The organism is Elusimicrobiota bacterium (assembly GCA_040757695.1).
In the GTDB taxonomy this organism is placed as follows: domain Bacteria; phylum Elusimicrobiota; class UBA8919; order UBA8919; family UBA8919; genus JBFLWK01.
This window is the reverse complement of the sequence record JBFLWK010000005.1, coordinates 1-57,671: the sequence shown is the minus strand read 5'-3', so window position 1 is coordinate 57,671 and position 57,671 is coordinate 1. Positions and strand designations below refer to the sequence as shown.

The following is a 57,671-nucleotide window of genomic DNA, read 5'->3' as shown; positions in this document are numbered from 1 at the left end:
CATGTGCTTCAAAATATACTAATGGTTTATGCTTTATTTCTTTCACCTTTTTAGTTATTTTATCTATTTTTTCTCTCATAGCAGAAACAATTCTTTTCGCCTCTGTCTCCTTCCCAGCTAATATTCCTACATTCATAATTAGCTCCATTACACCTTCAATATCATAGGTCTTTGTGGCATAAACATTTAATCCTCTTTCCTTTAAGGTATCTGCCTGAGTTTCCCAGCAAAAAACCAGGTCTGGTTGAAATCCTAAAACCTTCTCTAAATTGACATTTCTGATATCTCCACCACATTTCGGTTTAAGTTTTAGAGTTTCATAATAAGGACTCTCTTTTTCTATGCCAGATATAGCTGCAATCTTATCTTCTGCACCCAAATCACAGAGAATTTCTGTAGTACAGGAAAGAGAAACAATTCTTTCATAGATATGTTTTTTTTCTTTCTCTTTTTCGTGTTTCCTGGTCCTGTATAAAAAAATACTAAGGCTCATGGCAAGGATAACAATAAATATTATCCCTGCCCAGACTTTTTTATTCATTATCTCAGTTCTATCGCTCCTTTAAAATTTTACTTTAACTCCAGCTGAAAATGTCCTGGGGGTAGCCGGATAATATTGTTTACTTGTTCCTGAAATATATGCTTGCCGACAATACTTTTCATCAAAAATATTATCAACTGTTAGGTAATAGCTGACATTATCTTTGTCCCATGAGAACTTCAGGTCTGTCCTAAAATATCCCGGATACTTCTCTTCATTTTCATAGTCCATATACCATTCTCCGATCTTATTGAAATCGGCTCTTACTCCAAAACCTGTATCACCTGCATATCCCAATCCCAGAGAAGTTTTCCAGAGAGGAACTTGATAAATATTTTTACCAACTCTTTCAGGATATTTTGGCTCTTTAAGGATTTCTGTCTGGTTTATATCACCAGAAAGAGAAACAAAAAATTCATTAGTAATGTCTAAATTGGAAGTAAGCTCTATCCCCTGATGTTTAACTTCTCCCACATTGCGGTATTCCCATTTATTTGGGGATACTTCTTCATAGGTAATTTTGTCAGTTACATTCATCTGGTACACACTTAACTCATTCGATAGTTTTTCAGTAAAAAACTTTGTTCCTATTTCACAATTTACCCCTTTTTCAGGCCCTAAATCAGGATTCTTACAAAACTGAGATTCTATTGGTAATCTAAAAGCCCGACTTATTGAACCAAAAAGACTCAATTTAGAAGCCACTTTAAAAAGTAACCCTAAATTTGGGCTGATAGCATCAACTTCAGGATTATATTTCTTATCTTTAATCCTATCAGTTATATCATGCTTGAGTTTATCATACCTTACGCCTATGTTCAGATTTAACCAATCGAAAATTTTCCACATATCTTGAACATAAATAGCAAATTTGTGAATGTCAGTATCATTATGTCTTTTCAAAATATCTTTATCAATCTCTTCTTCCTCAGCATCAGCAGCATAATTCCGGCTGTCTACTTTACCTTCATCTATATCCAATCCTACTGTAAATTTATTCTCAGTCATTTCTCCACTGAGCTGTAAACTTCCAGTGAATACATTAACATCATTTATATCTGCACTTCCTCCTGATGAACGATAATAAAAAGTGTAACCTTTGCTGAAATAGTTTAAGTTTAACCTTCCAGAAAGATTGAATGGCAATTCCTTTTTAAATATTAGTTTTATATAATTACTTTCCTGTCTTCCACTTGCACAAAAGTAGGTTGTATCCCCGGATGTCAAGTCACCATCTTCCCATTGTTTTTCAGTCAGGTAACCAGGATACTTAGTGTCCTCTTCATAGTAACCAAAACTCAAGGAAGTTTTTAAACTCAGGTTTTTATTATCTTTGGTCAAGGAACCTCCAAAAGTCTGAAGGTCATAATTTGAAAGGGCTCTCCAGCCATCACTCATCTTAGAGTTTGCTGTGATATTAAGGTAAACATCCTTGGACAAAGCTGCCTGGCCCGAAAAATCTAAATTTTTTGTATTCCATTCACTCAGAGAAATAGTAGTCTGGGCAGAAGTTTTTTTGCCTTCTTTAGTGATAATATTTATCACTCCTCCCATAGCATAACTGCCCCAGACAGCAGAATTTCCGCCTTTTATTACTTCTATCCTTTCTATGTTTGATAAAGGTATGGCATCAACATAAGGTTTTCCTGTATCAGGAGAATTTATCGGCATCCCATCCACAAGCACCAGAACATAACTGGAATTATAGTGATAAACACCACGCAGGGTTACTACTGGCCCCCTTCCTGACGCATCCGAACCCGAAAGGCTAATTCCCGGAATCTTTTCCAAGACATCATTCATAAATTTAGCCTGAGATTTTTCAATCTCTTCACCAGTTATTACCACTGCCGTCACCGGTACCTCTCTAATTAACTCTTCTGATTTTGTAGCAGTTACTACAATTTCTCCTAACTTATAAGTTGGAACTATTTCTTCTTCTGCTAAGCAAATCTGGACTAAATTAAATAACAGAACTCCAATTAATAAAACTCCCATTTTTTTCATTTTTCTCTTCTCCTTTTTCTTTGTTTTTAGCCCACAAATTTAGTATAATTTCTATGGGCTTAGGTTCTTGTTCCAATAAATTGGAACACTACATTAAGCACCAGCTGAAGGCAATTCTTTTCTCAGTAGGGCTGCCTTCGTGCTTTTTTAACCTCCTTTCTCACATCAGGACCACCTCCTTTCATACATTTTTCACAATCGTGTTACGATTAGAGAAAAAAATAATACTTCTATATTTCTTTTCCGGTTGTTGCCATAGTTAAAGAACCATGTTTTACACCTTTTGTTGATTTTAATCTATGAGCTAACTTTTCAACTTCTTTTGGCTTGCCTTTCACCACAACCATCTCCAGACAATTGTCGTAGTCTAAATGGACATGTTGTGACGAAATAATGAAATCGTGAAAATCATGCTGAATATTGGTCAATCTATTTACCAGTTCTCTTTTATGGTGATTATAAACCAAAGTAATTGTTCCCGCTACTTCTTTTCCTTCTATCCATTCTATCCATTCTTTTTTGACAAAATCTTCCCTGATTAAATCTCCTATCGCTTTAGAGCGAGTAGGATAATTTTTTTCTCTAATCTCTTTATCAAATCTTGTTACAAGATCATCATCAAGTGATATACTGAACCGTTTTAATTTGCTCATTTGTTTTCTGCTATTGTATTACATTTATTATAATTATAACATTTTATTTAAGTAATGTCAATTAGTTTTAATTTAGGTTTAGGAAAGATAGGAAAGAGATCGTGTGGATAATTATTTTGAGAATTGTCTTACAAAAATTCTTAAATCTTATCTTGCCAGAAACTGGATTTGCGGGAGAGGTATACTACTTCACCTTTCAAATAGATTTCAATACCTAATTCACCATCTTGTTGTCTGAGATGCACGATAACCTTTTCTGGCTCTACAGTGACCTTGCCTTTTTCTTTCAACTCTTTGATAAATTCTTGTTTGTCCATCGTTCATCTCCGATATCTCTGGCATTTGTTGATTAGCTTGTAACCTGCCTGCTTCAGTAACTGAATAATCTGAACTCGTATCTTTTTAGTAAAGAACTTTTCAAATCCGTCCATATCAATATCTCCATCGCAATACAATGTGAGATTAAATTCACGAAATACAATTTTCTTTTTCATTTAAGATTTTCTCTCTAAATTTTGCAGAGAGATTTTCTGCTTAATAAGAAATTCGCGACCTTTAATGCACAGAATTATCTGCGCAATTTAATTACTTACTCGGCTTAATTATCCTGACTTTTTTGTCTTCAGTTTTCTCAACCTGATATCCCTGCCGTCTGTAATTCACCATACGAGCTCTAACATTCGCTGAGAGGTCACGGTCTTTTGCTATTGAGAGCTTTTTCTTCTCAATCTCTTTCACGATTTCTTCTACGGTCTTACCGCCAGCAAAAAGTAACTGGTCAATAACTGAAGCAAGTGTCTCACCTTTAGGTTTTCGGCTCTGTCCTGCTTTGTCTCCACCATTGACCCTGATTAGAACCTTTGTCTCTGTACTAACCTTCTGCTCATCATACTCCTGAAGATGATAATTCTTTGAGACAAGAATCTCGTTACCTGTGGCTTCGCTTTTTAGCACGACTTTGTCACCTTTTGTTCCGATAACCTTTACAGGTGTACCATCTTTACTCAAATACTTCTTTCCTGCAATTGCTGTATCTGCTAACATGATTTTTAGCACCTCCTTTCCTAGCAAATTTCTACGTATGTGTCTGCCATTACAAGAACTTCATCATACGATTTAGCTTTAAAGGCACGGTTAACAAATTCCTTTGCCTTGTCTGGCTGACCAGATTTTTTTAGTGCCTTACTAACCAAGCCAATGATGTTAAAAACATTACCATCTTCACCAATCAACTTACATTTTGGTTTTTCTGGCATTCCAATCACCTCCCTTCAGTCGGAAATTTTTACTTTACCTTCTGCCATCTTCTTTGCAATATATTCCCTGCTGAAAAATCCACGAATAAGTCCATTGAACATACTTGCTAATATATCATCGGGTTCCTGTGGTAGCAGATAATCACTGTGTAGCATACAGATAAATGTCCACTGGTCAAGTTCTTTACCTGTAAGAATCTTCTTTTTACCATTCTCAAATTCAAATATAACTTTTTTCAATTCCATCTTTTTCACCTTTTAGCCATAGTTTTTATCCTTTTATTGTAAGTTCTTTTGCTTTGTCTCTGATGGCCTGTTGAATTTCAGGTAAACTGTAATTCAAACAGAGATGGTTTGCTATAATTTCATGAACCATCTGTATATCAGGATATTTCTTTAATATACTTTTGTCCCTATCTCCAATATGTTCCAATACATTTTTCGCTAACGAATAAGTGAATTTATCCATCTTATTCCACACCTCCCCAGAGTTCAAGAAGCTCATTACTATTCTTTCTTAAGGATAATAGTAAGTCCCTTATTGAATAGTAGTTACCTTTACCATTTTGCCACCTAATTCTACATACTCCTCTTTGATTCTCCTAATTTTCTTTTGATCCGTTTTAGTAGTAACTTCAACTATCTCATGTGGATGGCAACTGAATGACCTTTGATTCCATCCGGTACCGCAAGTAACCCACCAGTCGCTTCTATTAATCCTATCAATTTTCATTCTGCCAAATGCGGTATTCAGGTACGCATCCTCTTCCGTGAGATTTACATCCTTCAGTTCTTTCTGCTTTATTTCCTGTGTCTGCATCTTTCATCTACCTCCCTGTTTTCTCTAAAATTTTATCTATCACTTTCTCTCGTACAATATATTCAATGCGTTTGTTAAATTGCACCTGGCGGTCCTTGTTATGATCCCAAATCCATACTTTTGAATTAAATTTACCTGATGCAAATTGTTCTACAGTAACATCATATCTCCTACCATTAATGGTTACATAGTAACTCCAATCCATAGAGCCATCTGCGATGGTAACACCCATGCCTGTTTCTCTACCTACTTTGATTTGCGCTTTTGATTCCTGTGTTTTCCTCATCAATTTTGCCTCCTTTCTTACCCAAATTTACCGTCTGAAAATAGGCTATTTTACCTATTCATTCATTACCTTCTTTGCAAGGGAAAGTCAAGTTATGTTTAGAAATTCTTTCCGAGGAGAATTTACTGAAAAGGAGAGGTTAAAAAAGAAGAACACCGACGATAAAAAAACCCGCTGAAGTTTCTCAATTTATTGATATAGGAATCTCCAGCGGGCAGAATAAGCCTTTTTCTCTGAAATTTGACAGAATTTGTGAGGTCTGTATTACCTGATAAATTCGGCAAACTGGCAGATTTTTGATAACTTCAAGGTATTAGTTATACCCTGCCAGTTACTGACCAGTCATGGCCATATTGGTCATTAGTCTTTTTGACTAATAGTGATAAGAGCAACTGAACCACGTGCTGATCAAGCCACTCTAGCCAAAATGGCAACTTAATTAGCTCGTCAATAAACTTAACTGCTGCTTCTAACTTCGTTCCACCCTCGGTAATAGTAAGAACTCTGGCGCCTCTTTCTACACTAAACATAATCTTCTCTAAAAAGTTCCAGAGCAGGTCAAGATTATGTTTGAACTCTTCCCATGCAGTAACATATTCGTCACCATCTTTATCAAACGGATTCCAGTCCCAACCCTTCTTAAGTGCCTGTGCTGATGTCTTCAGTTCTTCAACATTCAGTTCGTTTTTAATAAAATCCACTAACTTATCTACTTCTAACATTACTACTGGCATTGTTGATTCACCTCCCGTTCTGATAATTTTATATACCTTTATACTCCTATTAGCCTCTTATCATCTATTTTGCAAATAATCTGTTTCAATTTCTCTAAATCAAACTTCACTCCGGGGCAACTCTTATAGTGAAGTCCTAGCATTTTATTCGCATCTCTATGGCCAATGACTGCCTGAATAGATAAATTAAAAACTGTCATATATTTCTTTGTTAATACAGCACAAGATTCGTATTTCTCTTCCGAAGGCGTTTCTTTATCATAATCTCCAATTGTGCAGATACCAACTGATACTGTATTCAATCCTTTTGTATGACCTCCATCCATTGTTAACGGTCTACCTGCGAATATTTTCAAAGCGTCTTCCACTTCTTCAATCAGTGCATTGTATCCAATTGTTATCCACGGTTCCTGAAAAGTTCTGCCATATCCAAGTTCTTTTCTTGAATAAAATTCTTCCTTTGATACTACTTCATGGTCAATACGATATGATGTATGATATTTCCAGATAGCGGGAGTATCCGGTACTTTACCGTCCTTTGTTGCACTGTGGTGTTCAACTATCCATTGTACTTTTATCCATTTACTTCTATCTCCGGCAAACAATTCTGGATTTGCTAAAATAATATCTTCTGCAGTTATTTTCTTTTTGATAATCAAAACTGGTGGTTTTGAAGATTCCATTTTATCTTCCTTTTTCTTCAGTAATTCTATTATTCTATTCAATAAATTAATTAACCAGTTCATCTTAATGTTTCTTCATGAAATAACTTATCAGGGCGTTAACAAAAATCAATACTCCTGACCAGATACTAGCAAAGAAAGTTTTCATAGTTTTAATATCATGTTTCACACCTTGAACCGTAGCAATCAATCCATTCTTACCCATTGTCTCAGGATTGCCATAGAGAATTTTCTGATGTTCATTTACCCGAGGAACTATCTCATTATCAAGTTTATGCAGAATCAGTTTTACATCTGTTTTTATTTCCACAAACTCACTGCGCCAGGTCTCAAAACTCTCAATCAGGATCTGGTCAGTTCTTCTACGCAAATATTTAACATTTTTAGTTGCAGAGTTATTATTGTTTTTATTTTTCATCTGAAGTTCCTTTGTTGTGTTCAGGATGACTCGTCAAAACGGATTGGTTCCAGCCCGTGGTCACCTTCTGACCTACATTTACTACTGAATAACCAAATACAAGAGCGAACAAAACCCAGCCCCATTCTACTCCGCCATTCATAAACAGGATTTTTATACCTACTATACAAATGGCTAAAACCTGACAGAATATTTTTCTATACCCTATTATCGGATTTCTTTCCTTCTGGCTCTGCATTCTTCTCCTCTAAAATACTTTTTAATTCTTTCAAAGCACCCTGAATTTCAATTAACCTGTTAATTATATCCTGCCTCTGAATATCTAACTGCTGTCTCTGTGTATTCAGTTGATTTAATACTTGTGACAATTTCTGTCCTTCTTCTTCCAGTTTGGCAATTTTTTCTTCAATCTTCATGGTAATCTCCTGATTAGACATTTTCTAATTTACCATAGAGTGTAATGGTACCTGTAAATTTCTTTCCCGCTGGTACTTGTCCATCATACTTTACTTCAGCATCCGCCGGTATTGCAGATGTTGAGCCTGCAGGTAATACTAAAACAATAATTCTTGCTCCTGCTGGCTGGTCTACCAAATTCTGCATTTCATGAACCTGAACTCCTTGGTCTGTTCCTGTAATATCAACCATTTTTTTCTTTAACCTCCTTCACATTTTATTTTTTCTAAATATTCATAATCCTTCTGTGATATACCCGGATGTGTCTTTAGAAAAACCCCTGTATTCCATTCACTGTGAAAAGGATTCTTAAATGAATAAAAACCATCCCATATACTTTCATCCACATTTTTAATTCTATATTTCTCTCTATTAAACCATAACCTTGATGGTAATGGGATCCACCAGTTCATACTTTCAAAACAATCATACTTTCTTAAATATCGTGCAAACCTTAATGTCTTTTCTGCTTCTATTTTAGTTTCCCACGGAAAGCCTATTATAAAAGAACTTGTTATTTCTCCTACACCTGCTATTTTGGGAGCAATTTCTTCTATATCTTTAATTCTGAACTTCTTACCTAATCTCTGGAGTCCTTCATCATAGCCACATTCAATACCGAGTGTACAGAATATTATCTTTGAATTTCTGAATGCTTTCAAAAAACCTTCATCCTGAAATGCCAGTACATCACAGGCTAAACCTATTCTTAATCCTTCTGCCGCAATTCTCTCTAAAACTTCTGTCGCCCATCTAATATCTCCATTCAACAAATTGTCCATCAATAACCATGCATCTTTCACTTTAACCATATTGCCAGCCAGATTTATATCTCTTTTATAACTTTCTATTACTGTATCCACATCTGCCATACATCTCCATCTATTCCTGTATAATACTGAACAGAACAAACAATTGTTCCAGCAACCTCTACTAAATTCACCAGCAAGAAATGGAAACTTATACTTAATCAAATCATATGCTGGTTTGTAGTATTCTTTGAATTCCTCTTTACTTAAATATTCTGCATCAGGGTATCTGATTATCTCACTGTTCAATCTAATGGTCATACCATTCCCTGTTTTACCTTCTAAATATCTTAAAAATGTTCTCTCACCCTCTCCTCTTATTACAGCATCTGCTTTAGAATTTTCTAAAATATATCCGTCATAATAAACTGTGTGCGGCCCACCTACAACTATTCTGATATGCGGGTTCAATTCTTTAATATCATCACAGAATTTTCTGACTTTATACCACGACAAAGTTAGAAGCGAAATCCCAACTACATCATATTCGGCAATCTTCTTAACTAACTCACTGTAATCCTCATTCAGAAAACATAAATTATCGAAAACTTCTACTTCATAACCTTTATCACGTAATATTCCTGCTAAAAGATACGGTCCGATTAACGGATTCAAAATATAACATCCATCTGTATTATCCTCTGGTGGAATATAAACTAAACACACTCTCATTATTCTGCCACTACTGTTACAATATTGGAAATCAGAGTTCCTTGTTTAAACTGGATTTCATAAGTCCCCGGTGTTGCTGTCTTGAAATCATACTTTACAATACCGATAGCATCAAAATTAGCTTCACTCTGTTTAATTCCATTTATCATAATATCTACTACCCCCTGCTGGTATGGATAACAGGCAATTAAATGTTCTGTGTCTATTCCATCTGCTTTGATATTTTGTTTTCTGTTTTTTATTAAATAAAAAGTGTTTGTATGTAAGTTTATTACATTATCCAGTGCTGTCTTCTCGGTAGTATCTAATTCATCTACTATAACTAACAGTCCATTCTGACCGATATAGGTTAACTCAAACTTTTTACTGATAACACTACTTATTTCAACCAGTAACTTTAACGGATTTTTATCTGTCAGCGTATACTCGTAAGCCATTTTATCCACCTGTTTTTCAAAAAGAATCTAATTATCCTGAATACTGCACTTAATTTTCTGACAAATGCATTAATAAATTGAATTCTCTTAAATAAAAAGTTCAATAATTGTATCTCTAAATCATCATTATCCAAATAATCTATAAACCGCACTTTAGTTCCCCAGATTATTTTCATTGTATCATTCACCAGGATACTCAACCTTTTCAAAGCAGCCAGTTTAATATTTTCATCTATCTCTTTATCTTCCGATGTTGCTTCAAAAACAAATCTTGTATTTTTCTTAATTATTTTCTCTGCTACTTTTAAACAATAATTACATTCACTGCAATTATATTTGCAGTGACTGACTGTCTTTCCCCAATCGTCCGGGAAATGTTTATTATCAACCTTAAAATTATTTCTCACATAATCTGTTGCTCCATCTAACAGGAAATAAAGATTACCATCAAATTCACTGTTAAAATATGCAGAACATAACATTGGTAAAACCGGATCGCCCATTGTTCTACCGGATATTTTGCATACATCTGCAATACCTTCATACAGTTTAATATCTTCCGGTCTTATAAATGGTGACATCAAAGAGTATACTGGCGTTTTTCTGTGAACCCAGTAACAGAAACCATATTTCTGTAAGACAGAAACTGCTGCTCTTTCATCTTTTAACTGATAGGGTAATAATCCCATTAAAGAAAAATGCTCTATTCTGTACGGACAGTAAGGCAGACATCCTTCATTAACCAGTATCTTGATTTCTAATTTATACTGTTCTTTAACCTGTTTTATTAAGTCAATATTTCTGTTCCACTCTCTCTGAACACACATAGATTTAATATTTGGAAATAACTGTAATAATAATTCCAATTGTATTGGCTCCTGCACCAGTGCATTAACTGACAGTTCAACATCATAATTGCAATCTTTCGCAATCTTTAAAGCAAAAGGATTGGCTACTACAAGCCGGTCCAATCCGATATCTTTAATTCTGTTCAAATACCTTTTAATTTCATTAAATCTTTTTGTCTGTTCATAAGTAAAAACTAATTGATTAACCAAACCATAAGCCTTGATATTTCTTCTATGCAGTTCGTTTATTAACTCTTTAATACGAGCATCAAAATCTTTTAACCATTTCTTTTTTTCTTTGTTTGACCTTAAAATTCCAAAGTAGCCTGACTGTTCTCTGCCTGAACCTAAATACCGGAAGTTCAAGTCAAAATAAACACAGTCTATTTTGTCTTTACCTGTATTCAGTATCTTCTCAGTTAACTTCAAACTACCGCAGAAAGGAATTGCGAATTTCACCCCGTTAGACCTCCTAATTCTTAATTTCTCATTCTATTACTATCTGACCGCCCCATCAGACACCTGGAAAGGTCTAACGGGGTTCATACTATAACATCCTCTAATGGAACGTATCTATTTATGTTTCCGTCTAAAATTGCTTTTTCTAATGTACTAACTACTTCTTCTATTTTTTCTTTCCATGCAGAATCAGTAGCATTTTTATCTGTATCCACTTTATCAAAATATATTTTGAGTGCATGTCTGTACCAGGCTATACCTTTTTCTGCATTACCGAAATGTAAATATAATAAACCTATTAAAGAATGAAGCCAGTAATTGTTTAAATACTCAGTATTCTCGTTTGTATTTAGCCATGAAATTAAGTCATTCATAATTGCCTCAGTGACAATACCATTCACTTTGTCAACATATAATTCGTGTGTCATTATTGCAAAAGCTAAATTTTTTGAACATCCTTTTGTTGTGACAATATAATCTCTTATATTTGTCCATTTACCAGGATAGATATCTGTTAGGCCTTCTACATAAGTTTTAATATCTGCCTGGTTTATAGCAGACAAGTTGAAATATTCTTCAGCCATTTTCATTCTCGAATATTCTACATCCATTTTGTTCTCCCCGGGCTCGTGTCGTCACTCGCCCGCCGCAAAACTGTTGCTCCCTATTCGTCGCAACAGCGATCCTCTTGATTTCCTGAATTAATTTATGTAATCTATCTATTTCTTCTACTATTTCTTTTTGATTATCAAGAACCCTACATAATCCTTTGATAACAATATCCTCATACTTTTCTTTTTGTTCCATTTTATATTCCTAATTCTGCTTTGATTTTGTTTATTCTTTCTCGCATACTCATCTGATCATCTAATAATCTATTTAGTGTCTGCACCACCAAATCATTTCTATCTACCGCTTTTAAGGTACCGTTTTTTAATTTAATCTCTATTTCTCCTTTCAGCCCTGTTGAATAATCACCTTCTCCTTTTTTTATTCTTGGCCAGCCTTTTAACCACATAACTTTATCTATCACTTCAAACACCTGACAGCCTGAAATTGCAGGTAATAGTATTGAGCCTGTCATTTCTTCACTCGTTGCCATACAGGCACAGCAATAACTTATTTCACAATCACTGCATTTAATAAAATGCCTTTTTTCTAATCTTCTGAAAAATTCATATCTGTCATAATCCTGAATTCCATTCCAGACATCTCCTAACCTGTATCTTGTATTACTGCAATAAAACCTGTGGCACGGATAAATACTGCCATCAGGTGTAACTGATAACATTCCTCTTCCAGCACCGCATCTGCCACCAGAATTACATTCTAATGGCCTGTCGATAATATTTATGAACTCATTTATTACATCTCTTTCTTTTATTCCGAATTCAATTACATCTAATGCTTTCTCTAACTGGTCTGCTAATGTAGCCAAATCTTCTTTTTTCCAGTTTAATTCAAAAGCCGGTGCAAATGAGAATCCTCTGATACCCAAATCTTCCCAGAAGAACCGACAGGAATCTGACAGATATTTCACGCTATCCGGTAACAGTGTTGCCCTGATTCCTATATTTGAGCCAGTGAATATTTTCCTTGCTTTCTTTAAGTTTTCTACAACTGTATCTGTTGTTCCTTTACCTCTGTGTCTATCATTTATTTTTTTTATTCCGTCTAAACTTACCTGCCAGAAAATTACTTCACTGTGGTTCTTCATAAATTCTTCTATATCATCATTCCAGAACATACCATTTGTTGTCATTATAAATGCAGTTTTCTTTTTATATTTTTTGACTTCATCTAAAACCCATAAAATGTATTTCTTCAATAATGGCCATTCTAACATCGGTTCTCCGCCAAAAAATGTTATATCTAATTTGTCGGTTTCTGCTCGTGCAAAACCTATCTGTGTGGCTCTCTTTAAGGTTTCTAATGACATAGTATCTGGCTTTCTGAATTTCTCAAAACAGTAATCGCATTTCAGATTACATTTGTCTGTGACATATAATTCTAAATTTGAAAATCTGAAAGACCAGGGTTTTAATTTTTCTTTTATTTTGTCTAAAACCTTTATTCTTATTTTTGAAACTTCTTGCTGGCAGTATTTCTTTTTATTATGCTGCAGGAATACTGCTATACATTTTTCAAAACAGTTACCTGATGACTCACATTTATAACAGCCGTTTTCTATCACCATCTCTTCAACAAGTTTATCTAACTTCTTCCTCCTACCTAAATTTACTTCATTAAAGATATTTCCTAACTTCCATTTTTCGTCTGTTGTCTGATAAAAATAGTCGCAGGGATACACATCTCCATTCGGGTAAATATTAACTGCTCCTAATGTTGCTACACAGCCATCATAATCTCCTTTAACTGTTCCCTCTATATAGTCGTTCCAGCCCAATATTTGTAGACAGTCAGGTTTAAGATAGTGCTGTATAAATAACTCGCCGATTTTTTCTAATTCATTCTCATACTGATTAAGGTCTTGTTCTTTCCACTCTATATTGCCGAAAACATTTATTGCGGTCTGTATCCTAAATCTGTTGAATCCTTTCCTGTGCAGTTCTTCAACATCTTCTGCTAATCCTTTTATATTATCTGGTAGGATTGTTATATAGACAACATTATCGAATTCTTTGATTTTCTCTAACACATCATTTTCAACTATCATTCTGTAACTGCCTACTTCTCCCGCAGGTCTGTTGCGGTCCTGCCTTGAACATATTCCATCTAAACTAAAATCAATCTCTATTGTATTCTTATATTTCCTTAAAAATTCCATTTTATCATCTGTAAACAAGGTGCCATTCGTTGAGATTACAAACTTGATGTTTTTGCCATATTTTTCTCCGGCTTCTTTACCATACAAAATTAAACCTTTTATAACTTCAAAGTTCATAAAAGGTTCACCACCAAAAAAATTAACTGCTACTTCATCTTGCTCTGAATTTTCACATAAAAAAATTACAGATTGTTTTGCTACATCTAAAGACATATGACCGAACTTTTTCTGAACATAACAGTACTTACAGTTCAGGTTACACCTATCTGTGACTGATAACCAGATTTTATTTAACATCGTAATGTCCTTCTATTATGACCACCAGTGTGAATGATGACAATCACAGTGACACTTCGCATCACAGGTACATCTGTTATGACACCAGCATTTCCAGCAGTTTGTTCCAACACTGTTTAAACTTTTCAGTTTATCTCTTAACTCATTCATATGCGATACCCTGATTTTTGTTGATGTGCTGACAGGGTCATCCGTAAAACTTCCAGCACCCCACTGTAAATAATAATGCCAGGAATATTCTCCACACCAGTCACTCCATACATCTTTTCTACAACTGCCCATTTATAATACGCCTCCTTTTGGTTACGAAGCATAATATGCATAGTCAGCATAACCAGCACGACTTGCATAACTTACTGTTGCATTTAAAGTTCCTGCTACCCACAAACTTCCTGCTATATATAAACCTGTATTCGTGTATAATCCATAGCTGCTGTGTGAACCTAAATACCAGCTACTCTGGTAACCACCACTTCCATCAACTCTGCCTGGATAAAGAACAGCATTTTTACCCATTCTTATATCTCTGTTATCCTGCATCCATAAGATTCCATTCAAGTAAGTCTCAGCTAAATAACTTGTGCTGTTAGCAAAAAACTGATTAGCTCTAATTTCGCTGTCTGCCACCACATGACCGTATAATAAATCAATATATACTTTAACATCCCTTGCTCCTGAAGAATCCTTGCAGAACTCAATCCGGTCATCGTCATTATTATGATATATACCCCAGTTACCATAATATTCATGGTATATCCAACCATTTGCACCGAGTGATGTTGATTTCAAAAATTCAAATGGTTTATCATGATTTTCAAACCGATGGGATTCAATATATCCACGACTGGCAATAGTACCACACCATAAATCGCCACCCAAATATAAACCAGTATTTGAATATAAGCCGTATGAACCATGCGATGCTAAATACCAGCTGGATTGAGAAGCACTATTTTCTGCACGTCCTGGATAAATATAATTGTATCCTGGTTGATAAATATGTCCTGTTGACAGACGACCGGAAATAACAAATCCATCATTATCAGCATACGCTTTTGTCACACCCGCAGGCATTAGCTTAACAGCAGGATTACCAGCATCAGTTTCCAGACATATTCCACTTGATAAATAAATTCCACAGTTTCCTCGCCAGGTTAATGCATTGCTGGATTTACTACCACCAGCATAAGGTAAATCTACTATGCTTCCTGATTCTAATTTTCCTGACGAATAAATTCCCTGTGCAGAAACATTATCACTTATTTCCAGCCCTGCATACAGTTGCAAGAGAGTTCTTGTTAGAATTAGCAGGTCTTTCCAGCCACTACCGGAAGATGCATTCTGTGAGATTATCAATCTTTCAGTATCATTATCACCGAATTCTATCTGCAAATCAACACGGTCTGTACCGAACCTCTTCAGGTAAATATCAGCAAAATCACTCTCCTGTGAGAACCTGATTTTGTTTGCACCTATATCTAAAGTCGGACCTAAAAAACTTAAAATACCGTTGGCATCAATTGTTAATCTATCACCGACATTATTATCTCTGATTTTTAATCCCTGGCCTGAACGTTCTATTGACCACCATCTATCAGTAGCAGAAATTAAAAACCTGTTTGTTAGCCAGAAATCATGGTTAGCATATAAATCATTGACAATACGGGCTGACTCATTTACATCCAGACCGTAAGACGGGAGAGGCTGTTTTATTCCAACATAACCATTTGCTTTTATGGTTAAATATTCTGAACCGTCAGGGAAACGAATAGCAAACCGAAAGTCACTGCCCACTGTTCCATCAATTTTAATATCAACTAAATTGTTAAATGTTCTTAAGAATGAACTGATTAAACCATCAGGACTTTCTGTTCCTACAGTTCCACCTGATTTAGTAAATATACTGCCAGTTACCTGTCCGCCAGTGCGTAAATTAAATGGATATGGATCTTTCCAGTTGGTTCCACCAAGTATTTCTTTTATTTTACTGCGTATCCGGTTGAGATTATTCAGTAAGGTATCAATTGAACCATCCCATGTATCCTGCTCGGTTGTATCAGGACGAATATCTGTCTGGTCAATAACTTTTGCTAATTCAGCATGTATTTTCTTTTCTTCACGCAAGTCCTGAATGCTGAATTCAGTAACAATTCCACCACTCTGAGGAGTTATCTTTGCTAACCGAATTCCTTTTGTTGCAGATAAATCAGCACCTGTATAATCAGGATAAATCACATTTACAATCTTTTTCCTGCCACAGGTCTCACCAAACCCGGCATTGACAATAGCAGGGTCATCATCTTCTGTTATCAGAATTTCTTCCGGATATAACCATAGCCATATATCTGACTTTGACCAGTCTATATCCTGTTCAAACCTTGTTACACCGTATAAAACATTAGCACGGTCTATATATTCAAAATCTTCATGCTGTTCAAGTATCTTCCCGTTAATATATGCTCTGCCTTTCTTTATGAGAAAATTCTGTGTTTGATTTATTGCTGATGCGGATATCTTAAAGTCATCTTCAGGGACACCGTTTACACCATTCTGATACAAGTCCTGTAAAATCTTAATACGCTTATTTCTAAAGATTTCTTGCATTTCATTGAAATCACTATCAAGCCAAGGAACGTCCTGCTGTAAAACAAGAAAATCAAAATTCTTTAGTTCATTAAATGAATCTTTAGAAACACCAAATTTTAATGGCATAGTTTAAACCTCAACAAATATGTTATATGGATAAACTCCAACAGGTAACCAGTCTTCTTCATATACAGGAACTCGTTCTTTTTTAGTTTCTTTCAGAACATCTTCAGGGTCAACATAAATATACACATTCACAGAATCAACAGCAGCATAGCCACCACGCGTTGCTGCTACATATCCAGCACGGTCATCTTCCTTGCGAAGTAGGTCAACATATTTCAAACTGCCTGTTCTTCGGTCCTGCCTGTTTGTAATCATGACTCTTTCAAAACCTTCACGAGCATATACATTCCATTTGAGAAACCAGCGCAGACGATATTCCAATGCTCTGAGTGTACCTTTCCATGAGCGTGCATCAAGTATGGTTTTGACATGTGCTCTCTGTTCCTGTGTTGTAAGAACCGCTTCAAGGTCAACTCCTAACAACTGTGCTATTGCCCATAAATAGTCAACAGGACAGGTATCCGCATCTATCATCTGCGGAAATGCTTCAATGAATGACCTGATTACGTTCAGTTTTAATGCTGGTAGTCTTAAGAATCTTTTCAATACTTTATCTTGAGTATCATACTGACGATATATTGCAGGTAAATGTGAATATAACCAATCTTCATACTTGTAGTCTTTTACTACTAAAGCCCAGTCTCTACTGAAACACAGTGCACCGTAGTTTCCATCAGTATCAAACCCGAATGCAACATAATAATAAACCCGTAAAGGTTCTAAATTTTCATCCCTGTATTTTGTTCCTTTACCTTCATAAACTAACTTACCTCGCCAGTCATAAGGGTCGGTTACATAACAACCTATACTCCTGTATATTTTAGTTATTACCCAGTCAGTAGCAGCAGGATTCTGCCAGGATAAATCTATTGCTCCACCTTCGTCTACTTCACCTGCTTTAAAGTCAGCAGGTGCTAACCATCCTCTTTCTGCCGGCATTAAATTCCCCCTGTAATATTGAATTGGACAATACCTTTTGCTGGTAATTCATTCTGTTTAATCATCACATTACCTAACCACTGACTGACTCTTATTATCCACCAGTCATCAACAGATAATTCACCCACAAGCACAGATAGAATAAATTCAAGTTCACCGTTATCAGTTGTATATTTAGTTCCAATAGTTCCAGTATTTGTCTGTAAACCACTTACAGTACCTTCAACAGTAAATTGAGTTCTGCTAATCATATTTATTGTCCATTCTTCTGTCTTTATGTTTTCTTTCACAGTGATATCTTTAAATTCTGCTGTTGCTGACTGTCTGCCAATATAAACCAACGGATGCATCATAAGTTTTTTCATTGTTAAATAGTCAACACCTTCTGTTCCATCAAGCAATGCATACATATCACTGATATTTATTCGTTGCTCAAAATCTACATTCTCAATTGCAAAGAAATTGTTTACTGCTTCATATACATTATTTTCTACATCTGCTTTTTTAAAGTTTCCCTTACATACAATATCTGCGGATAAATCTATTTCAACATATTTCGGATCTTCAATATAAACCTGTGTGGTTATAGTTTTACGTTCATTCAAATACTCTAATAATCCTGTCTTTAAAACTTCAGATGGATATCCGCCACCTTCAGGGACAATTGTTACCCAGACCTTATATACTAAAGCACGGACTGTTGCTTTTAATACCCCAGGATAGCCTTCTGCTAACCAGATATAATCTGAAAGTGAGACAGCTCGGTTCTGCCCTCGTAACTGCAATGGTGAATATTTTTTTGCATGTTCTATTGTTTCTTTATCTGCTCCACCAGAAGACGCCAGTGGATTTGTTACATCAATTGTTATAGGTACCCCTTCAAGCATTATTGTATCCAGCACCTGAGTGATTGTATTTGCTCCGACATTGCCTCTCTTACCACCACCTATTCTGTATTCTGCATTTATTTTTGCACCGTTTTTAGGTATTCTGCCATTTATACCATCCCCAAACATAATGGTTATTTTATCTTCAGCATCTCTTGTAGTGCAGTATTTCTGTTCATTAGGTCCCACATCAACAAAATATTTTGCTTCATTCCATAAGACATCCCCTGCACCTTCATCAATAAATATCTTTAATGTACCATCAATTATTGGTACACCTTCTAATGAGAATTTCTGGTTCATATCACCATTAGAAATACCTACATCTTCCTGCTTTGTTTCACCTTCAATAGCAGTTATTTCACCTGTAAGTTCACCAGCAGGAATTATCAAATCATCTGTTGTTTCAAAAATAAGTGGTGAACCACCTGCAGTCTGTATTCTTGTCCCTTTCGGAATCAATATATCTCTGGGTTTTACTTCACCTAAATTAAATTCTAAATTGACACTTGCTGGAACTGCACTGAACATTGTGTAACCTATTAACTTTAAAAGATTTATTACACTCTGTCTCTGGACTGCTGTAGGCAGGAATGCCTCATTTAACATACGGTCAACATAATAGTGTAGTCCATCAGCAGTATAAGAGAATAGTTCTAACAGTACTATTCCGAGGTCCGAAGGATTAAAATCAGTCCATTCTTCTACATAAAACGGTATTTTGGCAATCAGGTCAGAAATGATTGATTCATAATCTCTACTTGAATAGTCTACCTGTGGAACTTTTAGTTCTTCTGTCATATGCTAACTGCTCCACCAGTAAGAAAAAATGGGTATACAAAGTTGCCCACTCTGTTGGTTTTTATGTATCTGATTGATAACTTCACTTCTATCCTACCTTCCTTTGATCTTGTTTCTATGTCTATATCATTGACTTCAACTCTTCGTTCCCATTTTCTTAATGAATCAATTACAAAATGTTTTATTAAAGATATAGTAGCATCATCTGTTGGCTCAAAAGGTATCTCCTGCAGTCTTGAACCGAAATCACGTCTCATTACCCGTTCACCAAGCCTGGCTGCAAGTATCTGAAATATTGATTCATTAACATGCTGTTCTTCTTCTGAAGTATCCAGCCCGGATTTACTCGTTCCGCCAGGACTTATAGAAAAAGGAAACTTTAATCCAGCACCTAAAAACTTTCTTTTAACAGGCATTTTTTAGTTCGCTCCTTGTTTTTCTGTTGCAGCAGGTTTCTTTTCTATCTCTTTTATTGTTTTGTTTACCCCGCTCCTGCTTACAGAGGTGGGATTTACTGGCACTTTTTGAACTGTGTCATCAGTAGAAGTTTTAGTTTTTGTTTCCTGTATTTCATCTTCGGTCTTTTCAAGAGCATAAACTTCTTTAAATATCATCTCAGCGATTTTCTGTCTCTGGATTAGTTTGGCTAACAGCACTTCAAGAGTGCGTTTTTTCTCTACATATTCAAATGGGTCAGATTTTACAATGAGTGTCTTCAAATCATCTATTCTTCCTGCGAGTAAATCTTTCAATAGTTCTATATCAACAGTAGAATTTGTCTCACAATATTTAACAAGGTGTTCCATCAGCATCTCTGCGTCATTAAGAGAAGAACGCCATGCCTTCTGTCTGCTTCTTGCTTTGATGATTTTTTCGTCCAGTTCCTTGATTCGTTCTTTCAGGTTATCAAGTAACCTCTGTGAAGAATCTTCACTGATATCTGTCATAACATTCATAAATAATTGCTTAAATCCAGACGGTATTGCTTTAAAGAAATCGCTAATGGCTTTCATTCCGGTCTCCTGTTAGAAGAATTTTTCTAAGACTTCATAACCCGCACTGCCTGTAACAATTACTATTCCTGCTGTATAAGCATCTTCTGAATATTGTGGTTTATTTTCTCCATTCTTCATTGTTTCTATAAATGCTCTATTGCCACCGGTAACAGGCGCTATTTTCAATATATTGAATCCTGTCTCAGGGAAGTCATTAACTAAATTATTCAATGCTACATTGAGATAACTTGCAATAGTAGATAAAGTATTAGCCTTATCCTGAAGTAAATTAGAGAAGTTTGAGATTACTTGAGATACTTTTGGCGCCTGTAATACATTGTTCACAAATGATTCTATTGTTCTTAAAAGATTTCCTAAAGAAGGAAATAAATCTATAACTTTAGTTCTGTTCCAGTCAGGTGGCTCACCTATAAATGACTTCCATCCAGGAGTGACTTCAGCACCTGTCAGATGTTTCCTTAAAACCCGGCAGTTAATAAATTCATCAGTAGTTTTATCTTCATATTCAATTATTTCATCATCAATTAGAACTGCTCCGGAAGGTACAAATCCTTCAGTAGTTTGAACTTTTAAGTTCTGTTTCTTTAAGGAAGGTTCCACTGCAGAAACCAAATGAGTTACAAGTTGTGGTTTTTTAATGGTTGTTCTGAAAACATCTGAAAAATCTTTTATTCCAAATACTCTACCTAACTTGTTTAAATCATTTGCTATTCCAGAAAAAGTAAAACTGCCAACAAGAACGACCACTCCGGCAATACTTGCTGATTCACTGAATTGCGGTCTATCAGGATCTCCAACATCATAAAATGAATTCTCTATAACTTCAAAAAACTTATCTGTGCTCTGTTTTTGTTTAACTGTTTTTGGACCTGGTATTGCTAACAGATACACTCCAGTATTTTTTAAGTCAGATAAAAAGTTCTGCACCTCTGTAACAAAACTCTGAACAATTACTTCTACAGGGTCAACATAATCTACAATGAATGGTGTTATGGTATCTACTACACTGGCCATGTTAGATAGAATACCAGAAATACTCTGTGCAATATTACCTGCCTGATTTACTAACGGCTCAAGTTCAGAAGGTAATAAATCAGATAAATTAAGTGTTTGCCATCCTGTCATGATTTTATATCTTCAGTTGTTCTTGTTTTTAATTCTAAAAGTTTCTTTAATGTGGAAACTTTTTTTATGTCTCTTGAACATACAAGAGTAATAATCTCTTCTAATTTTTTATTTAGAATCTTTAATTTTTCTACGACACCAGGTGTTTTATTACTTTCCCATTTCATGATATTGTTCCTGTGCCGGTACCAGTTCCTGTCCCCGGTCCCGCAGGACAGGTAATTACCACCTGCACTGTAGTTGACACAACTGCATTTGTTATAATATGTTCAATTATCTTTTCACATAATATGTCAGATGTTTCTTTTGTATGTTGCCATAACCGTTCAGCGATCTTATCTGAAATATCTTTTAAGTCAGGTACTCCTTCAAACCCGTGTTGTTTAAATCCAGCAGATTGTAAACTCTGCCAGATATCATTCTTTATCTGTTCTTTAGTCGGCATTGCTTGGTTAACAATATTTTTTAGTATTGCACTGTTCAGTGGCATCTTTTCTATCTCCTACATTTTCTTTGCTAATACTCTGATAGAACCATCAATATGTGGTGAACCTAAAAACGGACACATACAACTTTTAGTTACCACACCATCAAAAAGTGTATTACCACCATTTAATTGAATATTACCTGTGGATGTTTCTATTAAAATATTCCCTACCTGTGTTTTTAAATCAATCTTACCCGTAAGTAAATTAAGAATAAAATCTCCTAACTTAAGTTCTATCTTTTGATTCCCACTTATTAAATTTAACACATAATCACCTAATAAAATATCTACTGATTTTGCTATGTTCTGACCTGATGCATTACCGATCTGTTTTCTTTCTGTCTCTAAAATCATTGTGTCTTTAGCACCACCGATAACTTTTGCTTCACTACCGATTATTGATTTAGATATTGAACCCGAGAAATTTTCTTCTATCCCACCTTTGTAGTTTATTCTTCGTTTGCCTTTTATTGTTATTGTTTCGTCACTGCTATATTCCCTTGTTATCGGGCCATCAACAATTTCATTTAATCCTTGTTTAAGGTAGACTGTTTTAGTTCTGTAGTTTGTTTCTTCAATATCTCCTTCTACTACAATATAAACTTTATTGTTATAATGAAGGACAACATCGCCAATTACAACACTGTGAAGTTTACCGATAACTTTTTCTGTTAAACTTCCATCACGTTTTATCTCTTTATATGTTCCGCTTTTATGATAAATATGTATTCGTTCTTGTCCTGGTGTATCATCTATCTCAATAATATGGCCTGATTTTGTTTTCATCACTTTGTTATATGGATACTTAGCAGCAAAAGCAGAAGGTGGCTCATTGAATATCTTACCTGAGCCCGTTTCTGCCTGGTCTAATTCTTTAGGTATCCTGGTTGATTCATCTGGAATACCTTTTGCTAACTCAGGTATTTCTGATTTACCACCTGGCTCTGACCAGTAAACACCGGACCATATCGGTTTGTTTACATCACCTGATTCAAATTCTATCCAGACATTCATACCGATTTCTGGTACCCAGATACTGCCAGTATCTTTGATTCCGCCATAAGGAGAAACACATGGCCAGGCCCAGTCAGTAGGTTCAGAGACAAAACCCACTTCCTCAACCAATGCTTTTATCCTGCCGAGTTTTTTAGGATCGTTATTATCAAAAACCTGACCTGCATATTTACCGTAAAATATTTTTTTCATAATTTTTATTTGATTTTTGTTTTAATATTTTGTATATTATATTTAGCAAGAAGTTAAAAACATGGCAAAAACAACAGTTACAGCAGTTTATGAAAATGGTATCTTCAGGCCACTTGAAAAAGTTAAATTGCCTGAGCACAAAAAGATTCAATTGATGATATTTCCTGCAGAAGAAGAAATACCACAATTGGTTAAATCTCAAAAGAAGGCACTTAAAAAATATTGTGGCATCATAAAAAGTGGACGAACTGACGTTAGTAGAAATCATGACAAATACCTCTACGGAAAATAATTAAAGGAGCGTGATAAAAATGAAACATCTTTCTTATATTCAACTTCAAGAAAAATATGGTGGTAAATTCATTGCAACTCTCAAAGGCAAAGTTGTTGCCTCCGAAAAAACTACAGATAAATTGTTCAAACAAGTCAAAGAAAAACTTGGTGATAAAAATTTGACCATTGAATACATCGAACCAAAAGGAAGAATCTGTGTCTATTGAATTCCCTTTAAAAGAAAAACTTACAACTTTAGGTAAAGTCATTGACCCAAAAATAACTGTTGAACTTGAAACAAAGTATGGATATATTCCGGTCTCTTTTATTCTTGATTCAGGCGCTGATTGTTCTATGCTCCCAAAATCAATGGCAAAGGCGATTGGTATTGATTTAAAAAGTTGTCCCAGTGAACGCTCATATGGGATTGAGGGGAAAGGAGTAAAAGTATATATCAGCAGTATCAAGATAAAAATCCGAGATATCACATCAAAGGTCAGATGTTTCTTTTCTGAAAATGAACAAACTCCATTCATTTTAGGACGAATAGATTTCTTCAGAAAATTTAATGTAAATTTTGATAATAAAAACAAGAAAATTATTTTGATTCCTATCAAATAAATACACCTCATACAAAATCGCATTTTTGTCACCTATATTATTTCAGCGACTGAAAGTATTTTGCTTTTTTTTATCTGATTATCTTTTTCTCGGTCAGGAAAACGAGTTCCAGCAGAACTGGAATACACAGGACTCAAAGGTTCACCCTGTCTCAAGTTGCCGGTAACAGTACTTCCTACATCCATAAGAACAGTATATCCATTCCTGATCATATGTCTTGCCATTTTTACATAATATTTCCCACTGAAATTCTTTAATCCATCAAACTCTATTATTCGTTTTGCTTTGATTTTAGGTAAACCAATAGATTTTGCTTCTGCTTCAATGAACCATTGAGAAACCATCCCGGCTGATTTTGTCTGCTCTTCAAGTTCTTCTGCATCCATCAGATGACCGCTATTTAAGAGATATCCTTTTGCCTGTTCTTGTTTACTTTTGGCTATCTCATAGGACCTTCTTACATCCCTGTCAGATTGAGCTTTTGTAAATTCATCGGGTTCGTTTTCACTGGATACATCCACAACTGTTTTTTTGAACTTATCTCTGCAGGTGCTGATAACTTCTAAGGCACGCAGGAAAAGTTGTTCTTTAACTTCAAAACTCAACAGGCTACTTTGCTCACCACCATAAGTAAGTTTAATTCCTGAATCTTCATTTCTTACAGGATGAAAATGTAAAGTTCCATTCTCCACATAAACCAAAAATCCATGTAATCCTGCTCGTCTATGTAATAATGCAATATCCGATTCATTCATCTGTGATATCTGGTCATACCGTTTTTTAGTAGGTTCAATATCTGTCTTTAATCCATACTCTTTTGCTATTTTCTCTGCTAATTCAGAATCAGTGATGTTTCTGAATACTCTTCTTTTTTCAGAATAGGCAAGCGATATCTCTTCACCTTTGCCTGATAGAATTATTTTAGGTGTACCTTGTTCAGGGAAAACAAACTTTGGTTCATCTAAATAAAAACATCCTTTATATTCTAATTCTTCCGGATATCCAAGAAATATTTCCATTTTTGATTTTTCTAAAAACATAAGGTCATTGGTAAATTTCAGGTCCTTATTGACTATCACCACTTTAGATATATCTGCTAATGTATCATGTTCCTCAGTCATTACTGATTCAACAATAAAGTTGTAACCGAACTTTTCTAAATCCACTCCTTCAATTTTTATCCTATAAACAGGTTGACTGCGATCTATCATTATGAGATCCTTCACTCTGTTCAGGATGACACTTTGTGTCATCTCTTAGCAAATTCTTCAATACTGGGTATAATCAGTTTCTGACCACGCTTTAATGTCCAAGGATAATCTAATTCATTTATATCTGCAATCAGCCACCAGAGTCGTGCTTTACCACCAAACTTATAAGCAAGTAAATCTAACTCATCTCCTTCCTGAACTTCATAAATAATAAAGTTCTCACCAATATCTTCCCTTTTGACAAACTGTCTCTGATGAAGGACTGTTACTATTTTTTCATCCTTTAGTTTTATTGCTGAATAAGGAACTCCTTTATATCTTGAACCTGGAAAAATCATAAATTTATTCTCATAAGGGTGCGTCTATATATTCAATCAGTGTTATATCTGCTGTTGCCCTTAATGCTTCTTTTGTCTTCGGGTCAAACACTGTCCTTACCACATTCATACTTGTTAAAATACATCTGAATGGTGGTAACTGTCCCCAGATAAAATAAAGTCTGGGGGGAACTTTACCGCCAGTTGAGGTTGACTGTACAACAGGTGATTTAACTTCTCTGAGCCATTTAATTGATTCTTCGACTGTCTTCTGATAAGGGTCGTTTCTTTTTCTACCAAAAGTATTAAAGAATAACTGGAATGATACTGTCCTGTCACCACCGCGAGTGTATTGTTTAATTGGTCTTGCTAAACCTTTTGTTTCACCGTCAGAATATTCAGCAGTTTCAGCATCACTGAATTCGGGCGGATTGTAATGAAAAATAAGAAAATCACTTAAGTTATCTTCTCTAACTAATAAAGCACGGTTACTGCTTGCTCCTAAACATGTTAAGAATTTCCGTTTTTTAGTTGTCTCAACAGTTAATTGTTTTGGTCTAACAGGTTCCGGTGATATACCCGCTTCATTTAATATCTGTGCTTTTCGTTCTTCGTAAGATATGGGCATTTATATTGTTCCTCTTACTAATCTTACCGGTGCAACAAAACTGCGTATATTTTCTTCCTCTTCAAATTCACGAACTATTTTTGCTATCTGGTAGCCATCAATCTCTACCGGTATAGTAACCATAAACTTAATTATCTTTACTCCTTCATCTGCCAGTTCTCTGATTTTTCTCTGGACAGGTTTTTCAACTGCTTCCTGGAACCGTGGTGAAGTTAAAGGTAAAACTGCCTCTGGGCCTGCTTCACCTATTATTGCTGGAGTTGCTTTGACTACTATTGCACCTTCTGCTAATGGTTTTAAGTTCTGCAGGACCTGTGGTAATAACACTTTCGGGACTTGTTTAGTTAAATCAACTAAAGTATTCCAGACAAATTTTATTGGTGTCATAACAATATCTTTTATTTTTTCAAAAACAGAAGAAACTACCGAGATAACATTCTTGAATACATTCACAATTCCTTTACCAATTTCTATCCATGGTTGTACTCCGTACTGATACAGAAATTTACCAACTGTTTTTGTAAGTGCAACTACCTCATTAAAAGCAAATTGTACGCTCTTAACAAACATTTTCCAGACAGGGATTAGTGTTTTTATTAAACCTTGAAAAACTGATATTATTCCTTCGCCTATTTTTGTAGAGAGTAAAACTAATATCTTAAAAAGGTTAACTATTTCCTGACTGAATATCTTTAATGTCACTCCTACAATTTTTATTGCTAATCCTAAAATACCGGTCCATTTGATAAATTTTATTATTACACCGATGACTGCATACACTGGTAGAACTAAGAGAATAAACCACCATTTAGCTGCTGTTTTTAAGATGTTAAAAATTCCTTTGAATGCATCTGAGATTCCACTGACTAATATCTGCATGTTATCAACAATCCAGGAATATATATTTGTTAGATTTTTACCTAAATGTTTAAAGCATTCAATAATACCAGAAATTATGTTCGGGACTATTTTTCCGAATAACTTAAATGGATCTGCTAAAGATGAAATTACTTCTCTGACTCCAGGTGTAATTTTATTCCATAATCCTAACATTTGAAGTAGTTTAATAAACCCCTGAATTAATAACTGCTGCGGAAGAAACAGAAATTTTATTAAAGCCTGGCCAAGACTGATTGCAATATTTTTAAGTACTAAAAGAACAGGCCAGACAGCTGTAACTACTTTATTCCATAAACCAAGTTTTACAAGTAAGAAAATAATTGCACCAACCAATGCACCAATAGCAACAATTACAATTCCAATAGGGTTAGCAGTTAAAGCAACATTGAGTAACCACTGGGCGGCAGTCCAGAGTTTTGTAGCAACAGCGACAATGAACATTCCTGTTTTCATTATTGCTAATTGAATATTTAAAGCAGTAAATCTTGCCAGTGATAAAACCAATGCTTTTAAGCCACCATACTGGGCAATGGTTAACCATTCACAGGCAATAGCACTCTGCGTAAGACCAATCTTTAATATACCGAGTGTAGCCACCAGAGTGGTTATTGCTCCACCGACAAATAATATTACACCTGTTAATGCAGTCAGGACAGTAGCACCTACTAAAACAGGTTTGGGTAAATGAAATATAAAGGTAAGAAATTTAATACCCCAGTCAACCACCTGTTTAATTGCAGGAATTAATGCCATACCAATAATTATCCATAGATTTTTTATACTGCCCCATAAAGTTGCTAATTTATCATCCAGACTTCTTGTCATTTTTTCATATAATTCACCTAAAACAGTTCCTTGAGAAAATGCAACAGATGATTCTTTTAAATTCCTTGCGAGTGCTTCGGTCTGCTTGCTTAATCCAAACACTACTGAACCAACCCGGACACCTTCAAAACCTAATTTTTCCATCCGCTCAATAATCTCTTCTTTTTTCATTTCACCGAACGCAGCAAAGAAAAGTTGTAATGCTTTAGCTGGTGCTTTACCAAATAGTTCTTTAAACTTCGGTGCTGATAGACCAACAATCTCTGCAAATGCTTCTGTCTTTTCTGCCATGGTTGCTATTATCCGCATCATCGCCGTTCCACCTAATTCTACCATTATACCTGCATCACGCATCGTAGCAGAAAACGCTGCTGCCTCATCCATTGTTATTCCCATAGCATTTGCTAACCCACCGAACCGTAAACTCATATCAACTATTTCACCTGCTGTTGCTGTTGAGATATTAGCCATCTTAACTAATGCTGAACCTATCTTTTCACTTTCTTTGATACTTAAACCAAAGATTTTTGCCAGTCGTGCAAATGCTTCTGTTGCCTGTTCTTCTGTTAATTCACTTGTTCTTGCCATGCGAGCTGCATTAAATGCTAATGCTTTAACCCCTTCTATACCTTCCTCTACGCCTATACCTAACTGGCCGGCTAAAATTGATACTTTACCTAACTCTTCAGCAGATAATGGTAAGTTAGCAGAGAGGATAATTAACTCTCTTGATAGTTGTTGTATCTGTTCATCAGTAAAACCTGTTGTTCTCTGCACATTAAACATTATGTCTTCAAAAGTAGCAGCAGTTTTTATTCCAATACCTAATCCTGCAAGGATACCTCCACCTGCAACCATTGCTGCTGCACCTACTTTAAATGCAGTGGTCAACTTCTGAACCCGAGTAGCACTTCTTCCAGCAGCTTCTTCTAAGGCAGTTAATTTAGCTGCTGCTGTTCCTACTTTTGCTGATAGCCTGTCTTTAAAACTTAAAATTACACCTAATCCTAAAACCCGAGAAAAATCAGCCACTCTGTCACACTCCTATTTCCTTCTTTTTGGTATATTTGTCTTTACTGCACGAGATATTTTCTCATGATACTCTGCACAATATTTATACCACTGTTTTCTTTCATCTTCTGGCATATCAAGTATTTCATTGTAAGACCAACCTAAAGTTAATGCTATTGTGAATATTTCTTCATCTATCTGCCCCGACGTGTCGGGGAGAATAAAAAATCCACGCCGGATACCTCCACTCTTATGTTCTGTCTGCAACTGAAACATTCTATTGTTGGTTTTATATCAGGTCCCGGTTGTCGGGAAATAAATCCATCTGTTAAAGCATCCAGGATACCTACTTCCATATCATCCAAAAAATTAGACGGAAATGTTGTCTGTCCATTGAACTCTTTTAAACACCTTAATAGCATTTTCTGTCCTGCTTCTACAGGGTTAGATCTGATTAATGGAAATATTATTTCTTCATCATAGCCCTGTGGATAACGTAATACTGCATTGGCATTATATTCAGGTAAATCAATTGTCATTATTCTTTCGTAGTTTCCTTCTCTGTAGAATTCTTCTTTTTCTAATGGTTTAACTTCAATTTCATCAATATTAAAATCAAACTCGTTTTTTTCATTACAGTTCGGACAGGTTAGATTTAATAGAATACTGTTACCGATAGATATTTTACGCAGTTGAAGTATAAGGTAGGTACGGTCAGCAGAAAGCATTTCTCGGATAAGTTTTGTTTTATGTTCACGATTTGACAGGTCTAAATCACCGAGGGTCTTTATACAATTGGTAAGTAAGGTTGTGATGACACGTCCACCATTACGCATTACATCTTGGCTGGCGATTTCTTTTCTGTCCCTGCCAGTCATTTTACTTAAAGTTACTTCACGATGCAGGTTGCCTTTTTCATCATAAATTCCACAGGATAAATAAAGAACAGGTATTTTTTCTTTTTGTTTTTCTATTGTTGAGATTTCTTTGTTTTTAGTTAATTCTTCGTCCATCTTTGTCCTCCTTCGGGTTTTAAACTAAATATCTTTTCTTTGTCCCGATATTTGCAATCGGGATTATTTTCTTGATTCTTGTATATTCAATGCTTTTAATCCTTCATGAGCAAGAACCAATGTTTCTATCCATACATCAGATGATGTGGCATCTAAGTCACCGTGTTCAAGCCTTGTTGCCCAGGCATCTCTCACTTCCCAGGATTTTACAGGTACATTTTGATAATCTCTTAATTCAATAATTAAGTTCCTGCGAAATTCACGATCAGGTAATCCACCACCACGGTCAACTTCATAAACTTCATTCCGCCAGATCTGGAAATCATCAATTGTACTTTTACCACGTGAAAGTGTAATATCTTCAAAAGTGGTAAGTCCGGGAAGTTTATGCATATGACCGGCAGAATCACCTTCACGATATTCAACTACTTCTGTCTCTGTGTTCAAGCCAGAAACAGTAGTAAATCCTGCGGATTCAAATCTACGAGGGACATCTATTACACGGAACTTAAACCCACGAAAAGGATCAACTCTTCTTCCTTCAATAATTTTTACACTCACTTTAAACCACCTCCTATGGAATTTATGTTTTAGCCAAGTTCTTCTACTAATCTGCCACCATCAAAACCAGTAACATAAAAGATTACAAACTCAGCAGTTCCTGTTATATTGACTCCTACCTGGCAGATAACTTTGCCTAACCTGACTGATGAGGATGGATTGCTTTCAGCATCGCATTTGACGAAAAATGCTCTTGATTTATCATCCCTTGGTTGCAATGCACCTGAGCGCCAAACATCAGTCAAGAATGCTGAAACAGATATTTCAATATTTCGCCATAAGTCTTCATCATTAGGTTCAAAATTGATAAATAAAGAATTATCTTTGATTGTCTCTTCAATAAATATAAGCGTCCTGCGGGTATGGACATAGTGTCTGCCATCTTTAACTGTCCATAATGTCCGTTCGCCGAAGACTCGTATTCCTCTGCCAGAAAAAGGTCTGATGACATTTACACCTATCGGGTTGAGTATATCCTGTGCTGCATCATAATCAATGTTCTTACCATCAGTTATTAATCCTAATGCACCTCTGATTCTTTCATTAGCAGGTGCTTTATGAACACCTCTGCGGATTGCAACATCAGCATATATTCCCTGGACAGCACCACTTGGAGGAATATTCAATTGGACATTATCTGAAGTAGGATCGTTGATAACAATCCATGGCCAGTAAAGTGCAGCATAACTTGAGTCAATATTTAGTATTCGGCTTCGGTATTCTTCTGCTTCAAGAACTGTATCTACTTCAAGTGGTGTTTCAGTGATATACATACAGTTTTTTCTGTTCTCACAATAAGTAATTCCGTTTGTCTGAACTGTTAGAGAAGTCACTCCTGGAGTTGAAATCATATTGACTTCTTTTATTCCATCAAATAAGTAAATCCCTGATTTAGGTTCACTCTGCTTACCGATATACTCATCATCAGTAGGTGCTGAACCATCCAATCCATCTCTCAGATATACCTGTAAGACTGGAGAAGGAATCTTTTTAGGTAATTCACCTGTTGTGCTTTTTTCATCAGTAGCAATGACAAATTCAGATAGATTACCTCTACCTGCAAGTCGTTTTTCTACATAGTCAGTTTCATTGCTCGGTTCTAAAGAAAGGAATTCGTGTGTTTCTACTAATATACCTTCATCATATACTTTGATGTTGAATTCCTGACTTACAACAATAGCATTCTGATTAATTGTTGCAGGTATATTTACAGGGTCAAAAAATACTGTATTCCCGGAAATACCTTTAACTAAAACACTTGTTCCTGTTGTGCCATCATCAATATAGAGGACCGAACCGATACGGATATTTTTTGAAGACCTGAGTTCTGCTTGTTTTGCTCCATTGAGTAATTCTTTTACTAAAGAAGTATTTGCCTTATGAGTAGTTGATGTTCTCATTTTTGCACCGGCTGATATAGGTGTGACTAAATCTACTGCACGGAAAGTAATTGTTCTTGTTGAAGTGTTAACAGAAACTACATAAACTTGAACTGAATTTGCTCCGTCAGTAATATCAAGTAAATCACCAACTTCTATACCACGTACTGAAGATAAAACTACTGAGGTTGCACCTCCTGCTAATTCTCCCTCTGTAGTAGTTTCTACTTTCAAAGTATCAACTGATATTCTATTACCCCAGTCACCAGCATTTGCTGCTGTTATTCTTAAGGTGTTTTTTCCAGCGTAGTCATTTAAAATATGAAATGACTGTGCTGCACCCTGGCCTGCTACTCTGGCAATAAAACATCGCGTGCCACCATTATCAAAAAATGCTCTTACTGCATATGCAAGGTAATTACCTTTATAGAAGCCACCATATTTTCTGACAAACTCTGTAAAACTTGAAACAAACCCTGCCGATTGTGTTGGACCTTTCTTTGCTACTCCTATAAAACCACCTGTTGAAACTCCTACACCTTCAAATGCAGGTGGTACTTCAAATTTTTCTATTACATATACACCCGGATGTAATGTTTCTACCATAGTTTACTCGCCTCCTTTTGAATTCCTTTAAATCTGCTGAACATTTAGTTCTAATTCCTGTGCAAGTTCTTTTTCTTCATACTTACCAAGCCAGTATCTTCCACAGAGAATAAAATTTATTTGTTTAACCGATAAGCCAATAGTCGGTCTATCAGAATCAGTAAATGGTGATAGGTCATAAACTTCAAGTTCTTCACCACTTGCTTCTGATACAAGTTTCATATCTTTTATGTTGAATATTCTTTGTAACTCCTGGACCATTTTCAGACTTTCTAACTCAGATTCTGATATACAGGAGATTATTATCTGTGCATCATACCATACCGGCTGCTGTCTTGTCCGTGCTATGAAATTTGTTTGACTGCGTTCTGTTTTTCTATCAAAATTGCGTAAACTTAAGTTCTCGGTTACAGACGGTACCTCCACTAATATTGAAGGTAACCTCGCTACCTGAAAATCTTCATCCGCTGATAGAAATACAGGAACTGTACCTCTGTAACAAACTTCAATGATGCTGTTAGCAGATTGTATTGAACTCAAGTTTATACGGTTCTCAATTATTGGTTCTCCATTCTGGTCTTTACCAGTTTCTATTTGCTCTAATGAACTGAATATATTGACCAACCTGTTAGGATCCGCGGTAAGGTTATACACACCTGTTATATCTCTCACTTGAAAATTTGTATTTAAAACTATTAAAGCAGTATCTATTGGAATGACCATTGCACTGGTAAGTTTTGGACTGAAATTGTTTTCTAAATAATGTTTTAATGTGCGTTTTATATCTTCAAACCAGTCATAGTCTAATTCGTAATGCAGTGCAATTATTTTTAGTTCAGGTGAATTCAGGAAATCTGTTGATGGAGAAAGTTTCATTTTTAGTTTAATCTGTCTTTCTGCAGTCAAAGGAAAAGAAGAAATATTTTTGTCTATTTCTTCTGCTGTATTAAAATCCAATACAGTTTCTATCCAACTTGCTCCGTTCCAATAAAACCATTTTTTACCATTGTCATTGGATAACTGATACATTATATTTCCACCGTTATATTCGCAATATTCTTCAAAAGCAAACAACTCAGTTAAACCACCTGCTTGAAAATTCGGACAAATAATTTCAGCAGGTCCTTGAAATTTGCCATCCCATGCAAACCTTCCATTTCCATCTGTTCTTTTTAACTTTATTATCGGAGGAACAAAAGCAATTTTCACATCATCAAATTCAAATTGTTTTTTATCTAAAAACATAATCTCTTTTGTTGGCATTTTTAATATCCTTTGAGATCCTTCATTTCATTCAGGATGAAACTATCGTATCAGTTTATCCATCATATTTTTTGCTGCCTGATAATTAAATTCCGCAAGAGTAGGAACTGATTCTTCAAAGCCGGGTTCAATAAATGGTCGTTTGGGAATTACTACTGTTCTGCCATTCTGACGAATTATTGCACCTTTTTCTTGTGTGGTAGCATAAACATGAATCTGAGTTGTTTTTCCATTACCCGCTTGTTTGCCTTTAGGAATACCTACCTCAGCAGTTAATTTAGTTGGAAATATTGCTATTATTGACCTGATCATCTCACCTGTATCAATCAGTTTCTTTGTCTTAGGTGCTTTCTTGCGTAGAGTAATCTCACTCAACGGTGGCCATTCTGACCGCTGACGGACAATACCCATCCTGATATTTCTCAAGACCAATAATGCACCCCTTCTTATTGCATTAGAAAATTCTTGTATTGCCGTATTCTGAATTTTGTTTCTGTTAAGGAAATTCTTTAATCTATTCCAATCACCATATTTCCAAGTCATGTCAGTCCTTCCTGTGTATGTTGAAAATAAACAAAAACTAAATGTGCTATACCTCGCAAATGTGCTTGAGGTCTAATTTCAATAATTTTATAGTCCACAGGTCTTCCCGCTATCTCTACTATCCTGTCACCTCGTTTGGGTTTGTCAGATAAACTATCAAAAGTGTCTGACTTAAAAACCAGATGACCATTTGATTCAGGAACTTCTCCTGTTGATGTCCTTGTCCGCTGTTCTGTCCTTCGGTAATCTACCTGCGCTGATGCTTCTAAAGGTATATTTCTGCCCTGATTTGAACCGTACACTTTAGCACCTTTAGGTTCGGAAAAATCTTTATCTAAAACTGGTGTTTGGATATTGGTACTGACTTCTCTTCCTTTGCGTGCTAAAAGTAATAATTTCACTTTTACTAAATTCATCCTCTGAGGTATCATATAAACTCAACAGTTGGTGGTGGACAATAATTACCAAGAATTTCATCAGTAAGAGGATCGCTGGTAATCATCCCAGCTGCCTCCTGAAATATTTCCCAGGAGTAATTATCAACAGTTTCTCGTTTTAAGAGACCGGAAAACTTTTTTTCAGACCATTCAGCAGAGTTAATTTTCTCTTTGTTGTTTATCACAAGTAACATACAAGCTCTTTCAATCAATTTTGGTACAGTACCGTAAGAGATTACTTTTGCTCCTGGTTCAATTTTTAGAGTTACTCTAACAGAATCAAATTTAAGTTTTCTTGATTGTACATCAATCTCATTTATAATGATTCTTATGCCGTGATTTTTAGTATCAATAAAATCTACGATATCACGAACATTAAATCCTTCAACAGAATCTAATATTGCTTCTACGGATCCTGTTATTATTTCACTCTGTAATAAAGCGGATTGCTCTTTTTGATTCTCTAACCAGCCGAATACTCCTTCTATTTCTATGTTCAATCTTCCTTCCGGAAAATGTCCTTCTAACAATCTTATTCTACGCCAATCTATTTGATATTTCTCCGGCTCAATTACTTCATCAGAAACACAGAGCCGTTTAACTTTTATTATCGGAATTAGGTTTCTTAAAAAGATACTTGATGTATTGTTTCCATCTAAACTTACAGTATCTTCTACAGGCGTAAACCACTGGTCAGTAAGGCTGTTAATGTACAGAGACATAAGTTCAATTATGTCCCTGGCTCGCTGATCATCAAGTTCTTGAACACTTATTCCTTCATTCCGAAGTCTGGAAATAGTTGTATATTCAAAAGGAAATTTCATACTTCAATATCCTCAGTATGAACCCTGAACAAAGTTGAGGGGTTCATTTTTTAGATTTCTTTTTTGAATTCTCTTTTATTGATTTATCTTTTCCTTTATCCATAATAACCCGTACTGATGCATGACTCAGAGGTTGTATCTGTTCACTATCAGTCTCTGTGGTTATAGGTTCACCAGTAGATGTCGTCTCAATTAGGTTAGTATCGCTACGGAATAAACTTATATCCTGTTCTAATCTGACTGCTACTGGTTCGTTAAGTTTAAAAAGATAAACCTGACCTAAACTGCCTTGACGTTGATAAGATAAGGCTTTCTTAGACTTAAAATAAGCAACTGCTTGAGCCATGATAGACCTCCTCAATAGATAGTTTTTCTTTGTCCCGATGTTTCAATCGGGATCATTTTTCAAATATGATTTTATCTAACTCAGGTAAAGTAATCTCTAATTTGGCTTTGGTATTTAATTCATTTACTGCCTGATATATTTTTTGCTGGTTTTCTACAATTGCTTGTAGTATCTCTTTCAAACCAACTTCTCCAGGACAGTAAATACCGGCACCAGCTTCACCGAAATTAGATTTCACTCGTATCTCAGCCATATGACATAGCACCTCCTCAACGGACTTAATAAAAATAGTTTTTCTTTGGTTACCTGCCTGTCGTTGCTAACGACTTTCTTTTCACTACGAAAAGAAAGTGACTAGAATGTTCTTACACGAATATTAACAGCTTTCACCAAAGCATTCTTATTCTCTATCTGTCCATCAACACGGTTATAAACAACTGTCTCTATACGGTCATTTTCCTGGACAAATTTGGAATATACCCTTGTACCTCTGTATATTGCCCAGACAAAATTCTTTGGATTAGATAACCAGATAAAAGAACCTTCTTTAACTGTATTTGCTCCACCTTCTGCACCACCAACATATACTCCTACAGTGAATCCCAGAGTAGTATTTACTGTGCCATCTTTAATATCAATCTCTGAAGTTGCACCGGTGGTTGGACTCTGTAAGAATACTTTACCTTCACCGTCGTCACTTGCTACACCGGTTAGTTTAGCGTCACTACCATTTATAAGCCCGGCAATCTGGAATGCTTCAAAAGTACCCTGTGGAAGTTCAACTCTCACTGGACCGGTATTATCCACTTCAATGTTGAGGATATCATTCACACCTTTACGAATCTGGAACGGACCTGTTCTTTTACCTAAGTGATATGCACGGGTAGCGGTACCAACTTTAAGATCTTTATCATCTGGAATCAAAGGCACCTCAACTATTGGAATACCGAAAGGAGCAGGTGCTTTACCGGCAAGCGATTCATCACCTGTTGCTGATGCTCTGTCAGCATTCAAATCCATCCAGTCTACATGCACACCTTTAGATAGAAACCATTTCAGAGTGGGGTCGTTACGATACTGGTTTGGCATCTGGCGCAGCATCGCAGCAAAGACTCGTTTTGAAATATAGTTCCCTTCAACATCAACAATATGGGCATCATCAGTTAATTTGTCCCAGCCATCATTTGCACGAAGTAATGCACTTATAGGTGTCCCGTCATCGGTTAAGTTCACATTACCATTTATAGCCAAATTCTCTAAGTCAGTAGAAATCTGCTGCATCATTGCTTCCATAACCTGTTGTTCTAATTTTTCTCTGGCAATATTTTCATCCAGTGCTTCTGTTGTTATGTGCCATTCGGATTTTACCTTTTCAGTCTCTATCTTTATCTGGTTAAAAACAGGTTTACCTGTTGGTCCTGTGGCAACATTCTCTTCTGCTTTACGAGTAACCGGTTCACCAATATGCAGTTTATCAATATCCTTTTTAGGTACAGTTAAATGCTCCTGTCTTACTAATGGAATCATTTTAGAATACTGTCGGACAAGTTTAATAAACTCAGTTTGCTGTTCCGGGTTTAATAACCCACCATTCAGGAAATCAGACGATTCAACTGTTTTCCTTATTAATTCATCGTTTCTACTCATTTGTTTTAACACCTCCTGTATTGTGTTTTTTTCTACTTCTCATAAAGTGGACGGATAACACCTTTCCAGACTGAACCTTTTTCCGCCTCACCTTCTTCATCTTCCTGACCTTTGATTACCTGACTTTTACCTGCTACATTTTCTAAATTCTCAATTCGTTTAAGCAGGTTCTTGGTCAGATTCTCAAAAGTATTCACAAACTTTTCTTCTATATCTTTACTGACTTTACTTGAATCTTCTTTGGGTTCATCTTTGGTCTCTGATTTGAGCTCATCTTTCTTTATTACTTCCTGTTTTTCAGCTTGGTTTGTCTTCGTTTCACCTGTTAATTCAGCAATTAAGCTCTGAAGTGTCTCTGCTAATTTTTTCAGTTCAGCTAACCGTTTGGCAGAAATTTTTCTACCTATTTTTTCTATTTTCTCTTCAGATAGGTTTTCTGATTTTGTCGTTCTGTTAGACGGTTTAGGATACGGGTAGGGATACGGATAGGGGTATCTTTCACCTGTGAGGTTTCTCAAGATAGATCTGATTTCCTCTAACATTGTTTTAGTATCCGGGTCTTCTTCATCTTCTATCCACTCATCCAAAAGCGATATTAATTCCCTGAGTCGTGCTTGAGGAACAAATGGTCTTGCATACGGATACGGGTAAGGATATGGATATCCTTTATATTTACAGAACTCTACCCATACATCCCAAACCAGTTCATTAGCTGTTGTGCCTGAGGCAGATTTGCCTTTACAATACTCTGACCATTCCTGCCATAATTTTTCTGGTGCAGGGAATCCTTTTATTTCTTCTGACTCGGCAGATGACTTTTTATTTTCCTGTTTATCTACCTTAGTGGATTCAACTTTTGTTTCATCGGTATTTTCCAGATCCGGCTCATCAACTGCTTCTATAAGCTCTTCTTCATCTTCAGGAACATTCCCATCCTGTTTTTCTTCTTGTGAACCCAGCTCCTGTATATAGGGGCTGGGTGAATCTACTTGATCAGTTTGATTCTTATTTGCTAACTCTTCCAATTCTTTTTCATTCATGGTTTCTAATTCACCTCCGTTTTTTTCAAACTCATCGAGTGCTTTCTCGATGTACCATCTCAACGTCCTGGCTTTAGCATTTGCTGGTACTGCTACTATGGACGCTTCTACTAATTTCATCCGCAGGATAAATTTGACAAATTTTTGTAGTTTCTCTATCCATGTTTTTTTAGCCTCTAATACTTTACCTCGGATACTGAATTTATTCAGTACTCCTTCTTTGATTTTCTGCCAGATGTCAGGTACTGTTTTTGAAATAAATACTTTTAACCATAAACCATCTTCTACGGATTCCGAACGAATAACCTTACCTATTGCTTCATCTTCATTGTGGTTATGTAATACAGTAGAATATTCTTCAAGGTCTTTTGCGGATAGTTCTAATGCTCTCTGGGTAATAATATCTCCCTGCAAATCTAAATCACTCGTTGCACAGAGTCCTTCTACTATCCAATTACCTTCTTCCTCATATGTTTTTGTTATGTCAAAATTGTACTGGAAATTGATTCCTTTGATGTCCATAATTCTGTTCCTGCCTCCTTCTGTATAGCACTGACGAAGTAACCTTTCCCTTTTATTTCAGGTGCTGCCTGAGTTCGTTCAATGAGCCAGTTATCATTCTTTTTTTCAAGTAACCATAACCCGCGTAGTTTTTTACCTTTGAATTGAACCTTCTTTAAATCATAGCGGTCAATCAGAACTATACACTTACCCTCATCCAATTTGACTACAAAACTTGCTGTATCTTTTGTTGGATTAAGTAAACTACCCGGTGGGAAATATTCAGGTTTATCTTCCGTGCCACCAACTTCAAGAACTTTTTTATCCTTGTCTTCTTTGTAATAACCAACAGTTTGGTTTGCATCAATTATATTGTGATCCATTACCCAGTGCATCAAGTATGGTTTATCTGTATCTATTCTCAGGTCATAATGACTATAAGTTGCACCTGCACGGACAGGTTTTTGTCCCCGTTTAGTAAAATAATGGTATTGCAATACAAATCTTGCATCCTGTAATGTTTTTGTAAGTTTTCCAAAATCTATTTTCAATTCTCCTGTCTTTATTGCAGAAACCAATTTATCTCTTATTGCACGACGGTTCTTTTCATCTTCTAATAACCAGTATCTGTATTCTTTTGGTATCTCTTCACGAATACTTTTAGGCAATGCAGAAATTCCTTGTGGTGAAACCCATAACTCTTCTACTGCCCTATCTGATAGGACATATGGTGTCTGGTCAATAGGTTTTATTAAAAACCACGCTGCTTCTTCACGAAATTCTGTTTCACTTACAGGTAAAGGTTTAATCTCTTGCTTGATGGTCTCCATAATTCTTAAATCCCAATCTTTATCTTCAGGATTTAAATCAACGCTGGTGAAAGCTTGTTTTATTGCGTCATAAATTTTTTGTGATTCTATTGATTTAATAAATTTTTCTTTTCCGGTAATTGCAGATGTGCGTAGCTGTCTGAAAAAAATACGGTATCTAAATCCACCTTGGTTGCGAGATGACTTAGGGAAATATTCTGCTAACCAGGGTTTCAATGCACCTACTTCAATTGTGCCTTTATCTACAATACGAAACACGCCTGGAAATTTTTTGGTTGCACCAACACTTCCTGTTGGAGCTACTCCTTCTACTTCTAACCAAGCGAAGGGTTCCGGACTTTTCCTTTGACAAGCAAGTTCAACATCAACTAATTTTTCTGCACCTTTCTTTTTGCGTTTCTTAAATTCACCTGTATCCCAGTTTATTTTAGAGTAATCATCAAATTTAAGTTCCTTTGCTTGTGATAAAGTTGTTATAGGCTCTTTTATTGTTCCTTTGATTAAAGAATCTATTGTCCAACCTAATAGTAACTCATTTTTGATAATCTCATACCTGAAGTCGTTGTGCATAGAGGATCCACGCCAGTGTTCTTGTACAACATATCTATAAGTTTCATCTTCTGGTGGATAACGTAAATATGGATCTTGTTGTTTAATCAAAATGGCACTTTTACCTGAAATAAGGTTCTGTCTTTGGTGAGTACTTCTACCTGTTACATTTGATTGCTGTTCGTAAGATAACCTTCGGACAGTAACTTTATTTTTATGTCTTTTTAATTCACTTAGCCATGGTATACGAGAATTCCTTTCTGTTGATAGGAATAAATATTTTGAATGTTTACACAGTTTTTCTAATAAGATTTTCAAGTTCTCAGGTGACAACTCTTCTGCATCAGGTTTCCATTCTTTCTGAAGTAATAAAGAATTGATTACTTTATACCAGGCGAAATATTTTATCGGACCACGACCTTTAGGGAAATAAGGTGGGTCAAAATATATAATATCTGTATCAGGCATTCTCATTTTAAGTGCATCTTCACTGGTTATTTTTCCTTTACCACCAATCTGTTCTATGTAACTGTTTATCTCTTTAATAGAATTGTTTAAGGTTACTTTCAGGTTTGGAGTTCTACCACGAGCATATTCAACACACAACCAGGAAGGGACATCACCAAACAATGCTCCTAAAAACCTGCATAAGACTGCTCTTACTGACCATAATTTTGCTCCCTGAAATTCTTTTGACTGCAATACAAGACCGTCCAAAATCCTTCTGAAATCTTTAACTTCAGGATACTGTCCTTGCCATTCTGTAGTCAGCCAGCCATCGTGTTTTTTATAAGAAAGTATTTTTTCTGCATCTTCCTCATTGAGTTTTGCTCCTTCAAAGATTCCTTTAGAGAACCAGTAAGGATAAATAGAAATATCATTACCCCAGACTTCATATCCTTGTTTTGCTGCTTCCATGAGTACTGCTGAACAACCACAGGCAGGGTCAAACACTTTCTTTGCATTTTTAGGAAACTTGGAAACAATTAGCTTGGCAAACCTGCGTTTGTTACCTAAATAATTTATCTTGAGAATATCACCATCTGGTTCTCCATCAGTAATTATTTCAGGCGCTAAAGCAAGGTCTTTGGTTTCTGTCTTTTCTTCAAGTAAACCTGCTTCCCTCCCTACTTCAATTATCTGCGAAATCATATCTGGTTCTTGTTGAAATGTTCTTAATTCGTGAAATCGTGGTTCATAAAGATGTATACGAATTTTACCTGTCTCTAAATTGCGATACAAGTTAATGGTATGAAACCGAATAGTAATTACATCACCGATTTCACATTTAACATCAGTGTTATATGATCTGCCTGCTTTAGAGTATTCTTTATCACCAATTTTTACTATTGTCTTAGGGTCAACTAAATCTTCTTTCCTGAATCCCACAGCAAAATCATAATTGAATACAGTTGGAACTTTGGTTTTATTCACACGCCAAATTTTTACATGTGCATCTACATATTTTTTGTACTTTACCACTTCTGTTGTTACACCGTTCAAAGGATAGATTGAATCAGCCAGTTTAATCATTGAACCTTCTGAATATGCAGAGTTAGCAAATTTCTGTAATGATGCTTCTAAGTCCTTTATGTTATCAACATAATCCGCAGGTGCTAAATTGAGTTTTATTTTTGTATCCGGCTCATCTATTACTGATTGTCCAAATTGAATTAAATTGAGGTATTTTAACCGAATTTGCTGTGCTTCATTATGTAAATCACCTTTATTTAGATTGAGTTCTTTATGCTGTATTTCTTTATCATAACAGTAGAGGATATCAAACACATTTACCACGATTTCTGAATCATCCGGCTTATCTTTACTGTGTAAATATCCGGCAATTTTTTCTCGTGGCAGATGTTTATCATTCTCCCAGAGTTCTATTTCACAATCAAGTATAAATTCTTCAGGATGTTCAATATCTAAAACTTCTTTAACTACATTCGGTAGCCGGGCAGTTACATTGGTGCCATCATCAGTTAGAATCAAAACTCTATCTTTAGATTTGTGTATCTGCCCACGAATACCATCGTATTTTTTCTGCAGGATAACAGCAGGTATCTCAGTACCTAATTTTCTTCTTTCAGCAATTTCTTTAAGGTGTGCAATTACATCGCTGACCTTATATTTCTCAGCTAATCTGTAAGCCATAAATGGTGAAAATGCTGATTTTAATGGAATAAAAAACCTGAATAGTTTTATCTTATCTTCCTTTAATGATGCCTTTGCTTGACGCTGTATCTCTGGATTAGTTGTTCGCACTTCTTGTTTGAAAAATAAGAGCTCACCAAGTTGTTCAAGTAATCTTTTCTTGAAATTAATGAGTATATCTTTTATATTCATTTATTTTTTCTCTTCTAAACTCTTAAGTTTATTTTCTGTCCAGTAAATAAGTTCCAATAGTTCTTCTTTTGTAAAATCTTTCAGAATAAATTGTTCTATATCTTCTTTTTGACTATCAGCAGACATACGAATAATTTCTGTATCAGGACAACGTTCAAAAGTTAAGTTATACAAAGGAAGATGATCTGTAAATGGTCCCCAGAACTGATTATAATGGAATTGAAATCTTGACCAGTATTCTTTCGGGAAACTTCTCATTATCCGCCATTCTAATATATGCTTAAATTCTGGCCTTATATCAGGTGAATCATTAACTAATAAGTCAATATCACCTTCTGTACTGCCATTCACTACCAGCCCGCCAACAAGCCAGATATACGGTTTACGGATTAAAAATGTTTTAAAGTATGGTAATATATCTTTCAAATAAATTCGTTCACCAAGTTTTTCACCTGATGGTTCAATAGGAGCATATTGTTTCAAAAAAGGTTTTGTATCCATATCTAATTCATCATCGCGGTCAAAATGTGGTAATTTACGTTTTTTAAGTTCTTGTAAGATTAGTACATGCAAATTGACAAAATCTTCTAAACTCCAGCCCTGATATTTCAATCCCTGTTTTGCTTTATGATAACGATAGTGAAGTATGGCATCATCATACCAGAGTGCTTCTTTGCTCTTTTTACTTAAGTCAGCATCTTTATCTAATTTGTAAACTTCATTATTCAGTTCTTCTTGTGTCTCTGTATTTATTGTCATGGCTTTTTCTTTGCTTATCTTTCTTTTTCTCCTGAAAAAGAAAGTAAGTTATTCCTTCTCTTCCCACCAGTAGTAACCGTTCTGTTCTAACAAATCCTGTAGGGGACCGGTTCTATTTTCAGTAATTTTTATTTTCTTCCACAAGTCATGATGAATATTGTCTCTTTCACCACCATCTACTATTGCATCAATGCCTTTCTTTTGTACTTCGGTTAAAAGTTTTTTAAGTTTCTTATCAGCAGTCTCAAACTTAAACCCTTTTTCATCAATGTCAATTGTCCCAACTGCTTCTAACTTGCCTTTGATTTGTTTGGCAATCATTGCGTATCTCATGTTTTGAACTCCCTTCTGAATATTTTATCTTTGAATGCTTTATATATATCAGGTGCTACTCGTTGTAATTTATTAAATGGACTTTTGTACATATAGATCATTACTGACTCAGCAAAAAATTCGCCTTCATTTCTCATACCATATTCAGAGACAATATCATCTGCACGTTTAATCAACTTCCATTTTGCCTCCCAGGGAAGCCACTGGTCTTCCTTGGGGACTAATTCATTAGCAATCTTTTGTTCTCGTTTAAATTCATCAAGTATATATTTTCTTTTGATATCCCATGAAGCAGGATGTTCGTGGTCAATAAAATGTCCCATCTCATGGTCAAATGTCATCCTTCTATATCCACCGGTCCTGTAGACTAATCCTAACTGATGTTTTTCATTCCAATAAATACCAGAAAAATTATCCGCAGTACCTCGCCAGGGAACACTGTGATCGTCACGATAAAGCGAGATCTTTAAGTTTTTCTCTACTGCTTTTTCTAATACATCCAGTTCAAAATCTTTTAACCAGGGTTTTAACTTTTTCCTGAATTCTTCATTTGAAATAAAATCAATCTTTGTTTCTGCATTTGTCAGAATTGTATCAATTGCATTTTTTTTCCTTTCCGCAACATCTTCCAGTCCTAATTCATCTGCTTTTGTGGTACCTGGTTTTGCTCCGGGTTGTCCGCGTGCCTCCCGTATCCTTTGTTTTACTGTTTCCTGTATCTGGTCATATTTAGACGGATCCGAAAGTACACTAATCAGTTCTTCTTTACGCATTACTCGAAAATTCTTTATTCCTTTTTCCTGTGCGATACGCATTAATTCTGAGACTGGTTTTTCTTTTAACTCATCTGCTAACTTCTTGATATCTGTTCTGGGTGGTACCTGCGGTCCTTGCTTCTGCCATCTCTGCCGTGCAATCTTACCAATCTCAATTGCTTTTGATGGATTGGACAGAACTGTAATCAGTTCCTGTTTGTTCATTACGCGGAAATATTTTATCCCTCGTTCTTTTGCTAACTCACGAAGTTCTAAATTGCTTCTATCAATAAGTTTCTCTCTTGAAATTGGCTCATAAGGAGATGTCTCAAAATTAACTAATTCCTGTTCACCTAAATATTCACGAATTGATTCTTCTGAAACTACAGTTGTACAGCGACACATTCCATGAAGTGGGGGCAAAATTGTGTGTAAATCTTCAAGTCGTGTATTATCTTCTCTTGATTTTGGATTAGCCAACGGAAACGCTATTCCTGCTGAATCAAATCTAAAATTTGAATTAGGTAGAAAAGTTCGTCTATCGCCTTGTTGCAAGAATATAGCAGAATTACCAGCAAGAGCTCTCTGCGGGTCAAACCCAAGCCATGGTTTTATCTGTTTAAACTCTTCTACCTGTCCAGCATTTTCAGGTATACCAAAATCTATTATCTCCTGGACAATCTCACCTGCTGTCTCTATTCTAAAAATGCGTCCATCCATGTAGGCACAAATCGGGCAAACACGTTCATCTGCCATCGTGACCCACTCATATGTAGTAATACCAACTTCGCGATATTGAATTACCTGGGCGAAAGTACGAGCCCGGTTAATTACATCATTGGCTAATACACGAAAATAAAAATCGCTTTTTGTACCAATCAGTTCACTGAGTTCGTCTTTCAAAACAAGTCCTAATTCTTCTGCACCTAAACCACGATTTATTACTTCAATTGCTTTCTCATTGACTGCATCTACTAAATGTGCATTGTATGTATTGCGGATAAAGAAATTATTTGCATCTGACAGTATATCAATAGTTGCTTTATCTGCACCTTTAATAGATACTTCTGCTTTTATTTTCTTTGCTGCCACTTCTTTTGAAGTAACATAAATATTATTAATGATTTTATGTGTATCCTCTGCTATCCGGTCAACCACTTCTTCTCCAAGTTTATGGTCTAACTCTTTGTGAAATGTTTCTAGTGCATCTGGTTTGAAGTTCAGTTTACCTTCAGATACTGTAAATCCAGATTCTATTAACCTGTTAACTACATCACCTTCTGGGATGGTTTCTTTAAGCATTTGTCTGAATACACTGCGAACTATTGAAAACATATCTGTTTCATAAGGTTCTGGATCGTCTTCGCTTTTATAAATAGTGCCTTCAGGATAGAAATATGAAAGTGTTCTTCTTGATAGCTGTGCCATTATCTCTGCCTGTGATTCAGTTAAACAAAGTGTATTCATAAATTATTATTTTTGATTTTTACTTCTAAATTGTTTTTTTCATTACAACTTATTTTCTTATGTGCTGATTTATCACGATATTTTTCAATTGCTGATTTTAATAGTTGATTTAAAGTTACTAATCCTGTAATTGCTTCTTCTCCATCAATTGATTCCTCATCTTCACCTTCGTTGCCATATTCTATTTGAGCCATTTCCTGTAAGGAGAATTGTATTGGTTTTGAACCCCATGTTTCTTTAAATGGTAAGAAACCATCAAATCCTAATGTCCTTAAAAGTCTGCGAGTATCATTGGGTGTAATACCACCTGTGCGTGATAACTGAGCAAATATTCTTGCATCACCAAGTGAGTCAGTTGCCTTGGGTCGCTTGAACTGGAATTTGACATATTTTGCACCAAAATCAGCCAAGATGGTATGGTTTATGATATACTCTTTTTCACGGATATCAGGTTCGAACTCTTGCTCTATAGTTATCTGCCGGCCTACAATTCCTGCCGCCCTGTTAGTACCACCTGAACTGAAAAATGAAGTATCCAGTCCAAAAGATTCTCTTATCTCTTCATCATTTGCTTGACGATATTTCAGGAAACTTGCATCTTCGGTTACACCTACAGTTAGTGGTTTAAGTTCTATTTTAACCTGATCTTCTGGCCTTGTGATACCGGGCTTTTTAGGTTCCGCCTGTAGCAGCATTACACGATGTGCATTTTTCACACCCTTACCTTTCATCTCAATAAACTGTTTTATTGTCTCAATAGAATCTTTAGACAATTTGCCATTAGAAACAATTATGGCCATCCTGCCAACAGCATCGTTCTCAAAGAAAACAACATTACGTTCTGCTGCTAACCGATTACCTGCAATAGCGCAGGCAGTAGCAGTATGTCGTGGTACACCGTAGTGAGATGACCGTGGAGAATAAATCATAAAATGTATCAGTTCGTTTGCTCTGTGTTCCTGTGGTAATAAGTCATCTGGAGATTTAGGTTTGAATTCTTCACCTGTACGATTATCAATAACTCTTCTGTCACCGAACTCCTTAAAATATCTTGTAAGACCGTTGCGTATCTGAACAAAACCACCGTTTTTTCGGACACGAATAGTATGTGAAGGTGCATGGAATAATCCGTCTATGATTCCTGCGTTATTTCGTGACACTTCAAGATAACCATTTCCTGTTGCTTCCTCATCAACCTTGACTAAAAACATCACTTTTGTAAAAGGCATCCGCGGATTTGGTCGTTCAAAAAGTTTTTCAATCCGTTTTTCTTCTTCATCTGCATTTGTTTTAAGTTCTTCATATATTCTTTTCTCTTCAGCAGATGCATTTGATTCGGGTTTTGTAAGTTCTTCTTTTTGAACTATGTCCCAGCCTAACCCGACAGTGTTTCTTGCAATCGTCGTAATGGCACGGTTCAGTCTTGTGTTCCTCTCTAATTGTAATGCCCACGTTTTAAGATCTATTGGTGGTGCAATAGCATCACCCTGTTCAATCAATCCAGCAAATTCATCTTTAAGTTGTTTAGTTTTAGGTTCTGGCTCTGTGCCGAATGTATAAACTTTCACCAACTGAATATCTTCAAGTTCGGATTCGTTTGTTTCTTCAACGAATTCTGTATCGTCCATTTTTATATACCTTCATTTGACTATAGTACTGCTGCTTCTACTTCTGGCTCCTCATATTCAAAAACCTGTGAACACAGTTCTGTTATAATTCCAATACAATCAGCTAAATCATCAGAATATGAACTACCAATAGGATGTGAGATTGAATAAGAACCACCGGCATTGAATTTTATCTGTAAATCTTTAAGTTCTTTAATCGCTATCGGATTATTCGGTAATTCAATCAACTCCTGATTTATTAATGACTTGAGTGTAGAATAAAACTGTTTTTTGTATTGTGCTGTGAACGGTTTAACTTCTAACTCAATTCCATAACCTGCTAATTTCTGTCGGAGCATCTCCCCTGAATACTGGTCTGTCTGTGCATAACTGATTCTGTATCGTTTGAAATAAGAAATGATATTACTGACAACTTCATCAACTATAACTGGCAGTCCTTCTTTTGGCTCCCAAGCATCAAGAACATCTATAACTACTTTACCTCGGTCTCTATCATAATGGCCTATTGCTAAACCGAACCTGTTAGAAGTAAATGCCGGGTCAAGAGCAAGATAATATTCATACTTTTCAGAGTAAGGTAATATTTGATAATCCTTCACACAGGTATCAATTTTATCCGCAGGTAATAATGATGAGATACTCTCTGCCCATTTAGCACCAAATTCAACATCAAATGCAACTGAATCACGAAGACGTTCTTTTTCATAGAAACTTTCAGGTATAGTTGGGTTCATCTCCCATGTTGGCAGGTTCACGCTCAACTGAAATTCTCTAAGTTTTTCACGATTAGACCATCTGTCCCATAACACTCCTGTTTTATCACCCGGTGTAGATATCAAAAGCACTTTGGCCATCTTGTCAAACTGTGCCATCCTCGGTATAAGTGAATTAAGCACTTCTTCATCAGTATTCTGTGCAGCAGATTCTTTTTTCCAGTAAGCAATTTCATCACCTATCAAACAGTAAATTGGAATACCGCGGGAAACTCTGCTTGAGAAAGGTACTGCACGGATTATTTTGTTATTGGAGAGTACCAGTTGCTGTTCTGTAGTGGATAATCTTCTCAAACCATAAGTTTTCTCTTCTATAACCATTGTTCGTAAGAACGGTGATGCACGGAAGAAGTTTATTAAACTCTGTGTAGCAGTAGATTTTGCCTGAACTAAACTTGAAGCAACAATTATTGCATACGCATATTCTTCATCCCTTAAAACTGTGCTGTGGTTAACACAGATAGTTTCATAGGCACTGACTGCTGCAGCTAAAGTGGTCTTACCTGACCTTGAACCTAATACCCAGACTGCATCCTGATATTTCTGAGGAACATATTTTGATATACCCATAAGTTTGCACCAGTCATCTTCCTGTTCAGCATTCAGGTCTAACCCGTAAAATACCCGTAGTAATAATTCCTGCCTTGGATATAAAGGTATATTGAGCAGTTTCGCATCTTTACAGAAACTTATGATATCAGTAAGATTCTCTAATTTACTTTTTCTTTTTCTTGGCAAGGTATTCCTCCAGTGTCTCTTCTTTTTTCTGCTTCTGCCAGTAAGCACCACATATCCGATAAAAATGTTGTAGCCGTCTTATCCTGTGATCCATTAAATAGAAATATTTAGTAAATATTGTGTCCGGGTCCTGTAAGGCCAACCAGTCATCAATACGATTTGTCCATAAGATAAAACTGAGGATCTGGTTAAACATCTCCGCTGAAAGAAAATCACCTAAGTTCTTGCGTAATTCTCGTTCTTTCTCAAGCTCTATTCCGCAAGGTGTATTTTCTCTTTTGTATTTGCACTTATCTTTGAATTTACACTGGTCAGGAATACAGGTTTTTATATGCACGCCGAATTGTTTAGAATAATACTCTAACCAGCCTTGATGCTTGGTATTCCTGATATTAGTTGACGGACCATCAGGGGAATCTGATGCTTTTATTGTCATGGCTTTTCTTTGCCTATCTTTCTTTTCTCCTGAAAAGAAAGTAGGACTTGACTTCTCTCCGAAACAGAGTTAAAATTGGTCCAGAGCTTAACTCCCGAATATATTCGGAAGAAAAGGAGGACCGTGTATGAACTACAAAATTAAAGAACTTATTCACTCTTTTTTATCTAACCAGAATTCAGTATCAACAAAAGAACGCTATGAATACGAACTTAATAGTTTTTTTGAATTCTTGAATTACCCGTCTGTTAGTAAAATCCAAATGTCTGATATTTTGCATTACAAAGAATCTCTGAAAAACCTCAAGCCCGGCACTGTTGCCTGGAAACTTAAACTGCTAAAAACCTTCTTTGAGTTCCTTATAAAACTTGGAGAAATTAGCTCTAATCCTGCGCTTGAGGTAAAAGTCCCAAAATATTCACCAGCACCACTTGGCTCACTTACTGCTGATGAAGCTAAATCCCTGCTTAAAGCACCGAACAAGAAAACTTTAACTGGTAAAAGAGACTATGCTATTCTCTCACTGTTCTTATCAATAGGAATTCGTATTGGTGAACTTGTTAAACTCACTGTTAGTGACATCTGCAAAGGTGACAATTCATACGCAATCAAGGTCACTGGTAAAGGCAACAAAGAACGTATCCTAAAAATCCCGGAACAAGTTTACCAGACAATAAAAGATTACCTAACTAAACTCAATACCAATAATCCTTACCTGTTTCCATCGAACAGAACAAACACCGCTCGGTCTATATCTCAAAGAGCGATTGCTTTACGGATTAAGCAATATGCTGATAAAGTTCATCTTAATAAGTCCGTCCATCCGCATTTACTGCGACACACCTGTTTTACTCTGGAACTATCTAATCGTGCCAATATCAAACAGATACAGGTCCAAGCAGGACATTCATCTTTGAACACTACATCACAATATCTGCATACTTTAGAAACTTCAGCAGTTGACTCTAATCCTTTATTTTGAAAGAATGCTATACCACTTAAAACATCTGATTAAAAAATTTCGCATAATTGTCCGACTAATCACCAACTTCTTTATGCATTCGTCTATTTGAGTTTTTGAAAGACCGAGTAGTTTAAGATATCGTTTCTGTTCATCTAAGAGTTTAAATACTGCATATTCTTTATCTATTTCTTCCTGCTTCTTTCGTATCCATTCCTGTATCCTGCCAGAATAAACAAATGTCTTCTGACGCATCCTTTCTTTTCTAACTTGATTTTTTCTCATTTAGCCACCTATCTATATTGGATTTTCTAACTGCTTCAATTTGAGTATCTGAAAGCCCGAGTGATTTGAGATTCCGTTCCTGTTCATCCCAGAATCTAAGTTTTGCCTCTTTTTCAGCAATTTGTTTTTCTATTAGTTCCTTTTTCTTCTGTGCTTCTTCAGGTGTCTTGCCAAGGTAGGCAATATGTTTCTGAAGGATTCTATTACCAGTCTTTTTACTTTTAACAAGATAATAATAATCTTTATTGTTTATCCGTTTTTTCCTGATATATGCCATTTATCCATTGCCCTTAGTAGTTTTTTATGTGAGTCAGCATTTAAAATTGTCTTTATCTCTTCCTTGGTTGCTCCCAATCGTTCCAAACATTCCTTTGCTTTGGTCTTCATTTTTTTATATTCTTGCATTTCAGAAATAATCTCGTCCGCTTTTCTCTTTGCTTCATGGTAATCACTACCTAATCGAGCTATTATCTTTTGACAGGATCGACCGTTATCTCTTTCCCTTTTTATAAGATAATAATAACTCTTACCGTTCTTCTTTATTTCCCTTAAGAATGCCATTTAGTCACTACCTTAACAATTGATTCCTTGAAATAGTGCCTAAATAATCTTTATCTTTTTTCTACCTTTTACCTGAAAATAACTTTTAGGCACTAACCACTATATTTAATTGCTGACTTTTTAGGCACTAAAAAACCTATTTTTTCACCACATTTTTGCTAAAAATGAGCCTTCCAGAAAAATTTTGTATCGTCTAAATTTAGTTCCCACCTCGTCAGAAAAAAATATATTTTTGTAAAAAGAAATTATTTATTGTCAAAAATATTCTAACTTAACTTATGTTTAGTTATCGTCGGTAAAAACTTCTTGAAACTGATGTTTCAGGAAATTAAATTAACTCAATTTCAAGGAACAAATATCAAAAACGCGATAAAATTAAATCCCTGTCTGCGGAATCAATTTCTCAACTACTTCCACCAGAAACTCCAATCATCTAACTCTGCATCAGAACCGTTAAGGATTGCTTTTAACCGCATCTGATTTCCTGTTGGTTGAGCAGCAATACTAACTAATTCGGTTTTAGTAATCGGAGTCCAGGTTAATCCATTGTCCCTGCTGGCTTCGTAACTTACCTTATCATTATCCTTTACTATGGTGATTACATTGTCATTTGCACCTTCAGCAGTAGCAGGCTTACTTACTATCGTGGCAGTATCATGCCTTAACCATATGCTTCCACCTACTTTTACTGCACCAAATAATGCATTTGAATAACAGCTGAACCAGACATTGCCTACTGTATAATCTCCGCACTGGTCACTGGTATAGACCAACACATCATCGCGATATATTTTTACTCTTCTGTCTGCAGTTAGTTCTATTTTCCAGTTTACCCATTTATTTAATACAGGTGTAAAATAAGCAGAACCTTTTCCATAACCACCCCACGGACTGCTCATATCATAAACAGAAGCTGAGTAGGGATATATGTATACTTCCCACATAGGATATAAATCTGTGTATCCGCCCGGATATCCACCTGCTCTTAAGAAGAATCTAAAACTACTGCTCCAGTGGTTAGTTTTCATAAATGCATCGAATTCAATCAGTCCAACAATTAACTGTAAACCAATTCTTCTGAAATAGCCGGTCCAGTAAGGTGATTTTAGACATCTTCTGCCTTGTTCTTCTCCCACATATGCATAAAGGTCGCTGTAGGCGGTCCATAGATCAGGGTAGTTAGATAATGGTGCATTTAGAGGATAAGTCATCCAGTTTTCATCTAATCGCGGTTCACTTATGCTTAAATATCTGGCTGGTAAAATTTTTCTGTATCCTGCATCATGTTCCCATTGACTGCTTAATGCTGGGTCAATATTACCTGTATCCTGAAAAATATCTACCCAACCATTTCTTAATCGGAACGCTGCCCTACTATGTAAAAGGTTGATTTGGAAGTTAGTTTTTGCAATTTCAATCAATAGCAATTTGTATATTTCATTTGCTGCTTGTTTGCCACCTTCAAGTTCTAAACCATTAACCCGTTGTTCTAAAGTATCCAATCTCAGTTTTTCCAGGAAAATATCAGCTAATGCCTGGTTTACTTTGGTATTGAGGGCAGAAAGAAAGGCTGTGTTTTCATCTACTATGTTTTGTAGATTTAGAATCCACTGTTCTAACTCGGCTGTTTTAGTTGTGAGGTTTGTTATATGTTCAGTTACATATAAAAGCAGGTCAGATAAACTCTGTCTGATAGTTTCTATTGCTACTGATAAATCATTTATCTGGTTTTGCAGGTCAGTAACTTTAGTATCTAACTCAGTTCTAACAGCATTATCACCAGCAGCAATTTCATCCTGTATCACCGGAGTCCACTGGTCTAAAATGAACTGATATAGTTCTCGTTTTGCTTTGGCTACTTCTTGGTCAATGTAATCAGTTAAATCTTTATTCATCTGTTCAATTCTGAGTAGCCAGTCACGAACATCGGTTATGTCATCTTGAGTAATTGCTGTAATACCTGGATTTACTCTTATCTGTGCTAATACTATGTAAGGTGATTGTATTTCAGGGACATAAACAGGTTTGGGATCCGTTGAAGGTGTGCCTTTTAAGACAACAATAGTTCCTGTCTCACTCTTAAAATAGTCTGCTATATCTTCCTCAGTTTCGCCTTCTTTCAAAACTTTAGGATATTTTTCTGCACTGATACAGATTAAATCTATTCTTGAGTTAGTAATATCAGGTGGGTCAATGTTTACCCTGAATTTCTTTTTCTTGTTCCAGACACGGTTGCCAACAGGTGTACCTAATATCAGACCAAAATAGTCCTGAACTAAAACCTGCATTGAAGGTGGCTCTGTGGGAGTTACCTTGCCCATATCAGGGAACTTTGTATCCGGGACCAGACCGGTACCTAAAGCTATTGCTGGACCTGAAATAAGTAAATCTTGTTTTTTCTTATCAAAAATATCTGCTAATCTTCCTCTAACATCAAATATTTTCACTGACATCTGTTTGTCCTCCCATGAGTCCAATCATTTTTAAGCAAAAGTAACTGTGCAGGTATCAGATACATCTAACCTTGTTCCTTCGCTGTCTATCAACCCTAAAGTGATAGTTTCCGGTATATTGTTTGAAATATGCACAAGAGCAAAATATTCTAATTTTCCTTCAGCGGTTCGGACTCTTTCAAACTTAAGTGGCATTGGCTCGGATATTATTACAGTCCCCAATGGCATCCCTTGAATGAATACACTTACACCCAAGACAACTGAAACTGGATCAGGAACTCCCTGTCCATTAGCTACAAAGATCCTGATGCTTACAGGCTCACCACCTGCCTGACCTGAGTAACTGGAATTTTCAAAAATAAACTGTTTATCATTTGACCTTATCCAGTCATCAATATCAGCAAAAGCAATTTCTAATTTCTGTCGTTCTCTTTCAAGCTCATCCATGTAAGTACCTTTTGCTGGTTTGTCATCTGGTTCATAAAGTATTGAATCTCTTTCAGCCATGATTTTGTCTACCTCCTCCAAAAATTAAAAAAGGCACTTATTATTCCCGAATCCCGATGCAACATCGGGACAGGAAAAACAAGTGCCTCCAAGCCACTTGGCAGGCTTAATTTTTCAAATATAAAAGTATTTTATTTCGCTAACAACAAACCTTCATCTTTGGGTTGATAACATTGCACCTTGCGAATGAAAACTATTTTGCCTTCTTTAAATATGGTTACTAAATCTCCGAAGAACTTTTCTTGTTCTAATTTATCAATAAGATCTTTATACACCTGTTTGGATATTTCTTTTGAATTCTTATTCTCCGAATTGAGTTGGTTCTTCATGCCATGTTTTGAGTCATTGAATCTAATTTTACCGCCCAGAATTTTACTTAATATAATTATACTATACAATTACTTGTTTGACAAGATGAAATCTACAACGAAATCTTTTCATATGAAACTGAGATTTGTTTGTTTGAAATTTCCATTGTTTTTATGTATAATCTCAATATGATGAAAAAATTAGATATTGAGAAAAAGCAAATAAAAGATTACGAAAAATCACTTTCATCTATTATAAAGAAAGTCGAAGAAAGTAAACATAAAGCAATAACTACAGTCAATAAGTTATTGATTGAGCTCTATTGGTTCATTGGGCGGACAATTGTAAACCTTCAGGAAAGGAGTAAATGGGGTGACAGTGTGGTTGAAAAATTATCGCAAGATTTGAAGACAAAATATCCAGATATGAATGGATTTTCAGTGCGAAACCTTTGGAATATGAAACGATTTTATGAGACTTACCGAGAATGTAAGAAACTGCAGGCACTGCCTGCAGAAATCAGTTGGACTAACAATGTAATTATTCTTGAAAATACAAAAACAGTTGAAGAAAAAGAATTTTATTTAAAAATGTGCCTGAAAGAACGATGGTCTTCTCGGGAGTTACTTCGTCAAATTGATTCTGCCTATTTTGAAAGATATATGTTATCCAAAAGACCAGATAAACTAATGCAAATAGAACAGAAAAAACTTGCTATTCCACCAGATGATATTTATCGCCATTTAAAAGATGAATATGTTTTGGAATTTTTAGACTTGTCAAAAATATTTTCTGAAAAAGAACTGCGGAAAGAAATTCTCAATAACCTGCGTGATTTCTTTTTAGAGTTTGGAAAGAATTTAACTTTTGTTGGTGAAGAATATCCATTGGTTGTTGGTAATGAAGAATTCAAGATTGACTTACTGTTTTTCCATAGAGAACTTAAATGTCTTGTACCAATTGAACTTAAAATAGGTAAATTTAAACCAGAATACGTAGGTAAAATGCAATTTTATCTTGCAGCTCTTGATGAACAAATAAAATTGCCACATGAAAATCCGTCTATTGGATTAATTCTTTGCCGATCTAAAAAAGAGAGCATTGTTCGTCTAACTTTAAGTACACTGCACAAACCAGTAAAGATTTCAGTTTATGAAACTAAACTACCGGATAAAAAACTTATTCAGCAAAGATTAGAAAGATTTAAATTACCCGAGAAATTATTGGATAAAGAATAGTTTAGCCAAAGTTGGTATATCCGAATACTTCGTCTATCTTGCCAAATTTGGAGTATATCCGAGCTTGTTCGCATATGAACAAGTTATACGCAATCGGCATTGATTGAGCGAAAATATGAGCAAAAAGAAGGCTAACAAAAGACCACACTATGGATATTATGGCTTTGGATACTTTCATCTTATTGTTGGTGTGGATATTATTTTGGGGGCAGTAGTTGCCATATTCCTTTCGGAAGTGATAGGGATAATTGCTATTGTCCTCGGTCTCTGGAGTTTGCTTGGATATTGGGTGGGAATGTATTTTAGTAGGCAGCATGAACCATATGATTTATCAGACATACTGAATTTGAAAGGTGATGAAAATGTATTAGATGTAGGATGTGGTTTAGGCAAAGCTACTATTGGAGTGGCAAAGCTTTTGAACGAAGGAAAGGCTATAGGAATCGATATCTGGGATAGAATGGATATTATGAATGCTTCTCTTGAACGAGCTTACGAGAATGCTAAGATTGAGGGTATAAAAGATAAAGTTGAATTTAGAACAGGAGATGCTCTCAACATACCTTTCCAAGATAATTCTTTTGATGTTGTAGTTGCTGCAAGTCTACTGGATAGTTTTTGGAGTGATTCAAAAAGACTTAAATTTTTGTCAGAGGTTTTGAGGGTTTTAAGACCAGGTGGAAAATTCCTATCCATGGAACCGTTACGAAATCTATGGATGATCGTTATGATCCCACTTTTAGCATGGAAGTTTCTCCCTAAAGAAAAATGCATAGATTTATTGGAGCGATCAGGATTCGTTAACCTTGAGTATAAATATAAAGACGAAATGGGGTATTTCTTGGTAGAAAAACGTAGGTAAGAAATGATGATAGTAATGCCGACAGCGTATAACAGCGTGTATCTGGTGAGGACTTCGGCCTCACCAGATACACGCAAAACGTTAGGCGACTTCGGGAATAACTTTATGGAGCTAGCAAAATGTTATTTTATATAGGATCAGGAATCCTGGCAGTTTTGGTGGTATATTGTTGGTTAGGGGTAAAAAAAGCTTACGGTAAGGGTGAAACATTGCCTACTCATCTTTCTATTACTATATGGATTTTGGGGATAGTTCATTGGCTACTTGTGATTCTAGCGTCCTTCTATTCCCTTTGGGCATTACCATTTAACAGGCTGGCTGGATTAATTATTGGTTCGATTACAGGGGTAATTGGGTTTGCTGTAATGATAGCCGGAGTGATTGAGTTTCATTCTTTTCGCAAAGTAGCAGGTTTAGAGGCTTCAAAGCTAATAACCACTGGAATATATAGATGGAGCAGGAATCCGCAGTATGTCAATTGCAATGTAAAATTATACCAGGGTTGCAATGTAAAAGTATACCACCTGCAGGTGGTATAATTAATGGTTCAGGTGGTAATTAGATGTGTTGCAAAGTAAAAGTATACCAGGTAAGTGAA

Annotated in this window: 67 protein-coding genes (1 of these 67 running past the window's edge); 7 read left to right on the top strand and 60 right to left on the bottom strand. The window is 35.7% G+C overall.

Annotated elements, in window-relative coordinates:
• The 32 genes from AB1349_01795 to AB1349_01640 form a co-directional block, all read right to left on the bottom strand.
• Positions 1-541: the 5' portion of an ABC transporter substrate-binding protein gene (locus AB1349_01795; GenBank protein MEW6556070.1), read on the bottom strand. It extends 329 nt beyond the left edge of the window; the window shows 541 of its 870 coding nt (coding positions 1-541); its start codon is at positions 539-541; its stop codon lies off the left edge, out of view.
• A gap of 21 nt (positions 542-562) precedes the next feature.
• Complete coding sequence (locus tag AB1349_01790) at positions 563-2,548, bottom strand: TonB-dependent receptor (protein MEW6556069.1); 1,986 nt, start codon at positions 2,546-2,548, stop codon at positions 563-565.
• 230 nt (positions 2,549-2,778) lie between these two features.
• A complete protein-coding gene (gene nikR, locus AB1349_01785) occupies positions 2,779-3,201 on the bottom strand; it encodes a nickel-responsive transcriptional regulator NikR (GenBank protein ID MEW6556068.1) in 423 nt (140 codons plus the stop codon).
• Positions 3,202-3,341: 140 nt separating this feature from the next.
• A complete protein-coding gene (locus AB1349_01780; protein ID MEW6556067.1) occupies positions 3,342-3,518 on the bottom strand; it encodes a hypothetical protein in 177 nt (58 codons plus the stop codon).
• Positions 3,519-3,786: 268 nt separating this feature from the next.
• Positions 3,787-4,245 (bottom strand): hypothetical protein, encoded by a 459-nt coding sequence (locus tag AB1349_01775; protein MEW6556066.1) that lies wholly within the window; start codon positions 4,243-4,245, stop codon positions 3,787-3,789.
• Positions 4,246-4,265: 20 nt separating this feature from the next.
• Positions 4,266-4,457, bottom strand: coding sequence for a hypothetical protein (locus AB1349_01770; GenBank protein ID MEW6556065.1), 192 nt, complete (start codon positions 4,455-4,457; stop codon positions 4,266-4,268).
• A gap of 15 nt (positions 4,458-4,472) precedes the next feature.
• On the bottom strand, positions 4,473-4,703 hold the full coding sequence (locus AB1349_01765; GenBank protein ID MEW6556064.1) for a hypothetical protein: 231 nt from the start codon (positions 4,701-4,703) through the stop codon (positions 4,473-4,475).
• Between the two features lie 25 nt (positions 4,704-4,728).
• Entirely contained in the window at positions 4,729-4,926 is a 198-nt protein-coding gene (locus AB1349_01760) for a hypothetical protein (protein ID MEW6556063.1), read from the bottom strand.
• Positions 4,927-4,995: 69 nt separating this feature from the next.
• A complete protein-coding gene (locus tag AB1349_01755) occupies positions 4,996-5,277 on the bottom strand; it encodes a hypothetical protein (protein MEW6556062.1) in 282 nt (93 codons plus the stop codon).
• Between the two features lie 7 nt (positions 5,278-5,284).
• Positions 5,285-5,563, bottom strand: coding sequence for a hypothetical protein (locus AB1349_01750; GenBank protein ID MEW6556061.1), 279 nt, complete (start codon positions 5,561-5,563; stop codon positions 5,285-5,287).
• Between the two features lie 317 nt (positions 5,564-5,880).
• The gene (locus AB1349_01745; protein ID MEW6556060.1) at positions 5,881-6,297 is read right to left on the bottom strand and encodes a hypothetical protein; all 417 of its coding nucleotides are present in this window, start codon (positions 6,295-6,297) and stop codon (positions 5,881-5,883) included.
• Positions 6,298-6,335: 38 nt separating this feature from the next.
• Positions 6,336-7,043, bottom strand: coding sequence for a peptidoglycan recognition family protein (locus tag AB1349_01740; protein ID MEW6556059.1), 708 nt, complete (start codon positions 7,041-7,043; stop codon positions 6,336-6,338).
• Position 7,044: 1 nt separating this feature from the next.
• Positions 7,045-7,398 carry a hypothetical protein gene (locus AB1349_01735; GenBank protein MEW6556058.1) on the bottom strand — a complete coding sequence of 118 codons (354 nt, stop codon included), beginning with the start codon at positions 7,396-7,398 and terminating at the stop codon, positions 7,045-7,047.
• A complete protein-coding gene (locus AB1349_01730) occupies positions 7,388-7,636 on the bottom strand; it encodes a hypothetical protein (protein MEW6556057.1) in 249 nt (82 codons plus the stop codon). Before AB1349_01730 ends, AB1349_01735 begins: the two co-directional genes overlap by 11 nt.
• Positions 7,596-7,814, bottom strand: coding sequence for a hypothetical protein (locus AB1349_01725; protein ID MEW6556056.1), 219 nt, complete (start codon positions 7,812-7,814; stop codon positions 7,596-7,598). Before AB1349_01725 ends, AB1349_01730 begins: the two co-directional genes overlap by 41 nt.
• Positions 7,815-7,827: 13 nt before the next feature.
• Positions 7,828-8,046, bottom strand: a complete 219-nt coding sequence (locus AB1349_01720; GenBank protein MEW6556055.1) for a hypothetical protein — start codon at positions 8,044-8,046, stop codon at positions 7,828-7,830.
• Between the two features lie 8 nt (positions 8,047-8,054).
• The gene (locus AB1349_01715; protein ID MEW6556054.1) at positions 8,055-9,335 is read right to left on the bottom strand and encodes a cobalamin-dependent protein; all 1,281 of its coding nucleotides are present in this window, start codon (positions 9,333-9,335) and stop codon (positions 8,055-8,057) included.
• On the bottom strand, positions 9,335-9,772 hold the full coding sequence (locus tag AB1349_01710; GenBank protein MEW6556053.1) for a hypothetical protein: 438 nt from the start codon (positions 9,770-9,772) through the stop codon (positions 9,335-9,337). The genes AB1349_01715 and AB1349_01710 overlap by 1 nt, the downstream gene beginning before the upstream one ends.
• Positions 9,751-11,079, bottom strand: coding sequence for a U32 family peptidase (locus AB1349_01705; protein ID MEW6556052.1), 1,329 nt, complete (start codon positions 11,077-11,079; stop codon positions 9,751-9,753). The genes AB1349_01710 and AB1349_01705 overlap by 22 nt, the downstream gene beginning before the upstream one ends.
• A gap of 83 nt (positions 11,080-11,162) precedes the next feature.
• Positions 11,163-11,690, bottom strand: a complete 528-nt coding sequence (locus tag AB1349_01700; GenBank protein MEW6556051.1) for a hypothetical protein — start codon at positions 11,688-11,690, stop codon at positions 11,163-11,165.
• Positions 11,656-11,886 carry a hypothetical protein gene (locus AB1349_01695; GenBank protein ID MEW6556050.1) on the bottom strand — a complete coding sequence of 77 codons (231 nt, stop codon included), beginning with the start codon at positions 11,884-11,886 and terminating at the stop codon, positions 11,656-11,658. Before AB1349_01695 ends, AB1349_01700 begins: the two co-directional genes overlap by 35 nt.
• A 1-nt stretch (position 11,887) precedes the next feature.
• Positions 11,888-14,164, bottom strand: coding sequence for a radical SAM protein (locus tag AB1349_01690; GenBank protein ID MEW6556049.1), 2,277 nt, complete (start codon positions 14,162-14,164; stop codon positions 11,888-11,890).
• A 15-nt stretch (positions 14,165-14,179) separates the two neighbouring features.
• A complete protein-coding gene (locus tag AB1349_01685; GenBank protein ID MEW6556048.1) occupies positions 14,180-14,446 on the bottom strand; it encodes a hypothetical protein in 267 nt (88 codons plus the stop codon).
• Positions 14,447-14,467: 21 nt separating this feature from the next.
• Entirely contained in the window at positions 14,468-16,876 is a 2,409-nt protein-coding gene (locus AB1349_01680; GenBank protein MEW6556047.1) for a hypothetical protein, read from the bottom strand.
• A 3-nt stretch (positions 16,877-16,879) separates the two neighbouring features.
• Positions 16,880-17,815, bottom strand: a complete 936-nt coding sequence (locus tag AB1349_01675; GenBank protein MEW6556046.1) for a phage tail protein — start codon at positions 17,813-17,815, stop codon at positions 16,880-16,882.
• Positions 17,815-19,503 carry a baseplate J/gp47 family protein gene (locus AB1349_01670; protein MEW6556045.1) on the bottom strand — a complete coding sequence of 563 codons (1,689 nt, stop codon included), beginning with the start codon at positions 19,501-19,503 and terminating at the stop codon, positions 17,815-17,817. Before AB1349_01670 ends, AB1349_01675 begins: the two co-directional genes overlap by 1 nt.
• Positions 19,500-19,919 carry a GPW/gp25 family protein gene (locus AB1349_01665; GenBank protein MEW6556044.1) on the bottom strand — a complete coding sequence of 140 codons (420 nt, stop codon included), beginning with the start codon at positions 19,917-19,919 and terminating at the stop codon, positions 19,500-19,502. The genes AB1349_01670 and AB1349_01665 overlap by 4 nt, the downstream gene beginning before the upstream one ends.
• 3 nt (positions 19,920-19,922) lie before the next feature.
• Positions 19,923-20,516, bottom strand: coding sequence for a hypothetical protein (locus tag AB1349_01660; protein MEW6556043.1), 594 nt, complete (start codon positions 20,514-20,516; stop codon positions 19,923-19,925).
• Positions 20,517-20,528: 12 nt separating this feature from the next.
• Positions 20,529-21,644: a hypothetical protein gene (locus AB1349_01655; protein ID MEW6556042.1), complete on the bottom strand. Its 1,116-nt coding sequence runs from the start codon at positions 21,642-21,644 to the stop codon at positions 20,529-20,531.
• On the bottom strand, positions 21,641-21,811 hold the full coding sequence (locus tag AB1349_01650; GenBank protein MEW6556041.1) for a hypothetical protein: 171 nt from the start codon (positions 21,809-21,811) through the stop codon (positions 21,641-21,643). The genes AB1349_01655 and AB1349_01650 overlap by 4 nt, the downstream gene beginning before the upstream one ends.
• On the bottom strand, positions 21,808-22,134 hold the full coding sequence (locus AB1349_01645; GenBank protein ID MEW6556040.1) for a hypothetical protein: 327 nt from the start codon (positions 22,132-22,134) through the stop codon (positions 21,808-21,810). The genes AB1349_01650 and AB1349_01645 overlap by 4 nt, the downstream gene beginning before the upstream one ends.
• A gap of 12 nt (positions 22,135-22,146) precedes the next feature.
• Positions 22,147-23,337, bottom strand: coding sequence for a phage baseplate assembly protein V (locus tag AB1349_01640; protein ID MEW6556039.1), 1,191 nt, complete (start codon positions 23,335-23,337; stop codon positions 22,147-22,149).
• A 61-nt stretch (positions 23,338-23,398) separates the two neighbouring features.
• Between AB1349_01640 and AB1349_01635 the strand changes: the two genes are divergently transcribed.
• The 3 genes from AB1349_01635 to AB1349_01625 are packed head-to-tail and all read left to right on the top strand — an operon-like array spanning position 23,399 to position 24,231.
• Entirely contained in the window at positions 23,399-23,629 is a 231-nt protein-coding gene (locus tag AB1349_01635) for an antitoxin family protein (protein ID MEW6556038.1), read from the top strand.
• Positions 23,630-23,648: 19 nt separating this feature from the next.
• The gene (locus AB1349_01630; protein ID MEW6556037.1) at positions 23,649-23,837 is read left to right on the top strand and encodes a DUF5678 domain-containing protein; all 189 of its coding nucleotides are present in this window, start codon (positions 23,649-23,651) and stop codon (positions 23,835-23,837) included.
• Positions 23,827-24,231 carry a retropepsin-like aspartic protease gene (locus AB1349_01625; GenBank protein ID MEW6556036.1) on the top strand — a complete coding sequence of 135 codons (405 nt, stop codon included), beginning with the start codon at positions 23,827-23,829 and terminating at the stop codon, positions 24,229-24,231. Before AB1349_01630 ends, AB1349_01625 begins: the two co-directional genes overlap by 11 nt.
• Before the next feature lie 32 nt (positions 24,232-24,263).
• Here AB1349_01625 and AB1349_01620 read toward each other — a convergent pair whose 3' ends face one another.
• The 22 genes from AB1349_01620 to AB1349_01515 all read right to left on the bottom strand — a co-directional run bounded on the left by AB1349_01620 (position 24,264) and on the right by AB1349_01515 (position 49,897).
• Entirely contained in the window at positions 24,264-25,442 is a 1,179-nt protein-coding gene (locus AB1349_01620) for a hypothetical protein (protein MEW6556035.1), read from the bottom strand.
• A 38-nt stretch (positions 25,443-25,480) separates the two neighbouring features.
• Positions 25,481-25,780, bottom strand: coding sequence for a LysM domain-containing protein (locus tag AB1349_01615; GenBank protein ID MEW6556034.1), 300 nt, complete (start codon positions 25,778-25,780; stop codon positions 25,481-25,483).
• Positions 25,781-25,790: 10 nt separating this feature from the next.
• The gene (locus AB1349_01610; GenBank protein MEW6556033.1) at positions 25,791-26,387 is read right to left on the bottom strand and encodes a hypothetical protein; all 597 of its coding nucleotides are present in this window, start codon (positions 26,385-26,387) and stop codon (positions 25,791-25,793) included.
• Positions 26,388-29,144 (bottom strand): phage tail tape measure protein, encoded by a 2,757-nt coding sequence (locus AB1349_01605; GenBank protein MEW6556032.1) that lies wholly within the window; start codon positions 29,142-29,144, stop codon positions 26,388-26,390.
• A 173-nt stretch (positions 29,145-29,317) separates the two neighbouring features.
• Complete coding sequence (locus AB1349_01600; protein MEW6556031.1) at positions 29,318-30,136, bottom strand: hypothetical protein; 819 nt, start codon at positions 30,134-30,136, stop codon at positions 29,318-29,320.
• A gap of 63 nt (positions 30,137-30,199) precedes the next feature.
• Entirely contained in the window at positions 30,200-30,697 is a 498-nt protein-coding gene (locus AB1349_01595; protein MEW6556030.1) for a phage tail protein, read from the bottom strand.
• 29 nt (positions 30,698-30,726) lie between these two features.
• Positions 30,727-32,682, bottom strand: a complete 1,956-nt coding sequence (locus AB1349_01590; protein MEW6556029.1) for a phage tail sheath subtilisin-like domain-containing protein — start codon at positions 32,680-32,682, stop codon at positions 30,727-30,729.
• Between the two features lie 27 nt (positions 32,683-32,709).
• Entirely contained in the window at positions 32,710-33,945 is a 1,236-nt protein-coding gene (locus tag AB1349_01585; protein MEW6556028.1) for a hypothetical protein, read from the bottom strand.
• A gap of 42 nt (positions 33,946-33,987) precedes the next feature.
• Positions 33,988-34,488 carry a hypothetical protein gene (locus AB1349_01580; protein ID MEW6556027.1) on the bottom strand — a complete coding sequence of 167 codons (501 nt, stop codon included), beginning with the start codon at positions 34,486-34,488 and terminating at the stop codon, positions 33,988-33,990.
• The gene (locus AB1349_01575; protein MEW6556026.1) at positions 34,485-34,919 is read right to left on the bottom strand and encodes a hypothetical protein; all 435 of its coding nucleotides are present in this window, start codon (positions 34,917-34,919) and stop codon (positions 34,485-34,487) included. The genes AB1349_01580 and AB1349_01575 overlap by 4 nt, the downstream gene beginning before the upstream one ends.
• Positions 34,916-35,749 carry a hypothetical protein gene (locus AB1349_01570; protein ID MEW6556025.1) on the bottom strand — a complete coding sequence of 278 codons (834 nt, stop codon included), beginning with the start codon at positions 35,747-35,749 and terminating at the stop codon, positions 34,916-34,918. Before AB1349_01570 ends, AB1349_01575 begins: the two co-directional genes overlap by 4 nt.
• Before the next feature lie 43 nt (positions 35,750-35,792).
• The gene (locus AB1349_01565) at positions 35,793-36,095 is read right to left on the bottom strand and encodes a hypothetical protein (protein ID MEW6556024.1); all 303 of its coding nucleotides are present in this window, start codon (positions 36,093-36,095) and stop codon (positions 35,793-35,795) included.
• 52 nt (positions 36,096-36,147) lie between these two features.
• The gene (locus AB1349_01560) at positions 36,148-36,348 is read right to left on the bottom strand and encodes a hypothetical protein (GenBank protein MEW6556023.1); all 201 of its coding nucleotides are present in this window, start codon (positions 36,346-36,348) and stop codon (positions 36,148-36,150) included.
• Between the two features lie 101 nt (positions 36,349-36,449).
• Positions 36,450-37,742, bottom strand: coding sequence for a phage major capsid protein (locus AB1349_01555; GenBank protein ID MEW6556022.1), 1,293 nt, complete (start codon positions 37,740-37,742; stop codon positions 36,450-36,452).
• Positions 37,743-37,774: 32 nt separating this feature from the next.
• A complete protein-coding gene (locus AB1349_01550; protein MEW6556021.1) occupies positions 37,775-39,304 on the bottom strand; it encodes an HK97 family phage prohead protease in 1,530 nt (509 codons plus the stop codon).
• Positions 39,262-43,008 carry a DNA adenine methylase gene (locus AB1349_01545; protein MEW6556020.1) on the bottom strand — a complete coding sequence of 1,249 codons (3,747 nt, stop codon included), beginning with the start codon at positions 43,006-43,008 and terminating at the stop codon, positions 39,262-39,264. The genes AB1349_01550 and AB1349_01545 overlap by 43 nt, the downstream gene beginning before the upstream one ends.
• On the bottom strand, positions 43,009-43,767 hold the full coding sequence (locus AB1349_01540; GenBank protein MEW6556019.1) for a hypothetical protein: 759 nt from the start codon (positions 43,765-43,767) through the stop codon (positions 43,009-43,011). It lies immediately after the preceding gene.
• A gap of 48 nt (positions 43,768-43,815) precedes the next feature.
• Positions 43,816-44,100 carry a hypothetical protein gene (locus tag AB1349_01535; GenBank protein MEW6556018.1) on the bottom strand — a complete coding sequence of 95 codons (285 nt, stop codon included), beginning with the start codon at positions 44,098-44,100 and terminating at the stop codon, positions 43,816-43,818.
• On the bottom strand, positions 44,097-46,322 hold the full coding sequence (locus tag AB1349_01530; protein MEW6556017.1) for a Rho termination factor N-terminal domain-containing protein: 2,226 nt from the start codon (positions 46,320-46,322) through the stop codon (positions 44,097-44,099). The genes AB1349_01535 and AB1349_01530 overlap by 4 nt, the downstream gene beginning before the upstream one ends.
• Positions 46,319-47,950: a phage portal protein gene (locus AB1349_01525; GenBank protein ID MEW6556016.1), complete on the bottom strand. Its 1,632-nt coding sequence runs from the start codon at positions 47,948-47,950 to the stop codon at positions 46,319-46,321. Before AB1349_01525 ends, AB1349_01530 begins: the two co-directional genes overlap by 4 nt.
• Positions 47,951-47,970: 20 nt before the next feature.
• Complete coding sequence (locus tag AB1349_01520) at positions 47,971-49,461, bottom strand: hypothetical protein (protein MEW6556015.1); 1,491 nt, start codon at positions 49,459-49,461, stop codon at positions 47,971-47,973.
• Entirely contained in the window at positions 49,439-49,897 is a 459-nt protein-coding gene (locus AB1349_01515) for a hypothetical protein (protein MEW6556014.1), read from the bottom strand. Before AB1349_01515 ends, AB1349_01520 begins: the two co-directional genes overlap by 23 nt.
• Positions 49,898-50,024: 127 nt before the next feature.
• On the opposite strand from AB1349_01515, the gene AB1349_01510 reads away from it, so the two are divergent.
• Positions 50,025-50,879: a tyrosine-type recombinase/integrase gene (locus AB1349_01510; protein ID MEW6556013.1), complete on the top strand. Its 855-nt coding sequence runs from the start codon at positions 50,025-50,027 to the stop codon at positions 50,877-50,879.
• On the opposite strand, the gene AB1349_01505 is transcribed toward AB1349_01510, so the two are convergent.
• The 6 genes from AB1349_01505 to AB1349_01480 all read right to left on the bottom strand — a co-directional run bounded on the left by AB1349_01505 (position 50,871) and on the right by AB1349_01480 (position 54,993).
• Complete coding sequence (locus AB1349_01505; GenBank protein MEW6556012.1) at positions 50,871-51,143, bottom strand: hypothetical protein; 273 nt, start codon at positions 51,141-51,143, stop codon at positions 50,871-50,873. The genes AB1349_01510 and AB1349_01505 overlap by 9 nt on opposite strands.
• Complete coding sequence (locus AB1349_01500; GenBank protein ID MEW6556011.1) at positions 51,124-51,420, bottom strand: hypothetical protein; 297 nt, start codon at positions 51,418-51,420, stop codon at positions 51,124-51,126. The genes AB1349_01505 and AB1349_01500 overlap by 20 nt, the downstream gene beginning before the upstream one ends.
• A complete protein-coding gene (locus AB1349_01495) occupies positions 51,393-51,704 on the bottom strand; it encodes a hypothetical protein (protein MEW6556010.1) in 312 nt (103 codons plus the stop codon). The genes AB1349_01500 and AB1349_01495 overlap by 28 nt, the downstream gene beginning before the upstream one ends.
• A gap of 407 nt (positions 51,705-52,111) precedes the next feature.
• Positions 52,112-54,157, bottom strand: coding sequence for a hypothetical protein (locus AB1349_01490; GenBank protein ID MEW6556009.1), 2,046 nt, complete (start codon positions 54,155-54,157; stop codon positions 52,112-52,114).
• Between the two features lie 30 nt (positions 54,158-54,187).
• Positions 54,188-54,664 carry a hypothetical protein gene (locus tag AB1349_01485; protein ID MEW6556008.1) on the bottom strand — a complete coding sequence of 159 codons (477 nt, stop codon included), beginning with the start codon at positions 54,662-54,664 and terminating at the stop codon, positions 54,188-54,190.
• Positions 54,665-54,795: 131 nt separating this feature from the next.
• On the bottom strand, positions 54,796-54,993 hold the full coding sequence (locus tag AB1349_01480; GenBank protein ID MEW6556007.1) for a hypothetical protein: 198 nt from the start codon (positions 54,991-54,993) through the stop codon (positions 54,796-54,798).
• Between the two features lie 168 nt (positions 54,994-55,161).
• Between AB1349_01480 and AB1349_01475 the strand changes: the two genes are divergently transcribed.
• From AB1349_01475 to AB1349_01465, 3 genes are all read left to right on the top strand, one after another.
• Positions 55,162-56,211, top strand: a complete 1,050-nt coding sequence (locus tag AB1349_01475) for a PDDEXK nuclease domain-containing protein (protein MEW6556006.1) — start codon at positions 55,162-55,164, stop codon at positions 56,209-56,211.
• 115 nt (positions 56,212-56,326) lie between these two features.
• Complete coding sequence (locus tag AB1349_01470; GenBank protein MEW6556005.1) at positions 56,327-57,073, top strand: methyltransferase domain-containing protein; 747 nt, start codon at positions 56,327-56,329, stop codon at positions 57,071-57,073.
• A gap of 119 nt (positions 57,074-57,192) precedes the next feature.
• Complete coding sequence (locus AB1349_01465; protein MEW6556004.1) at positions 57,193-57,612, top strand: hypothetical protein; 420 nt, start codon at positions 57,193-57,195, stop codon at positions 57,610-57,612.
• The last annotated feature ends 59 nt before the right edge of the window (positions 57,613-57,671 follow it).

Coding starts and splice junctions, on each gene's coding strand:
- AB1349_01495 (MEW6556010.1), bottom strand. CDS start 51,704: ATGGCATTCTTAAGGGAAATAAAGAAGAACGGTAAGAGTTATTATTAT.
- AB1349_01750 (MEW6556061.1), bottom strand. CDS start 5,563: ATGAGGAAAACACAGGAATCAAAAGCGCAAATCAAAGTAGGTAGAGAA.
- AB1349_01710 (MEW6556053.1), bottom strand. CDS start 9,772: ATGGCTTACGAGTATACGCTGACAGATAAAAATCCGTTAAAGTTACTG.
- AB1349_01590 (MEW6556029.1), bottom strand. CDS start 32,682: ATGGTAGAAACATTACATCCGGGTGTATATGTAATAGAAAAATTTGAA.
- AB1349_01790 (MEW6556069.1), bottom strand. CDS start 2,548: ATGAAAAAAATGGGAGTTTTATTAATTGGAGTTCTGTTATTTAATTTA.
- AB1349_01745 (MEW6556060.1), bottom strand. CDS start 6,297: ATGCCAGTAGTAATGTTAGAAGTAGATAAGTTAGTGGATTTTATTAAA.
- AB1349_01465 (MEW6556004.1), top strand. CDS start 57,193: ATGTTATTTTATATAGGATCAGGAATCCTGGCAGTTTTGGTGGTATAT.
- AB1349_01630 (MEW6556037.1), top strand. CDS start 23,649: ATGAAACATCTTTCTTATATTCAACTTCAAGAAAAATATGGTGGTAAA.
- AB1349_01665 (MEW6556044.1), bottom strand. CDS start 19,919: ATGCCTGTTAAAAGAAAGTTTTTAGGTGCTGGATTAAAGTTTCCTTTT.
- AB1349_01485 (MEW6556008.1), bottom strand. CDS start 54,664: ATGGCTGAAAGAGATTCAATACTTTATGAACCAGATGACAAACCAGCA.
- AB1349_01615 (MEW6556034.1), bottom strand. CDS start 25,780: ATGATTTTTCCAGGTTCAAGATATAAAGGAGTTCCTTATTCAGCAATA.
- AB1349_01685 (MEW6556048.1), bottom strand. CDS start 14,446: ATGGGCAGTTGTAGAAAAGATGTATGGAGTGACTGGTGTGGAGAATAT.
- AB1349_01770 (MEW6556065.1), bottom strand. CDS start 4,457: ATGCCAGAAAAACCAAAATGTAAGTTGATTGGTGAAGATGGTAATGTT.
- AB1349_01490 (MEW6556009.1), bottom strand. CDS start 54,157: ATGTCAGTGAAAATATTTGATGTTAGAGGAAGATTAGCAGATATTTTT.
- AB1349_01755 (MEW6556062.1), bottom strand. CDS start 5,277: ATGCAGACACAGGAAATAAAGCAGAAAGAACTGAAGGATGTAAATCTC.
- AB1349_01695 (MEW6556050.1), bottom strand. CDS start 11,886: ATGGAACAAAAAGAAAAGTATGAGGATATTGTTATCAAAGGATTATGT.
- AB1349_01775 (MEW6556066.1), bottom strand. CDS start 4,245: ATGTTAGCAGATACAGCAATTGCAGGAAAGAAGTATTTGAGTAAAGAT.
- nikR (MEW6556068.1), bottom strand. CDS start 3,201: ATGAGCAAATTAAAACGGTTCAGTATATCACTTGATGATGATCTTGTA.
- AB1349_01650 (MEW6556041.1), bottom strand. CDS start 21,811: ATGAAATGGGAAAGTAATAAAACACCTGGTGTCGTAGAAAAATTAAAG.
- AB1349_01585 (MEW6556028.1), bottom strand. CDS start 33,945: ATGCCAACAAAAGAGATTATGTTTTTAGATAAAAAACAATTTGAATTT.
- AB1349_01525 (MEW6556016.1), bottom strand. CDS start 47,950: ATGGACGATACAGAATTCGTTGAAGAAACAAACGAATCCGAACTTGAA.
- AB1349_01500 (MEW6556011.1), bottom strand. CDS start 51,420: ATGGCATATATCAGGAAAAAACGGATAAACAATAAAGATTATTATTAT.
- AB1349_01635 (MEW6556038.1), top strand. CDS start 23,399: ATGGCAAAAACAACAGTTACAGCAGTTTATGAAAATGGTATCTTCAGG.
- AB1349_01530 (MEW6556017.1), bottom strand. CDS start 46,322: ATGAATACACTTTGTTTAACTGAATCACAGGCAGAGATAATGGCACAG.
- AB1349_01670 (MEW6556045.1), bottom strand. CDS start 19,503: ATGACAGAAGAACTAAAAGTTCCACAGGTAGACTATTCAAGTAGAGAT.
- AB1349_01560 (MEW6556023.1), bottom strand. CDS start 36,348: ATGGCTGAGATACGAGTGAAATCTAATTTCGGTGAAGCTGGTGCCGGT.
- AB1349_01535 (MEW6556018.1), bottom strand. CDS start 44,100: ATGAGATACGCAATGATTGCCAAACAAATCAAAGGCAAGTTAGAAGCA.
- AB1349_01655 (MEW6556042.1), bottom strand. CDS start 21,644: ATGACAGGATGGCAAACACTTAATTTATCTGATTTATTACCTTCTGAA.
- AB1349_01760 (MEW6556063.1), bottom strand. CDS start 4,926: ATGGATAAATTCACTTATTCGTTAGCGAAAAATGTATTGGAACATATT.
- AB1349_01720 (MEW6556055.1), bottom strand. CDS start 8,046: ATGGTTGATATTACAGGAACAGACCAAGGAGTTCAGGTTCATGAAATG.
- AB1349_01610 (MEW6556033.1), bottom strand. CDS start 26,387: ATGCCCATATCTTACGAAGAACGAAAAGCACAGATATTAAATGAAGCG.
- AB1349_01765 (MEW6556064.1), bottom strand. CDS start 4,703: ATGGAATTGAAAAAAGTTATATTTGAATTTGAGAATGGTAAAAAGAAG.
- AB1349_01570 (MEW6556025.1), bottom strand. CDS start 35,749: ATGAAATTTCCTTTTGAATATACAACTATTTCCAGACTTCGGAATGAA.
- AB1349_01680 (MEW6556047.1), bottom strand. CDS start 16,876: ATGCCATTAAAATTTGGTGTTTCTAAAGATTCATTTAATGAACTAAAG.
- AB1349_01675 (MEW6556046.1), bottom strand. CDS start 17,815: ATGCCGGCAGAAAGAGGATGGTTAGCACCTGCTGACTTTAAAGCAGGT.
- AB1349_01700 (MEW6556051.1), bottom strand. CDS start 11,690: ATGGATGTAGAATATTCGAGAATGAAAATGGCTGAAGAATATTTCAAC.
- AB1349_01545 (MEW6556020.1), bottom strand. CDS start 43,008: ATGAATATAAAAGATATACTCATTAATTTCAAGAAAAGATTACTTGAA.
- AB1349_01555 (MEW6556022.1), bottom strand. CDS start 37,742: ATGAGTAGAAACGATGAATTAATAAGGAAAACAGTTGAATCGTCTGAT.
- AB1349_01640 (MEW6556039.1), bottom strand. CDS start 23,337: ATGAAAAAAATATTTTACGGTAAATATGCAGGTCAGGTTTTTGATAAT.
- AB1349_01510 (MEW6556013.1), top strand. CDS start 50,025: ATGAACTACAAAATTAAAGAACTTATTCACTCTTTTTTATCTAACCAG.
- AB1349_01740 (MEW6556059.1), bottom strand. CDS start 7,043: ATGAACTGGTTAATTAATTTATTGAATAGAATAATAGAATTACTGAAG.
- AB1349_01540 (MEW6556019.1), bottom strand. CDS start 43,767: ATGACAATAAATACAGAGACACAAGAAGAACTGAATAATGAAGTTTAC.
- AB1349_01515 (MEW6556014.1), bottom strand. CDS start 49,897: ATGACAATAAAAGCATCAGATTCCCCTGATGGTCCGTCAACTAATATC.
- AB1349_01645 (MEW6556040.1), bottom strand. CDS start 22,134: ATGCCACTGAACAGTGCAATACTAAAAAATATTGTTAACCAAGCAATG.
- AB1349_01475 (MEW6556006.1), top strand. CDS start 55,162: ATGATGAAAAAATTAGATATTGAGAAAAAGCAAATAAAAGATTACGAA.
- AB1349_01480 (MEW6556007.1), bottom strand. CDS start 54,993: ATGAAGAACCAACTCAATTCGGAGAATAAGAATTCAAAAGAAATATCC.
- AB1349_01565 (MEW6556024.1), bottom strand. CDS start 36,095: ATGGCTCAAGCAGTTGCTTATTTTAAGTCTAAGAAAGCCTTATCTTAT.
- AB1349_01690 (MEW6556049.1), bottom strand. CDS start 14,164: ATGTTAAATAAAATCTGGTTATCAGTCACAGATAGGTGTAACCTGAAC.
- AB1349_01735 (MEW6556058.1), bottom strand. CDS start 7,398: ATGAAAAATAAAAACAATAATAACTCTGCAACTAAAAATGTTAAATAT.
- AB1349_01620 (MEW6556035.1), bottom strand. CDS start 25,442: ATGATAGATCGCAGTCAACCTGTTTATAGGATAAAAATTGAAGGAGTG.
- AB1349_01725 (MEW6556056.1), bottom strand. CDS start 7,814: ATGAAGATTGAAGAAAAAATTGCCAAACTGGAAGAAGAAGGACAGAAA.
- AB1349_01730 (MEW6556057.1), bottom strand. CDS start 7,636: ATGCAGAGCCAGAAGGAAAGAAATCCGATAATAGGGTATAGAAAAATA.
- AB1349_01575 (MEW6556026.1), bottom strand. CDS start 34,919: ATGATACCTCAGAGGATGAATTTAGTAAAAGTGAAATTATTACTTTTA.
- AB1349_01505 (MEW6556012.1), bottom strand. CDS start 51,143: ATGAGAAAAAATCAAGTTAGAAAAGAAAGGATGCGTCAGAAGACATTT.
- AB1349_01470 (MEW6556005.1), top strand. CDS start 56,327: ATGAGCAAAAAGAAGGCTAACAAAAGACCACACTATGGATATTATGGC.
- AB1349_01600 (MEW6556031.1), bottom strand. CDS start 30,136: ATGGACGAAGAATTAACTAAAAACAAAGAAATCTCAACAATAGAAAAA.
- AB1349_01580 (MEW6556027.1), bottom strand. CDS start 34,488: ATGACTTGGAAATATGGTGATTGGAATAGATTAAAGAATTTCCTTAAC.
- AB1349_01550 (MEW6556021.1), bottom strand. CDS start 39,304: ATGGACATCAAAGGAATCAATTTCCAGTACAATTTTGACATAACAAAA.
- AB1349_01715 (MEW6556054.1), bottom strand. CDS start 9,335: ATGAGAGTGTGTTTAGTTTATATTCCACCAGAGGATAATACAGATGGA.
- AB1349_01660 (MEW6556043.1), bottom strand. CDS start 20,516: ATGAAAGCCATTAGCGATTTCTTTAAAGCAATACCGTCTGGATTTAAG.
- AB1349_01780 (MEW6556067.1), bottom strand. CDS start 3,518: ATGGACAAACAAGAATTTATCAAAGAGTTGAAAGAAAAAGGCAAGGTC.